Consider the following 57,671-nt stretch of genomic DNA (forward strand, 5'->3'; position numbering starts at 1 on the left):
CGATTTAGGTACTACCAACTCATTGGTTGCGACCGTTCGCAGCGGCCAGGCAGAAACGCTGGCCGATCACGACGGTCGCCATCTGTTGCCGTCAGTCGTTCACTATCAGCAGCAGGGCCACACGGTCGGTTACGCGGCGCGTGCGAACGCGGCGCAGGACACGGCTAACACCATCAGCTCGGTAAAACGCATGATGGGCCGCTCGCTGGCGGATATTCAGACGCGCTATCCCCATCTGCCGTATCAGTTCCAGGCCAGTGAAAATGGTCTGCCGATGATTGAAACGGCGGCAGGTCTGCTCAACCCGGTACGTATTTCTGCCGATATCCTGAAAGCGCTGGCGGCGCGGGCGACGGAAGCGTTGTCGGGCGAGCTGGATGGTGTGGTCATTACCGTGCCCGCTTACTTTGACGATGCACAGCGCCAGGGAACGAAAGACGCGGCGCGTCTGGCGGGGCTGCACGTCTTGCGTCTGCTTAATGAACCTACGGCGGCGGCGATCGCCTACGGTCTGGACTCCGGCAAAGAAGGCGTTATCGCGGTTTACGACCTCGGCGGCGGCACCTTCGATATCTCTATTTTGCGCCTGAGTCGCGGCGTGTTTGAAGTGCTGGCGACCGGCGGTGATTCCGCGCTCGGCGGCGACGACTTCGACCATCTGCTGGCCGATTACATCCGTGAGCAGGCGGGCATTGCCGATCGCAGCGATAACCGCGTCCAGCGTGAACTGCTGGATGCCGCCATCGCGGCAAAAATCGCGCTGAGCGATGCCGATTCCGTTAGCGTCAATGTGGCGGGCTGGCAGGGCGACATCACCCGTGAACAGTTTAATGACCTTATCGCCGCTTTAGTTAAACGTACTCTGATGGCCTGTCGCCGCGCATTGAAAGATGCGGGCGTTGAGGCGCAGGAGGTGCTGGAAGTGGTGATGGTCGGCGGCTCCACCCGTGTGCCGCTGGTGCGCGAACGCGTGGGCGAATTTTTTGGTCGTCCGCCGCTGACGGCAATCGACCCGGATAAGGTCGTCGCCATTGGCGCGGCGATTCAGGCGGATATCCTCGTCGGCAACAAGCCGGACAGCGAAATGCTGCTGCTGGACGTGATTCCGCTGTCGCTGGGGCTGGAAACCATGGGTGGCCTGGTGGAGAAAGTGATCCCGCGTAACACCACCATTCCGGTGGCGCGCGCGCAGGACTTTACCACTTTTAAAGATGGTCAGACCGCGATGTCGATCCATGTCATGCAGGGCGAGCGCGAGCTGGTGCAGGATTGTCGTTCGCTGGCGCGCTTCGCGCTGCGCGGGCTCCCGGCGATGCCGGCGGGCGGGGCGCATATCCGCGTCACCTTCCAGGTGGATGCCGATGGCCTGCTGAACGTCACCGCGATGGAGAAATCCACCGGCGTTGAGGCGTCTATCCAGGTCAAACCGTCTTACGGTCTGACGGACAGCGAAATCGCCACCATGATTCAGGATTCAATGAGCTTTGCCGAGCAGGATGTAAAAGCCCGTATGCTGGCAGAGCAAAAAGTGGAAGCGGCGCGCGTGCTGGAAAGCCTGACCGGCGCGCTCGTTGCTGATGCCGCGCTGCTAAGCGCCGCAGAACGTCAGGTCATTGATGATGCCGCCGCGCACTTGAGCGAGGTTGCGCAGAGCGATGATGTTGACGCGATAGAACAAGCCATTAAAAACGTAGACAAACAAACCCAGGAATTCGCCGCTCGTCGCATGGACAAATCTGTTCGTCGCGCGCTGCAAGGCCATTCCGTGGACGAGGTTTAATATGCCAAAGATTGTTATTCTGCCTCATCAGGATCTCTGTCCCGATGGCGCAGTTCTGGAAGCTGAGACCGGCGAAACCATTCTTGACGTTGCCCTGCGTAACGGTATCGAGATTGAACACGCCTGTGAAAAATCCTGTGCCTGCACGACCTGCCACTGCATCGTGCGTGAAGGTTTCGATTCCCTGCCGGAAAGCACGGAAGACGAAGACGATATGTTGGATAAAGCCTGGGGTCTGGAGCCGGAGAGTCGTTTGGGCTGTCAGGCGCGCGTCACCGATGAAGATTTGGTGGTCGAAATCCCACGTTACACAATCAACCATGCACGCGAGCATTAACAGAGGGTAGTATGGGACTGAAGTGGACTGATAGCCGCGAAATCGGCGAGGCGCTGTACGACGCGTTCCCCGATCTCGATCCTAAGACCGTTCGTTTCACCGACCTGCATCAATGGATTTGCGATCTTGAGGATTTTGATGATGACCCGCAGGCATCAAATGAAAAGATCCTTGAGGCTATCCTGCTGGTCTGGCTGGACGAAGCTGAATAAATAAACGGGCTGCCCACGGGTGGCCCGTTTTCCTGTATGCGCGAAGAAGGAAAAGAACAATGACTGAAGCGATGAAAATTACGCTCTCCACCCAACCGGCTGACGCTCGCTGGGGAGACAAAGCCACATACAGCATCAATAACGACGGCATTACCCTGCACCTGAACGGTAAAGATGACTCCGGTTTAATCCAGCGCGCGGCGCGTAAAATCGACGGCCTGGGCATTAAACACGTACAACTGACCGGCGCTGGCTGGGATGTGGAGCGTAGCTGGGCATTCTGGCAGGGTTACAAAGGGCCGAAAGGCAGCCGCAAGGTCGAGTGGCCAGATTTTGACGATGAGAAGCGGAAGGAACTGGACAACCGTCTGACGATCATTGACTGGGTACGCGACACCATTAACGCGCCGGCGGAAGAGCTGGGGCCGGAACAGCTGGCGCAGCGTGCCGTTGATCTGCTGTGCAGCGTCGCGTGCGATCATGTCTCTTACCGCATTACCAAAGGCGAAGATCTGCGCGAGCAAAACTACATGGGGCTGCATACCGTTGGCCGGGGTTCCGATCGCGCGCCGGTGCTGCTGGCGCTGGATTACAACCCAACCGGCGATAAAGACGCGCCGGTTTACGCCTGTCTGGTGGGCAAAGGCATTACCTTTGACTCCGGCGGTTACAGCATCAAGCAAAGCGCATTTATGGACTCGATGAAGTCCGATATGGGCGGTGCGGCAACGGTAACGGGCGCGCTGGCATTTGCGATTACCCGTGGTCTGAACAAACGCGTGAAGCTGTACCTGTGCTGCGCGGATAACCTGATCAGCGGCAACGCGTTTAAACTGGGCGATATTATTCATTATCGCAACGGTAAGAACGTGGAAGTGATGAACACGGATGCGGAAGGGCGCCTGGTGCTGGCGGATGGCCTGATCGACGCCAGCGCGCAAAAACCAGAGCTGATCATCGATGCGGCGACGCTGACCGGCGCCGCGAAAACCGCGCTGGGTAACGACTACCACGCGTTGTTCAGTTTTGATGACGCGCTGGCGGGGCGTCTGCTGGCGAGTGCGGCAGAAGAAAACGAACCGTTCTGGCGTCTGCCGCTGGCGGAGTTCCACCGCAATCAGTTGCCTTCTAACTTTGCGGAACTGAACAATACCGGTAGCGCGGCGTATCCTGCCGGGGCGAGCACCGCAGCGGGCTTCCTGTCGCACTTTGTCGAAAACTACCAGCAGGGCTGGCTGCACATTGACTGCTCTGCAACCTACCGTAAAGCGCCGGTTGAGCAGTGGTCGGCAGGGGCGACCGGTTTGGGTGTGCGCACCATCGCTAACCTGTTAACAGCATAATTATGTAGGCCGGATAAGCGTTAGCGCTATCCGGCAAGATAACGGCGGGGGCGCTTCGCTTACCCGCCCTACACGCATCTCTATTGTGATCCTTATGTCCGAAACAAAAAACGAATTAGAAACCCTGCTGGAGAAGGCGGCGACTGAACCCGCGCATCGTCCGGCATTTTTCCGTACCTTACTGGAGTCCACCGTCTGGGTGCCTGGCACAGCGGCTGAAGGCGAAGCGATTGTTGACGATAGCGCGCTGGATTTGCAGCACTGGGAAAAAGAAGACGGCACGACGGTCATCCCGTTTTTTACCTCTCTGGAAGCCTTGCAGCAGGCGGTAGAAGACGAGCAGGCATTCGTGGTGATGCCGGTGCGCACGTTATTTGAAATGACGCTCGGCGAAACGCTCTTCCTGAACGCAAAACTGCCTACCGGTAAAGAGTTTATGCCGCGTGAGATCAGCCATCTGATCGGCGAAGAGGGCAATCCGCTGAGTACACAGGAAGTGCTGGAAGGCGGTGAATCGCTGATTCTGTCTGAGGTGGCGGAACCACCTGCGCAGATGATCGACTCCCTGACCACGCTGTTTAAAACCATCAAACTGGTTAAGCGCGCCTTTCTTTGCACTATTAAAGAGAGCAATGACGCCCAGCCGAATCTGTTGATTGGTATCGAAGCGGATGGCGACATCGAAGAGATCATTCATGCGGCGGGCAGCGTGGCGACTGATACCTTGCCCGGCGATGAACCGATTGATATCTGTCAGGTGAAAAAAGGTGAGCAGGGCATCAGCCACTTTATTACCGAGCACATCGCGCCGTTCTACGAGCGCCGCTGGGGCGGGTTCCTGCGCGATTTCAAACAGAATCGGATTATCTGATCCCGGTAGCCGGATGGCGTTAACGTCACCCGGGACAACCCGCACTGTAGGCCGGATAAGCGCAAGCGCCATCCGGCACATTACAAAACGTTAGGCCGGTTCTACCGGTAAATCATTACGCGCGCCCCATTCGCTCCATGCGCCGTCATACAGCGCGACATTGGGCACATCCAGCGTGGCGAGCGCCAGCACCACGACCGCCGCGGTGACACCTGAACCGCAGCTGGCGATAATCGGTCTGTCAAAACTGACGCCGTGACTGAAGAAAATGACGTCCAGTTCATCGGTCGTTTTTAATTCCCCTTCACGCACCAGCTCTGTCCAGGGCACGTTCAACGCGCCGGGAATATGGCCACGCTTCAGACCCGGACGCGGTTCATCGGCTTCGGCATTAAACCGTGGCGCCGGGCGGGCATCAACGATTTGTGCGGTTCTTTCATGGCTCGCCAGGAGTACATCGGTCAGACGCACAACCTTCTCCGCCGTGAATTTAACGTCAAATTCCCCTTCCGGGAGTTCCACTTCGCCTTCCTGAAGCGGCAGCTCATCGCGCTGCCAGCCCGCCAGGCCACCGGCAAGAATTGAGACGTTTTCTACGCCAAACGTTCGCAGCATCCACCACGCGCGCGGGGCGGAAAACAGGTTGCCTTCATCGTAGACCACCAGATGTCTGTCCTGGTGTACGCCCAGTTCACGCATCGCCACGGCGAAGGCTTCCGGGCGCGGCATCATGTGCGGCAGCGGCGAGGTGTGATCGGAGAGCGCTTCAATATCGAAAAAGAGTGCTCCGGGGATGTGGCCTGAACGATATTCACCCGCAACATCCCTGTCTTCCTGTCCGGGAGGCGCCATGCGGGCGTCGATAATTTGAATTTGCGGATCGTCGATATGCTCTGCCAGCCAGTCGGCGGCGACAAACCAGGAGGTGGACATAGGCGTCTCCATCTTTTGCCATAATAATGCCAAATTGTCGGACGTTTACCGCAAAGGGACAAGTAAAAGAGGCTGATTTGGCTGGTGAAACCACATTTCTGATGAAAAAATCAGAACTTATATAACGAATACTGGCTTTCACAACGGGAAATCTCACGCATAATAGTTACTCTACGTTGCTAACGGGCCACTGTGGCCAGGGATGAAAGAATGAAACACATACGCGTAGCCGCTTGCATGCTTATGCTGGCGTTGGCGGGGTGCGATAACAACGATAACGCGCCAACGGCGGTGAAAAATGATGAGACGCCCGCCGCGCAATCCGCTCCGACGAAAGATCCGGCACAACTGCAAAAGCTGGCGCAACAGAGCGAAGGTAAAGAACTGACGCTGCTGGACGCCTCCGAAGTCCAGTTGGACGGCGCGGCGACGCTGGTGCTGACGTTCTCCATTCCGTTAGATCCTGAACAAGATTTTGCCCGCACCGTGCATGTGGTCGATAAAAAAAGCGGCAAGGTTGATGGCGCCTGGGAGCTGTCGCCGAATCTGAAAGAGCTGCGCTTGCGCCACCTGGAACCCAACCGCGATCTGGTGGTGTCCGTTGAACGTGATTTAACGGCGCTGAATAAAACCGCCTTTGGCCGCGCGTATGAAAAAACCATTACCACGCGGGACGTTCAGCCGAGCGTCGGCTTTGCCAGCCGTGGCTCGCTGCTGCCGGGAAAAGTGGTGGAAGGCTTGCCGGTCATGGCGCTGAACGTGAACGACGTGGATGTAAACTTCTTTCGCGTGAAGCCTGAGTCGCTGGCGGCATTCGTCAGCCAGTGGGAATACCGTAATGCTCTTTCGAACTGGGAATCTGACAACCTGCTCAAAATGGCGGATCTGGTCTATACCGGGCGTTTTGATCTCAATCCTGCGCGTAATACGCGTGAAAAACGCCTGCTGCCGCTGAGTGACATTAAGCCCCTGCAACAGGCGGGCGTGTACATTGCGGTAATGAATCAGGCCGGACATTACAACTACAGTAATCCTGCCACGCTCTTTACCCTCAGCGACATTGGCGTTTCCGCCCACCGTTATCACAATCGTCTTGATATCTTTACGCAGAGTCTGGAAAACGGCGCAGCGCAGCAGGGGGTTGAGGTTGCTCTGCTTGATGAGAAAGGTCAGACGCTGGCGCAAGCCGCCAGCGATGCGCAGGGGCATGTACAGCTGGAAAATAGTCAGCAGGCGGCGCTGTTGCTGGCGCGAAAAGACGGACAAACCACGCTGTTGGATCTGAAACTGCCCGCGCTGGATCTGGCGGAGTTCGCGATTGCGGGCGCGCCGGGCTACAGCAAGCAGTTCTTTATGTTCGGCCCGCGCGATCTGTATCGTCCTGGGGAAACGGTGATCCTCAACGGACTGCTGCGCGACAGCGACGGTAAAACCTTGCCCGATCAGCCCGTCAAACTGGAAGTGGTAAAGCCGGACGGTCAGGTACTGCGCACCGTTGTCAGCCAGCCTGAAAACGGGTTATACCGCTTTACGTATCCGCTGGATAGCGGTGCGCCAACCGGTATGTGGCACATCCGCGCGAACACGGGCGATAACCAGCCCCGGATGTGGGATTTCCATGTTGAAGATTTTATGCCGGAGCGAATGGCGCTTAATCTCAGCGCGCAGAAAACGCCGTTAGCCCCGTCGGAAGAGGTGACGTTCTCCGTTGTTGGTTACTACCTGTACGGAGCGCCTGCCAATGGCAACACGTTACAGGGGCAACTCTTCCTGCGCCCGCAGCGTGAAGCGGTACAGGCGCTGCCGGGCTTCCAGTTTGGCGATATTGCGGAAGAAAACCTTTCCCGCAGCCTGGACGAAGTCCAGCTTACGCTGGATGAAAATGGCCGTGGCGACGTCTCCGCCAACAGCCAGTGGCAGGAAGCGCATTCGCCGTTACAGGTGATCCTACAAGCAAGCCTGCTGGAATCAGGCGGTCGTCCGGTCACTCGCCGTGCGGAACAGGCTATCTGGCCTGCCGATACCTTGCCGGGTATTCGTCCGCAATTCGCTTCTAAAGCGGTGTATGACTATCGTACTGACGCCACGGTTAACCAACCCATCGTGGATGAGGGCGGTAACGCCGCCTTTGATATTGTCTACGCCGATGCGCAAGGCAATAAAAAAGCCGCTTCGGGTTTGCAGGTTCGTTTGATCCGTGAACGGCGCGATTACTACTGGAACTGGTCGGAAAGCGAAGGCTGGCAGTCGCAGTTTGATCAAAAAGATCTGGTTGAAGGGGAGCAGACGCTGGATCTCAGCGCCGATGAAACGGGCAAAGTGAGCTTCCCGGTTGACTGGGGATCGTATCGTCTCGAAGTGAAAGCCCCGAATGATGCGATCAGCAGCGTGCGCTTCTGGGCAGGTTACAGCTGGCAGGATAACAGCGACGGCAGCGGCGCGGCGCGCCCGGATCGCGTCACCCTGAAGCTGGATAAACCCACCTATCGTCCTGGGGACACCATCAAACTGCATGTCGCCGCGCCGGTGGCGGGTAAAGGCTACGCGATGGTGGAATCAAGCGACGGCCCGCTCTGGTGGCAGGAAATAGATGTACCTGCCGAGGGCCTCGACCTGTCGATTCCCGTTGATAAAGCCTGGAATCGACACGATCTCTACCTGAGCGCGCTGGTCGTGCGTCCGGGCGATAAGTCGCGTTCAGCGACGCCGAAACGCGCGGTTGGGCTGCTGCACCTGCCGTTGGGGGATGAAAATCGTCGTCTGGATCTGACGCTGGAAAGCCCGGCTAAAATGCGTCCAAACCAGCCGCTGACGGTGAACGTCAAAGCCAGCGCTAAACATGGCGAAACGCCAAAACAGATCAACGTACTGCTCTCTGCGGTGGACAGTGGAGTGTTGAATATCACCGATTACGTTACGCCAGATCCGTGGCAGGCATTCTTCGGGCAAAAACGCTATGGCGCGGATATTTATGATATCTACGGTCAGGTGATTGAAGGGCAGGGACGTCTGGCGACGCTGCGTTTTGGCGGCGACGGCGATGAACTCAAACGCGGCGGCAAACCGCCGGTCAACCATGTCAACATCGTGGCGCAGCAGGCGCTGCCGGTCACGCTCAATGAGCAGGGCGAAGGTTCCGTTACGTTGCCGATTGGTGATTTTAACGGCGAGTTACGCGTTATGGCCCAGGCATGGACGGCAGAGGACTTCGGCAGCAGTGAAAGCAAGGTGATTGTTGCCGCTCCGGTGATTGCGGAGCTGAATCAGCCGCGCTTTATGGCGGGCGGCGATACTTCGCGCCTGACGCTGGATGTCACTAACCTGACAGACAAACCGCAGACGTTGACGATTGAACTCGCCGCCAGTGGGTTACTGGAACTGGTGAGTCAGCAACCTGCTCCGGTAAACCTGGCGCCGGGCGTGCGTACGACCTTGTTTATCCCGGTACGCGCAAAAGAAGGGTTTGGCGAGGGAGAATTGCAGGCCACGCTGACCGGCCTGAACCTGCCTGGCGAGACGCTTCCCGCTCAGCATAAGCAGTGGAAAATTGGCGTCCGTCCGGCCTGGCCTGCGCAGACGGTAAATAGCGGAACGGTGCTTCAGGCGGGGGAAACCTGGCATGCGCCCGCCCAAAATCTGGAGAACTTCTCGCCGGTAACGTTGCAGGGGCAGTTGTTGCTTAGCGGCAAACCGCCGCTGAACCTGGCGCGCTATATTCGGGAGCTGAAGGCTTATCCGTATGGTTGTCTGGAGCAAACCGCCAGCGGCCTGTTCCCGTCGCTCTATACCAACGCGGCGCAACTGAAGGCGTTGGGGATCGCGGGCGATACTGATGAAAAACGCCGTGCGGCAGTCGATACGGGGATCTCCCGAATGCTGCAAATGCAGCGTGATAACGGCGGTTTTGCCCTGTGGGATAACAACGGGCCGGAAGAATACTGGCTTACCGCATACGCGATGGATTTCCTCGTGCGCGCTGGCGAGCAAGGGTACAGCGTTCCGGCCGATGCGATTAACCGGGGAAATGAACGCCTGCTGCGCTATTTGCAGGACCCGGGCATGATGTCGGTTCGCTATAGCGACGATACCCAGGCCAGCAAATTTGCCGTTCAGGCGTATGCGGGACTGGTGCTGGCGCGTCAACAAAAAGCGCCGCTTGGCGCGCTGCGTGAAATCTGGGAACGCCGGGCTCAGGCCGCGTCGGGCTTGCCGCTTCTGCAACTGGGCATTGCGCTGAAAAATATGGGCGATGCCAGCCGCAGTGAACAGGCGTTGACGCTGGCGCTGAACACGCCGCGCCGTGACGCGCAGCAATGGATGGCGGATTACGGTAGCCCGTTGCGTGATAACGCGCTCATGCTGTCGCTGCTGGAAGAAAATAAACTGCAACCCGAGGCGCAAAATACGCTGCTGACGACGCTTTCTGAACAGGCATTTGGTCAGCGCTGGCTTTCGACGCAGGAGAGTAATGCGCTGTTCCTTGCTGCGCGCACGCTACAGGATCTGCCGGGGACATGGCAGGCGCAGACTTCGCTCGCTGACCAGCCGTTGACGGGCGATAAAGCGCAAACGCGTAATCTGGATGCCGATCGGCTTTCCGCGTTGCAGGTGACCAACAGCGGCGACCAACCGCTGTGGCTGCGTCTGGACAGCAGCGGATACCCGCAAACGGCGCCCGTACCTGCCAGCAATGTGTTGCACATCGAGCGCCAGATTCTGGGAACCGATGGTCAGAGTAAATCGCTCAGTTCCCTGCGCAGCGGTGAACTGGTGCTGGTCTGGCTCGAAGTGAAAGCGAGTCAAAACGTGCCAGACGCGCTGGTGGTTGACCTGCTGCCTGCCGGTCTGGAGCTGGAAAACCAGAACCTGGCAAACAGCAGCGCCAGCCTGCAGGACAGCGGCAGTGAAGTGCAAAATCTGTTAAATCAGATGCAGCAGGCGGATATTCAGCATATGGAATTCCGTGACGATCGCTTTGTCGCGGCGGTGGCGGTTAACCAGGGGCAGCCGGTGACGCTGGTGTATCTGGCGCGCGCGGTGACGCCGGGAACCTATCAGGTTCCTGTCCCGCAGGTGGAGTCAATGTATGTTCCACAGTGGCGGGCGACGGGATCAACCGAGGGGCTTTTGATTGTCACGCCATAAATGATCGTCCTGCGCAGTCTACGCGGTGGCTGGCGCTGGCTGGCCATCGCTCCATTTCTGATGATTCTGACAGTCTGGGCGGCGGACAAAATCTGGCCGCTGCCGCTGCACGAGGTCAATCCGGCACGGGTGGTAGTGGCGCATGACGGCACACCGCTGTGGCGCTTTGCCGATGCGGAGGGGATCTGGCGCTATCCCGTGACGATTGAAGACGTTTCTCCCCGCTATCTTGACGCGTTAATCAATTACGAGGACCGCTGGTTCTGGCAGCATCCGGGCGTGAATCCGTTTTCGGTACTGCGTGCCGCCTGGCAGGATCTGTCGTCAGGACGCGTGATTTCCGGCGGCAGTACGTTGACCATGCAGGTGGCGCGACTGCTGGACCCGCATCCGCGAACCTTTGGCGGTAAATTTCGCCAGCTCTGGCGCGCGCTCCAGCTGGAGTGGCACCTGTCCAAGCGCGATATTCTGACGCTGTATCTGAACCGTGCGCCGTTTGGCGGAACGTTGCAGGGCATCGGCGCCGCCAGTTGGGCTTATCTGGGTAAACCACCGACGCAACTGAGCTATTCGGAAGCGGCGTTGCTGGCGGTTTTACCGCAGGCGCCGAGCCGCTTGCGTCCCGATCGCTGGCCGGAACGCGCGCAAGCGGCGCGCAATAAAGTGCTGGAGCGGATGGCGGCGCAGGGCGTATGGTCGGCCCGGAATGTTCAGGAGGCCCGCGAAGAACCCGTCTGGCTGGCGCCCCGACAAATGCCGCAACTGGCGCCGCTGTTCTCACGCATGATGCTGGGCAAAAGCAACAGTGACAAAATCGTCACTACGCTGGATGCCGGGTTGCAGCGTCAGCTTGAAGAGCTGGCGCAAAACTGGAAGGGGCGGCTTCCGGCGCGCAGTTCGCTGGCGATGATCGTTGTCGATCATACCGATATGAGCGTGCGTGGTTGGGTTGGATCGGTGGATATGAATGATGACAGTCGTTTTGGTCATGTGGATATGGTCACTGCGATCCGATCGCCGGGATCGGTGCTTAAACCCTTTGTCTATGGGCTGGCGCTGGATGACGGGTTGATCCATCCCGCCTCGCTGTTACAGGATGTGCCGCGCCGTACCGGCGATTATCGTCCGGGAAACTTTGACAGCGGGTTTCATGGCCCCGTCAGCATGAGCGAAGCGCTGGTGCGTTCGTTAAATTTGCCTGCGGTACAGGTGCTGGAAGCATATGGCCCAAAACGTTTTGCGGCAAAACTGCGTAACGTTGGCCTGCCGCTGTATCTGCCTGCGGGCGCGGCCCCTAATCTTTCCCTGATTCTGGGCGGCGCGGGCGCAAGGCTGGACGAGATGGTGGCGGCATACAGTGCGTTCGCCCGTCATGGCAAGGCGGCAACATTGCGCTTGCAGCCAGGGGATTCGTTGCAGGAGCGTCCGCTGATGTCGCCGGGTGCGGCGTGGATCATCCGGCGGGTGATGGCCGATGAAGCGCAGCCGTTGCCGGATAGCGCCCTGCCGCGCGTAGTGCCGCTCGCCTGGAAAACTGGCACCAGCTATGGCTATCGCGACGCGTGGGCGATAGGTGTTAGCTCCCGCTACGTGACTGGCATCTGGACGGGCAGGCCCGACGGCACACCCGTTGCCGGACAGTTTGGTTTTGCCAGCGCGGTGCCGCTGCTTAATCAGGTGAATAATATGCTGATGGCGCGCGCCGCGACGCAGCCTGAAGATCCGCGTCCGGCGTCGGTGAGCCGGGGCGTTATCTGCTGGCCGGGCGGACAGGCGCTTTCGGCGGGAGACAGTAACTGCCGCCGTCGACTGGCGACCTGGCTGCTGGAAAACAGCCAACCGCCGACGCTGCTGTTACCTGAACAGGAAGGGATTAGCGGCATTCGTTTTCCTGTCTGGCTGGATAATGACGGAAAACGCGTCGCCGCCGATTGCGCCCAGGCGCGGGAGCAGACGTTGATTGTCTGGCCGTTGCCGCTGGAGCCCTGGTTGCCCGCTGCTGAACGCCGCGCTGCGCGACTACCGACGGCTTCGACGGTCTGCCCGCCGCTGGGGCAGGATGCGCCTTTACCTCTACAGTTAACGGGCGTGCGTGATGGCGCGATAGTGAAACGGTTACCCGGCGCTTCCGGGGTGGATTTATCGATTCAGAGCAGTGGTGGCGCGGGGGCGCGCTGGTGGTTCCTCAATGGTGAGCCGTTGGGAGAACGCGAACGGAATATTACGTTACATCTTGCCGAAAAAGGCGAGTATCAATTACTGGTTATGGATGCTGCTGGACAGATTTCTGCGCTGCGATTTACTCTGCAATAGACCTGATAGCAACAGTTTGTTGCTAATACTCATCTTATTTTAAAAAAATGTTACCTTCATCCATAGGCAATAACCCGGATGCTCTTTATAATCCGCGCCAGGTCGTACAAGCATATATACAACAGCAGAACACATTACAGAGGTAATCATGGCGATTGAACGTACTTTTTCCATCATCAAACCAAATGCGGTGGCAAAAAACGTTATTGGCAACATCTTTGCGCGCTTTGAAGCAGCAGGGTTCAAAATTGTCGGTACGAAAATGCTGCACCTGACCGTTGAGCAGGCGCGCGGTTTCTATGCCGAGCACGATGGTAAGCCGTTCTTCGACGGTCTGGTCGAGTTCATGACCTCTGGCCCGATCGTGGTTTCCGTACTGGAAAGCGAAAATGCCGTGCAGCGTCACCGCGACCTGCTGGGCGCAACCAACCCGGCTAACGCGCTGGCGGGCACCCTGCGTGCCGACTACGCGGACAGCTTCACCGAAAACGGCACCCACGGTTCAGATTCTCTGGAATCCGCTCAGCGTGAAATCGCCTATTTCTTTGGTGAAGGCGAAGTGTGCCCGCGCACTCGTTAATAAATCAGTGATGTAGTATGTAGGCCGGATAAGACGCATCTGCGTTGCCATCAGGCAGTCGCGCAATGCCGGATGGCGCTGACGCTTATCCGGCCTACGACTTATCAGGTCTACGACGCTGCTCTGCCTTTACACATTATTTTCGCTAATGTCCCGCGCAGGCGTGGCATCCTTGCGATAGAATTTGTACAATGCAGCGCCCCAGGACGAGCACCGCTCACTGGGGCGCTTCTTTTTTCAACCCTCCAGGGGCCATAACGTGTAATAACGAGGCCGGAATAGAATATGTCTGAACAAATTGTCACGTCTGAAATCATCACCCCGGTTGTTCCTGATAAAAATGGAAAAATCAACCTGCTGGATCTGAACCGTCAGCAGATGCGGGAGTTTTTTAAAGAATTAGGTGAAAAACCCTTCCGCGCCGATCAGGTGATGAAGTGGATGTACCACTATTGCAGCGATAACTTTGATGAGATGACCGACATCAACAAAGTGTTACGTGGCAAACTGAAAGAGGTGGCGGAAATCCGCGCGCCAGAGGTGGTGGAAGAACAGCGTTCTTCAGATGGCACCATCAAATGGGCGATTGCCGTTGGCGATCAGCGCGTGGAAACGGTCTACATCCCGGAAGACGATCGCGCCACGCTGTGCGTCTCTTCACAGGTTGGTTGCGCGCTGGAGTGTAAATTCTGCTCAACTGCGCAGCAGGGCTTTAACCGTAACCTGCGCGTCTCTGAAATTATCGGCCAGGTGTGGCGTGCGGCGAAAATCGTCGGCGCGGCGAAAGTCACCGGGCAACGTCCGATCACCAACGTGGTGATGATGGGCATGGGTGAACCGCTGCTGAACCTGACCAACGTTGTACCGGCGATGGAAATCATGCTGGATGATTTCGGTTTCGGTCTGTCTAAACGCCGCGTCACGCTGTCGACGTCAGGCGTTGTTCCGGCTCTGGATAAACTGGGCGACATGATTGACGTTGCGCTGGCGATCTCTTTGCATGCGCCGAACGATGAAATTCGCGATGAAATTGTACCGATCAACAGAAAGTACAACATCGAAACGTTCCTCGACGCGGTTCGCCGTTATTTGCAGAAATCCAATGCGAATCAGGGACGCGTCACAATTGAATACGTCATGCTGGACCACATTAACGATGGAACGGAACATGCGCATCAGCTGGCGGAACTGCTGAAAGATACGCCGTGTAAGATTAACCTGATTCCGTGGAACCCGTTCCCGGGCGCGCCGTATGGCCGGAGTTCCAACAGCCGCATCGATCGTTTTTCTAAGGTGTTGATGAGCTATGGTTTCACGACCATTGTGCGTAAAACACGCGGCGACGATATCGATGCCGCTTGTGGTCAGCTTGCCGGGGATGTGATTGACCGTACCAAACGTACTCTGCGTAAGCGTATGCAAGGTGAGGCTATCGACATTAAGGCGGTCTGATACGGCTTGCGCCATTGTGTGTTTTGTGTACAGTGGCGCAATGTTGGTTGAATGATGCCTCAAGTTGTACTTATCTGGTCAATATTAACGGTGCGTTTTTGTCAACTTTAGGGCAGTATGTAGCGGTGCAACAATAGTTTAGCCTTAAGGATTAAGCTGTTTTGTCATAAGTAGCCTGACAGTCTTATACTGTCCAACTAAGGTTAACTGACCAGATGTTTCGCGGTGCGGGTGGGCATTGTGTCTCACCGGCGCCTGAACCCCAATTTATGTACCAGCAGCTGTAGCGAATGAATACTGAAGCCACGCACGACCAAAATGAAGCACAATCCACCGGCGTTCGTCTGCGCAATGCCCGTGAACAACTCGGACTCAGCCAGCAGGCGGTTGCAGAGCGACTTTGCCTGAAGGTTTCCACGGTACGCGATATTGAAGAAGATAAGGCCCCGGCCGATCTCGCTTCAACGTTTCTGCGCGGGTATATCCGCTCTTATGCGCGTCTGGTGCACATCCCTGAAGAAGAACTGCTGCCCGGTCTGGAAAAACAGGCGCCGGTTCGTCCTTCCAAAGTCGCGCCGATGCAGAGCTTCTCTTTAGGTAAGCGTCGTAAAAAGCGCGATGGCTGGTTGATGACGTTCACCTGGCTGGTGCTGTTTGTGGTGGTTGGCCTGACGGGGGCTTGGTGGTGGCAAAACCATAAGGCGCAGCAGGAAGAACTCACCACGATGGTCGATCAATCCTCTGCTGAACTGAATGCCGGCGGCGATAGCGCCCAGAGCGTACCGCTGGACACCAGCGAAGCCGCAAGCCAGGATTCGACGCCAGCGCCAACTGCGCCTGTTGACTCTACGGCGACAAACACCGTGCCGCAGACGCCGGATGCGTCCGCGACGACCACGGCGCCAGCCGCAGACGCTCAGCAGAATGCGGTCGTTGCGCCTTCTCAGGCGAATGTGGATACCGCAACCACGGCGCCTGCCGCGCCGGGTGATACGGCGTCATTGCCGACCGATCAGGCGGGCGTGGCGGCGTCAGCGGTCGATCAGAACGCGCTGGTGATGAACTTTACCGCCGATTGCTGGCTGGAAGTCACCGATGCGACAGGGAAAAAACTGTTTAGCGGAATGCAGCGTAAAGATGGCAATTTAAACCTAACCGGTCAGGCGCCTTATAAGCTTAAAATTGGCGCCCCGGCTGCGGTACAGATCCAGTATCAAGGAAAACCTGTCGATCTGAGCCGTTTTATCAGAACTAACCAGGTTGCGCGTCTGACCCTTAATGCCGAACAATCACCGGCGCAGTAACAGACGGGCAACGCGGGAGATTTTTCATGCATAACCAGGCTCCAATTCAACGTAGAAAATCGAAACGTATTTACGTTGGGAATGTGCCGATTGGCGATGGCGCCCCCATCGCCGTACAGTCAATGACCAATACGCGCACGACGGATGTGGAAGCGACGGTCAATCAAATTAAAGCGCTGGAACGTGTTGGCGCGGATATCGTCCGCGTCTCCGTGCCGACAATGGATGCCGCAGAGGCGTTTAAGCTGATCAAGCAGCAGGTTAATGTCCCGCTGGTTGCTGATATCCACTTCGACTATCGCATTGCGCTGAAAGTGGCGGAATATGGCGTGGATTGCCTGCGAATCAACCCAGGCAACATCGGTAACGAAGAGCGTATTCGTACCGTTGTCGACTGCGCCCGCGATAAAAATATCCCTATCCGTATCGGCGTAAACGCCGGATCGCTGGAAAAAGATCTACAGGAAAAATACGGTGAGCCGACGCCGCAGGCGCTGCTGGAATCGGCGATGCGCCATGTGGATCATCTCGATCGCCTGAACTTCGATCAGTTTAAAGTCAGTGTGAAAGCCTCGGATGTTTTCCTCGCGGTAGAATCCTATCGTCTGTTGGCGAAACAGATCGAACAACCGTTGCATCTTGGGATCACCGAAGCGGGCGGCGCGCGCAGCGGCGCGGTGAAATCGGCGATTGGCCTCGGTTTACTGCTGTCGGAAGGCATTGGCGATACGCTGCGCGTCTCTCTGGCGGCCGATCCGGTAGAAGAAATTAAAGTGGGCTTCGATATTCTGAAATCGCTGCGCATTCGTGCGCGTGGGATCAACTTTATCGCTTGCCCAACCTGTTCCCGTCAGGAGTTCGACGTCATCGGCACGGTCAACGCGCTGGAACAACGCCTTGAAGACATCATCACGCCAATGGACGTTTCCATCATCGGCTGTGTGGTGAACGGGCCGGGCGAAGCGCTGGTTTCGACGCTGGGCGTAACGGGCGGTAACAAGAAAAGCGGCCTGTATGAAGACGGCGTGCGTAAAGACAGACTCGACAACGATGATATGATTACGCAGCTTGAAGCCCGTATCCGCGCGAAGGCCAGCATTATGGACGAAGCGCGTCGAATCGACGTGCAGCAGGTTGAAAAATAATAACGCGATGGGAAGCGGCGCGCTTCCCGTGTATGATTGAACCCGCATGGCTCCCGTATCGTTTGGGAAGCGCTGAGGGTTCATTTTTATATTCAGAAAGAGAATAAACGTGGCAAAAAACATTCAAGCCATTCGCGGCATGAACGATTATCTGCCTGGCGAAACCGCCATCTGGCAGCGCATTGAAGGCACACTCAAAAACGTGCTCGGCAGCTACGGTTACAGTGAAATCCGTTTGCCGATTGTAGAGCAGACCCCGTTATTCAAACGCGCTATCGGTGAAGTCACTGACGTGGTTGAAAAAGAGATGTACACCTTTGAGGATCGTAATGGCGACAGCCTGACGTTGCGTCCTGAAGGGACGGCGGGTTGCGTACGCGCCGGTATCGAACATGGTCTCCTGTACAATCAGGAACAGCGCTTGTGGTATATCGGGCCGATGTTCCGCCACGAGCGTCCGCAGAAAGGGCGTTATCGTCAGTTCCATCAGTTGGGTGTCGAAGCCTTCGGTCTGCAAGGGCCGGATATTGATGCGGAGCTGATTCTGCTGACCGCGCGCTGGTGGCGTGCGTTGGGTATTGCTGAACATGTGAATCTGGAGCTGAACTCCATCGGTTCGCTTGACGCGCGCGCCAACTATCGTGATGCGCTGGTGGCATACCTTGAACAGCATAAAGAGAAGCTGGACGAAGACTGCAAACGCCGCATGTATACCAACCCGCTGCGCGTGCTGGATTCCAAGAACCCGGACGTTCAGGCGCTGCTCAACGATGCGCCTGCTCTGGGCGACTATCTGGATGACGACTCCCGCGAGCACTTTGCCGGTCTGTGCAAACTGCTGGAAGCGGCGGGTATCGCTTACACCGTCAACCAGCGTCTGGTTCGCGGCCTTGATTACTACAACCGCACCGTATTTGAATGGGTAACCAACAGTCTGGGTTCTCAGGGCACAGTGTGCGCCGGTGGTCGTTATGACGGTCTGGTGGAGCAACTTGGCGGTCGCGCAACCCCGGCGGTGGGCTTTGCGATGGGTCTGGAACGACTTGTTTTGTTAGTTCAGGCAGTTAATCTGGAATTTAATGCCGATCCTGTTGTCGATATATACCTGGTAGCCTCAGGCGCGGATACGCAGTCTGCGGCGATGACACTGGCGGAGCGCCTGCGTGATGAAAATCCGGGCGTAAAACTGATGACTAACCACGGCGGCGGCAACTTTAAGAAACAGTTTGCCCGTGCCGATAAATGGGGCGCCCGCGTTGCACTGGTGCTGGGTGAGTCCGAAGTGGCTGACGGCACCGTTGTAGTGAAGGATTTGCGCTCTGGTGAGCAAACGGCAGTCGCACAGGATAGTGTGACCGCACATTTGCGCACGTTATTGGGTTAAGGAGAAGGACAGCGTGGAAATTTACGAGAACGAAAACGACCAGGTTGATGCGATTAAACGCTTCTTTGCTGAAAATGGCAAAGCGCTGGCTGTTGGGGTGATTTTAGGGGTTGGCGCGCTGCTCGGTTGGCGCTACTGGACCAGTCATCAGACGGAGTCCGCACGCTCTGCTTCTCTGGCATATCAAAATGCGGTGACCGCGGTGAGCGCGGGCAAACCGGATAGCATCTCCGCTGCGGAGAAATTCGCCACGGAGAATAAAAATGCCTACGGCGCGTTAGCTTCTATGGAACTGGCGCAGCAGTTTGTTGATCAAAATGAACTTGAGAAAGCCGCAGCCCAGCTACAGCAAGGACTGGCGGCCACCAGCGATGAGAACCTCAAAGCGGTGATTAATCTGCGTCTTGCCCGCGTTCAGGTGCAGCTCAAGCAGGCCGATACCGCGCTGAAAACGCTCGATACCGTAAAAGGTGAAGGATGGGCTGCGATTGTCGCCGATCTGCGTGGCGAAGCGTTGTTGAGAAAAGGCGATAAACAAGGCGCGCGTAGCGCATGGGAAGCAGGCGTGAAAAGCGATGCCAGCCCGGCGCTGAGTGAAATGATGCAGATGAAAATCAATAATTTGTCCATCTGAGAGGGACCCGATGCAATTGCGTAAATTACTTCTGCCAGGACTGCTTTCTGTTACGTTATTGAGCGGTTGTTCACTGTTTAGTGGCGAAGAAGATGTTGTCAAAATGTCCCCGTTGCCGACGGTGGAAAACCAGTTTACGCCGTCTACCGCATGGAGTACGTCTGTAGGTAGCGGTATCGGCGAGTTTTATTCCAACCTGCACCCGGCGTATGCCGATAACGTGGTCTACGCGGCTGACCGTAAAGGCACCGTAAAAGCGGTAAACGCGGATGACGGGAAAGAAGTCTGGTCCGTGAACCTGGCGGAGAAAGACGGCTGGTTCTCCAGAGCGCCTGCGTTGCTGTCTGGCGGCGTAACGGTCTCCGGCGGCCATGTCTATATTGGCAGCGAAAAAGCGCAGGTTTATGCGTTGAACGCGGCTGACGGTACGACGGCATGGCAGACGAAAGTCGCCGGTGAAGCGTTGTCTCGTCCGGTTGTCAGCGATGGCCTGGTGCTTATTCATACCAGCAACGGTCAGTTGCAGGCGCTGAATGAGGCGGACGGCGCGATCAAATGGACCGTGAACCTCGACATGCCGTCGCTTTCGCTGCGCGGAGAGTCCGCCCCGGCTACCGCGTATGGCGCCGCTATTGTGGGTGGTGATAACGGTCGCGTCAGCGCCGTGCTGATGCAGCAGGGCCAGATGATTTGGCAACAGCGTATTTCCCAGGCGACCGGTTCGACTGAAATCGACCGTCTGAGCGATGTCGATACCACGCCGGTTATCGTCAATGGCGTCGTTTACGCGCTGGCTTATAATGGTAACCTGACGGCGCTGGATCTGCGCAGTGGTCAGATTATGTGGAAACGTGAACTGGGCTCGGTGAATGATTTCATCGTTGACGGCGATCGTATCTACCTGGTGGATCAGAACGACCGTATTCTGGCATTGACCACCGACGGCGGTGTGACGCTGTGGACGCAAAGCGATCTGCTGCACCGCCTGCTGACATCGCCTGCGCTGTATAATGGCAATCTGGTGGTAGGCGATAGCGAAGGCTATATGCACTGGATTAACGTTGAGGATGGTCGTTTTGTGGCTCAGCAAAAAGTGGATAGCTCCGGCTTCCTGACCGAACCGGTCTCTGCCGATGGCAAACTGCTGATCCAGGCGAAAGACGGTACGCTGTACTCTATTACGCGTTAATCGTCACGGCCGCACGCTTTGAAAAACGGCTCCTGGTGCAGGGGCCGTTTTACTGTTTTTAACAACGGCGCAAAAATCGCGCGCGTTGTTTGATGATTTTTTAAATGAGGCTTTAAACATGGTACCTGTGGTCGCGCTTGTCGGGCGCCCTAACGTCGGAAAATCCACGTTATTTAACCGTCTAACTCGCACCCGAGATGCGCTGGTTGCGGATTTCCCGGGTCTGACTCGTGACCGTAAGTACGGTCGTGCGGAGATTGAAGGCCGCGAGTTTATCTGTATTGATACCGGCGGTATTGATGGCACCGAAGACGGTGTGGAAACCCGCATGGCGGAACAGTCGCTGCTGGCGATTGAAGAGGCTGATGTTGTGCTGTTCATGGTGGATGCGCGTGCTGGCCTGATGCCAGCGGATGAAGCGATCGCCAAACATCTGCGCTCCCGCGAAAAACCCACATTCCTTGTGGCAAACAAAACTGACGGGCTCGATCCCGATCAGGCGGTTGTCGACTTCTATGCGCTGGGTTTAGGTGAAATTCACCCGATTGCGGCTTCTCACGGTCGTGGCGTGCTCAGCCTGCTGGAGCATGTTCTGCTGCCGTGGATGGACGACGTCGCCCCGCAGGAAGAAGTGGATGAAGACGCCGAATACTGGGCGAAACTGGCAGCGGAAGAGAACGGGGAAGAGGAGCCGGAAGATGACTTCAACCCTCAGGATCTGCCAATCAAACTGGCGATTGTCGGTCGTCCGAACGTAGGTAAGTCCACACTGACTAACCGTATTCTGGGTGAAGACCGCGTAGTGGTCTATGACATGCCGGGAACGACGCGCGACAGTATCTATATTCCGATGGAACGCGACGAGCGTGAATACGTGCTGATTGATACCGCAGGCGTACGTAAGCGTGGGAAAGTCACCGATGCGGTAGAAAAATTCTCCGTCATTAAAACGTTGCAGGCGATTGAAGATGCCAACGTGGTGATGCTGGTTATTGATGCGCGCGAAGGGATTTCCGATCAGGATCTGTCGCTGCTGGGCTTTATCCTTAATAGTGGGCGCTCACTTGTCATCGTCGTGAACAAATGGGACGGCCTGACCCAGGAAGTGAAAGAGCAGGTGAAAGAGACGCTGGACTTCCGTCTGGGCTTTATCGACTTTGCGCGCGTACACTTTATCTCTGCGCTGCATGGCAGCGGCGTGGGCAACCTGTTTGAGTCCGTACGTGAAGCGTATGACAGTTCAACCCGTCGCGTCAGCACCGCCATGCTGACCCGCATCATGACTATGGCGGTTGAAGATCACCAGCCACCGCTGGTTCGCGGTCGCCGCGTGAAGCTTAAATATGCCCACGCCGGGGGATATAACCCGCCAATCGTGGTGATTCACGGCAACCAGGTGAAAGACCTGCCGGACTCTTACAAGCGCTATCTGATGAACTACTTCCGCAAATCGCTGGACGTGATGGGAACGCCTATCCGTATTCAGTTTAAAGAAGGGGAAAACCCGTATGCGAATAAGCGCAATACGCTGACCCCGACCCAGATGCGTAAGCGTAAACGTCTGATTAAGCACATTAAGAAAAGCAAATGACGATTTACTGAAAATCATCTGCTGTCAAAAAATCCTGAAGCCCGCATTGCGTCGGGCTTTTTTCATATCAAGAGCTATCATAAAGAATCAACAAAGTGCATGATTAGCGTGTACACAAGGGTGTAACCGGCATGAGTATTTCAACGAGCGCAAGGCGGCGCTGACTCAGTGGGCTGATTTGCTGGTAGCGTTGGAACGAGGTGAAACATATAACGTAATGCCTTTGCGTTTGGCTGAATAAAGGGATGAAAGTATGTGTGCATTCGTGAGCAAAAAAACAGGGGAAAAAACGAATCATCCAGTTGTCAATTACGTAAATAATGTGAATAAAAGAATAGCTGATGAAGCCGTGAAGTTCTCCCAAAGCGCAGATTTTTACATAATGGAAACAGCATCAGGTTCGCGGGGATTTGTTACAACAAATGAAAAGAGAACTGTTCTTGAAGAGTTAAATAAAGGCTTTAGGTTTTATCTTCGAGATGAAATATCAAAACCAGAAGTAATTGATTTGATAAATGAATTTTCTGGTGTTGAGCATGGATCATTTGGCGATATTTTTAAATTAGAAGAAAGCAATGATTTAGTTCTTTCGGCTTGCATTATGCATTTCATGGGGCTTGATTCCGTTGCTGATAATCTGTTAAAAGTTGCTTTCTACAATGAAAACATGAAATTAGGACAGTTACACTTTGTTTATCATTCTGGCAAGGTTGTTGAGCGACTGAAGCAGCGAAAAAATTCATCACAACCACGGAATCCCAATTATGCAAAAGCCATCAGAATACTTAAAGACACTTGGGAGAAGTATCCGGCGGCAAGTAAAAACGAAATGCTCTCGAAACTACATCAATACTTCAACGGCTCGGTGAGTAAAGACTCAATCAAACGTTGGATAAAAAAATAAAAATTACAACCGCCTAAACCAGATAAGTACACGGCATTTTCATTAGTGATCAATTCCGACTAATACAAATAATGGTGCATAGCTGGATATGCACCCTATCGCCTTGAGGCAAATCAGTCTTCAATTTATTCCGTTACAAGTCATCAACCACCAGCAAGAGGTAACGGGGCATATGAAAAACCAACCCTCCACACAGTCTGCAATTCCTACAACCGGCTACATCCGCCGCTATCGTTTGGCTGAAATGCTGGGTATGAGCCTTTCTACTCTGGATCGCAAGGTACGTGACGGCACTTTGCCGAAGCCAACAAAGCTAGGTGAGAAAATCACAGCATTCGATGCTGTGGCGATCAATCAGTGGCTGTCGCCGCAGCTGATGAACTGGGCTATGAGGTAGCGCTTCTGGAGGATGAAGGTATTTATCTTGATACGCAGGATGCTGAATTTTATTTTCAGCGTTATGACCTGAAAGAGAATGCGGCGCTGCTGTTGTTGACCCTGAGGCGCGAACTGTTTTACACCTCCACGGATTACCCTGATGAAATGGCGGACTGGAATCCGGAGGGGATTAAGGCTCTTTCACTCTGGCGCGAAAAGGTGCACAGGTGATATGTGTCAACGTCGCCCGGTGGCAAAGTGTAAACCGTTCCTGAGATACGAAACGCGCAGGTTGACACTTTTCACTTTCCTACGAAAAAGCGTCAACCCGGCCACAGCCCCTGTGATTGCAGGCCCCGAATTAATTTATCCCCGTTAACGCTGCTATAAAACCCCGGATTTTCCGCAAAAGTGTCAACCGGCCTCCTAAGATTTCCTAAGGTTAAATGCGAGTTTTCCCGGAAAGTGTCAACCTATCCCAATCCGGAAAAATCCGCGCTGGTGGTATGTATGTCCTGCTGGCAAAAGGTGGTGTGTGCTCCTGAATGCGCTTGGTGCTTGATGTAAATCAATCTGTTGCTCTGGAATGGCTTAATATTGGCCGTTATGATTGCCCTTTGCACAAAAAAGGAATTGGCTGTGGATACGGTTGAGGAATTAAACGGAACATACTTCTACGCTGGAAAGTCGAATCTTACCGCCTCTGAACTATTTTTTATGGTGTTTATTTTCAACACTGCTGACCAGTTCGGCATTAAAGACATTGCCGCAATTTATGCACTGTACGCAGGTATGAATGACCAAGATACTCGGACTAAGCCAGAAACGGCACTGAAAGGAACTTCCAGACTTTCAAAAGGCGTGAGGAAAGTATTCGGAAATAGAATGTTCCCGTTCGGGTTGAAAATGCCGACATGGATCGGTGGTTATACTCCGTGGACTGTAAAACGCAGAATGGTGCGGAAGGTTGGTACATGGGTAGGCCGTACTATTCCATTGGTTGGCGAGGTTGTTCTTTTGGCTGATGTTTCACAGATTACCTACAATTCGATCCGCGAATACAACACCATAGCGAGAGGCAATGATAAGTTATGGTAATCGGCGAAGACGACATTGAACAGCGTGTACTACACATGTTTTCTGTTCGTTCAGGTGCTTACATGTTCAGGAAAAAGAAATACGACACGTACACGGCAGAGTCAAACATTCATTTTGATGTGCAGCTTGATCAGGATGATGTTGAAGAGTTAGTTGAAGATTTTGCAAAAGAATTTGGCGTAGACATGTCTGATTTCCATCTTGAAACCTACTACCCTGAAGTGAAATTTTCATGGAACCCATTCAAGAAGCCTAATCCTATAGATGTTCCTGATTTCACGATAGACATGTTTATTAAATCGGCTAAAGCCGGGAAATGGTTGTACGAATAATTGCAAGGAGCTTTATAAATGGCAGTACCAGTACACTTGTTTTTGACCGACGATGGCGGTGCAATGATCCGTGGATCTTCCGATGTACAAGACCGTGAAGGAGGTGTTGAGCTTCGAGGGTTACACCATATTTAACTATCCCTACCGACCCAATGACAGGGAAGGTGACGGGAACACGCCAGCATTCACCTTTCCAGTTTACCAAAGAGCTTGATAGCACATCGCCGTATCTGTTTAAGGCGGCAGCGACCGGTCAGACGCTCAAATCAGCCGAATTCAAGTTTTATCACATTAACCACGCCGGACAAGAGGCGGAGTATTACCGGATTACTCTGGAAAATGTGAAAGTTATTTCGGTCAGTCCAGCTATGCATGATACGCGAGGCTGTCCGGGAACCGGCCATATGGAAGAAGTGGCCCTGAACTATGAAAAAATTACCCATCTGTATAAAGATGGTAATTTACTGGCTCATGATGCCTGGAATGAACGCCCTACCGCGTAGCGTTTGGAATTGATTAAAAATAGAGCGAATTAAGTAAGCACTTTGTTTTTTTAATGTACACACGGGTGTACACAATTAGATATGTTTATTAAAAAACTCTTTTATAACAATCGATAACTGGCTTATTTGCCATTCACATTAAAAAGCAAATAATCGTCGCTGACGTTGATAAAACCCGCGCCTGTCGCGGGTTTTTTTGTTTTGTTCCATCTGATGGTTTCCCTGTGTGATGTCAATGACTATTCGTTTTCTTCCAACTTTAAATCTAAGAAAGTAGACAATTGTCGAATTTTCATCTTAAAGTCCAGGGGTTGGTACTAGACAAAACTGGCTCCAGGTTATCAAATGGTTAAATAACCCTTCGCCGCATGTAAAAAAATCGGCCAGATACGTAACTGGTCGGCGTGCATTGCGGTGTTTATAAGCACAACGACATACCTTTTCGGGAGAATTATGCAATCCTCTGTTAATCAAAAAGAAAGCCGAACGTTCTTCGGCCATCCTTATCCGCTCGGTTCGCTGTTCTTCACCGAGATGTGGGAACGTTTCTCGTTTTACGGCATCCGTCCGTTACTGATCCTGTTTATGGCTGCGACCGTCTATGACGGGGGCATGGGACTGGCGCGTGAAAACGCCTCCGCGATTGTTGGTATCTTTGCCGGTACGATGTATCTCGCGGCGTTGCCTGGCGGCTGGCTGGCGGATAACTGGCTCGGCCAGCAGAAAGCGGTCTGGTACGGCTCGATTCTGATTGCGCTCGGCCACCTGTCGATTGCGCTCTCTGCCGTGATGGGCGACAACCTGTTCTTTATCGGCCTGATGTTTATCGTGCTCGGTTCTGGCCTGTTCAAGACCTGTATCTCGGTCATGGTAGGGACGCTGTATAAAAAAGGCGATGCGCGTCGTGACGGCGGTTTCTCGCTGTTCTATATGGGCATCAATATGGGGTCGTTCATTGCGCCGCTGATCTCCGGCTGGCTGATTAAAAGCCACGGCTGGCACTGGGGCTTTGGTATCGGCGGCATCGGGATGCTGGTGGCGTTGATCATTTTCCGCGTGTTTGCCGTTCCGGCAATGAAACGCTACGACAGCGAAGTGGGGCTGGACTCCACCTGGAACAGCCCGGTAGTGAAGAGAAACGGCGTGGGCGCATGGCTGCTGGCGCTGGCAGTAGGCGTGGTGGTTATCGTTGCGCTGATCGCTCAGGGCGTGATTGTGATTAACCCGGTCGCGGTAGCCAGCATGCTGGTGTACGTGATTGCGGCGTCTGTTGCGCTCTACTTTATCTACCTGTTTGTTTTTGCGGGCCTGAACCGTAAAGAGCGTGCACGACTGCTGGTATGCTTTATCCTGCTGGTTTCAGCCGCATTCTTCTGGTCTGCGTTTGAGCAAAAGCCGACCTCATTCAACCTGTTCGCCAACGACTACACTAACCGCATGATCGGCGATTTTGAGATTCCGGCCGTATGGTTCCAGTCGATCAACGCTCTGTTTATCATCCTGCTGGCGCCGGTGTTCAGCTGGGCATGGCCAAAGCTGGCGAGCATGAACATTCGCCCGAGCAGCATCACCAAGTTTGTTATCGGTATTCTGTGTGCGGCGGCGGGCTTTGGCCTGATGATGCTGGCGGCGCAGAACGTGCTGAATAACGGCGGGGCGGGCGTATCGCCGTTCTGGCTGGTAGGCAGCATTCTGATGCTGACGCTGGGCGAGCTGTGCCTGAGCCCGATTGGTCTGGCGACCATGACGCTGCTGGCGCCGGAAAGAATGCGCGGTCAGATGATGGGACTGTGGTTCTGTGCGAGCGCGCTGGGTAACCTGGCTGCGGGCCTGATTGGCGGCCATGTGAAGGCCGATCAGCTCGATATGCTGCCGGACCTCTTCGCGCGTTGCTCCGTCGCCCTGCTGATTTGCGCTGCGGTGCTGATCGTGCTTATTGTTCCGGTTCGTCGTATGCTGGAAAATACACAGACTAAAAATGAGCAGAAGCCGGTCACTAACGCCTGATGCAACATCCGACCTGGCCGGGGCGTGAGTGACGCCCCGGCAGTTCAACGAACGAGACGGGAACAGGCGTTCAGGGATTTATTGGTCATGGGCTTTGATGCTCAGCTCGCAACATATCAAAGGAGTTACCGTGTCGATTACCTGCCCGGATTGCCATACAGAACTGGAACCGCAAAACGGTGCGGCGCACTGCGACAGTTGCAATAAAGATATTGAACTTGAAGCGCGCTGCCCGGATTGCCATAAGCCGCTCCAGGTGTTAAAAGCCTGCGGCGCGGTGGATTATTTCTGCCAGAATGGTCATGGGCTGATCTCTAAAAAGCGCGTGGAGTTTGTGCCGCTTTAATCCGTCTTTTTCCTGCGCGTTTTCTTCGCGGTCGTCACGCCTTTCACTTCGCTTTCCACCCAGCCGTCTGACAGCCGGGTGGTGAGCACATCACCGGCTTTCACCTGTCTGGTTTGCTTCAGCACCTTGCCGTCCGTCGCCGTGGTTACGCTATAACCGCGCGCCAGCGTGGAGAGCGGGCTGACGGCTTCAAGATGCGTTACCGCATTGCCAAAGCGTTCGCGTGTGGCGCTCAGACGTGCGCGCACGTTCTCGGCCAGACGATACTCCAACTGCTGAATACGCGTTTGCGCGCGATAAATTCGCGGCTGCGGGTTTTGCTGGTTTAAACGCTGGAGGACACGTTGCTGGCGCGAGGCCGCGCGCTTGAGTTGATTATCCAGCGCGAAGTTCATCCGCTGGCGCAATCTTTCCAGCATCGTCTGCTGGCGCGCCAGGCGCAGTTGCGGGTGTTGCTGCTGTAACCGATGGAAAAGCTGCGTAAAACGGCGGTTGCGGTTTGCCAGATAGTAATCCATCGCCATCCCGAGGCGTTGTTGCGCGGACTGAATCTGGCGCAGCAACTCCTGCTGATTACGGCTGACTATCTCGGCGGCTGCGGAAGGCGTCGGCGCGCGCAGGTCGGCAACAAAATCGGCGATGGTAACGTCGGTTTCATGGCCGACGGCGCTAACGACCGGAATGCGGCTGGCGAAAATCGCCCGCGCGACGCGTTCATCGTTAAAACTCCACAGATCTTCCAGTGAACCGCCGCCGCGCCCGACGATCAGCACGTCGCATTCATTTCGGGCGTTAGCCCGTTCAATGGCGTGAACAATCTGGCCCGGTGCGTCATCACCCTGAACAGCGGTCGGGTAGATGATAACCGGCAGGGAGGGATCGCGGCGTTTCAGGACATGAAGAATGTCATGTAAAGCGGCACCGGTTTTTGAGGTGATCACCCCGACGCAGTGAGCGGGCGAGGGGAGTGGTTGTTTATACTGCTGATCGAACAGCCCTTCAGCCTGCAATTTTGCTTTCAGTAATTCATACTTCTGCTGGAGCAGGCCTTCACCCGCAGGCTGCATGCTTTCAACGATGATCTGATAGTCGCCGCGCGGCTCATACAGGGTGATATTGGCGCGAACCAGCACCTGTTGTCCGTGTTGCGGGCGAAAAGTGACGCGGCGGTTGCTGTTACGGAACATCGCGCAGCGTACCTGGGCGGTGTCATCCTTTAGCGTAAAGTACCAGTGACCGGAGGCGGGCTGCGTGAAATTAGAGATTTCACCGCTGATCCATACTTGCCCCATTTCCTGCTCAAGCAGCAGACGAACCGTCTGATTAAGGCGGCTTACGGTAAAGATTGAGGAGGTCTGAGAGGATAACATGTGAGCGGGATCAAATTCTAAATCAGCAAGTTATTCAGTCGATAGTAACCCGCCCACAGGGGATCGCAAGCATTATTTGCAAAAAAGTGTGGATGCAATCGGTTTCGCTCTGTATAATGCCACGGCAATATTTATCCACCCCCAGGTTAGAGATATTGCCCATGCTACGTATTGCTAAAGAAGCTCTGACGTTTGACGACGTCCTCCTCGTTCCCGCTCACTCCACCGTTCTGCCGAATACTGCCGACCTCAGCACGCAGTTGACGAAAACCATTCGTCTGAACATCCCTATGCTCTCCGCAGCAATGGATACCGTGACGGAAGCGCGCCTTGCAATCGCCCTGGCACAGGAAGGCGGCATTGGTTTTATCCACAAAAACATGTCTATCGAGCGTCAGGCGGAAGAAGTTCGCCGCGTGAAGAAACATGAATCCGGCGTGGTCACCGACCCGCAAACCGTTCTGCCAACCACCACGCTGCGTGAAGTGAAAGAACTGACCGAACGTAACGGTTTTGCTGGCTATCCGGTTGTCACCGAAGATAACGAGCTGGTCGGTATCATTACCGGTCGTGACGTGCGTTTTGTCACCGACCTGAGCCAGCCTGTCAGCGTGTATATGACGCCGAAAGAGCGCCTGGTCACGGTGCGCGAAGGTGAAGCGCGTGAAGTGGTTTTTGCCAAAATGCACGAAAAACGCGTTGAGAAAGCGCTGGTTGTGGATGACAGCTTCCATCTGATCGGCATGATCACCGTAAAAGATTTCCAGAAAGCGGAACGTAAACCGAACGCCTGTAAAGATGAGCAGGGTCGTCTGCGCGTTGGCGCGGCAGTCGGCGCGGGTGCGGGCAACGAAGAGCGCGTTGACGCGCTGGTTGCCGCTGGCGTTGACGTACTGCTGATCGACTCCTCTCACGGCCACTCCGAAGGCGTTCTACAACGCATTCGTGAAACCCGCGCCAAATACCCGGATCTGCAAATCATCGGCGGCAACGTAGCAACCGGCGCAGGCGCGCGCGCGCTGGCAGACGCTGGCGTCAGCGCGGTGAAAGTGGGTATCGGTCCTGGCTCTATCTGTACGACCCGTATCGTCACAGGCGTAGGCGTTCCACAAATTACTGCTGTCTCTGATGCAGTAGAAGCACTCGAAGGCCTGGGCATTCCGGTTATCGCCGATGGCGGTATTCGTTTCTCCGGCGATATCGCCAAAGCGATCGCCGCAGGCGCAAGCGCGGTAATGGTCGGTTCCATGCTGGCGGGTACTGAAGAATCCCCGGGCGAAATCGAACTGTACCAGGGCCGTTCTTACAAATCCTACCGTGGTATGGGTTCTCTGGGCGCGATGTCCAAAGGCTCCTCTGACCGTTACTTCCAGAGCGATAACGCGGCAGACAAACTGGTGCCGGAAGGTATCGAAGGCCGCGTAGCGTATAAAGGCCGCCTGAAAGAGATCATTCACCAGCAGATGGGCGGCCTGCGCTCCTGTATGGGTCTGACCGGCTGTGGTACTATCGACGCGCTGCGTACCAAAGCGGAGTTTGTACGCATCAGCGGTGCGGGTATTCAGGAAAGCCACGTTCATGACGTGACCATCACCAAAGAGTCCCCGAACTACCGTCTGGGCTCCTGATTTTCTTCGCCCGACCTCGTGTCGGGCGATTTATTTAATCTGTTTCACTTGCCTCGGAATTAGCGTCAATGACGGAAAATATTCATAAACATCGCATTCTCATCCTGGATTTTGGTTCTCAGTACACTCAGCTGGTTGCGCGTCGCGTGCGTGAACTCGGCGTTTACTGCGAACTGTGGGCGTGGGATGTTACGGAAGCACAAATTCGCGAATTCAACCCAAGCGGTATTATTCTTTCCGGCGGCCCGGAAAGCACCACTGAAGAAAACAGCCCGCGCGCGCCGGAGTATGTGTTTGAAGCTGGCGTGCCGGTATTCGGCGTGTGCTACGGCATGCAGACGATGGCGATGCAACTGGGCGGCCATGTTGAAGCATCCAATGAACGTGAATTCGGTTACGCGCAGGTGGAAGTGAGAACCGACAGCGCGCTGATTCGCGGCATTGAAGACTCCCTGACCGCAGACGGTAAGCCGCTGCTGGACGTGTGGATGAGCCACGGCGATAAAGTTACCGCTATCCCGTCTGACTTTGTCACCGTTGCCAGCACCGAAACCTGCCCGTTCGCCATTATGGCTAACGAGGAAAAACGTTTTTACGGCGTGCAGTTCCACCCGGAAGTCACGCACACCCGTCAGGGTATGCGCATGCTGGAACGCTTTGTGCGTGATATCTGCCAGTGTGAAGCGCTGTGGACTCCGGCGAAGATCATCGACGATGCGGTAAATCGCATCCGTGAACAGGTTGGCGACGACAAAGTGATCCTCGGCCTGTCTGGCGGCGTTGACTCTTCCGTTACCGCGATGCTGCTGCATCGCGCCATCGGTAAAAACCTGACCTGCGTATTTGTTGATAACGGCCTGCTGCGTCTGAACGAAGCCGAGCAGGTAATGGACATGTTCGGCGATCATTTTGGCCTCAACATTGTTCACGTTCCGGCGGAAGAACGTTTCCTGACCGCGCTGAAAGGCGAAAACGATCCTGAAGCGAAACGTAAGATCATCGGTCGCGTATTCGTTGAAGTCTTCGATGAAGAAGCGTTCAGACTGGAAGACGTGAAATGGCTGGCGCAGGGCACTATCTATCCTGACGTTATCGAGTCCGCCGCTTCCGCCACCGGTAAAGCACACGTCATCAAATCTCACCACAATGTGGGCGGCCTGCCGAAAGAGATGAAGATGGGTCTGGTTGAGCCGCTGAAAGAGCTGTTCAAAGACGAAGTGCGCAAGATTGGTCTGGAACTGGGCCTGCCGTACGACATGCTGTACCGTCATCCGTTCCCGGGGCCGGGTCTGGGCGTTCGCGTACTGGGCGAAGTGAAGAAAGAGTACTGCGACCTGCTGCGTCGTGCGGATGCTATCTTCATCGAAGAGTTGCACAAAGCGGATCTGTACAACAAAGTGAGCCAGGCGTTCACCGTGTTCCTGCCGGTTCGCTCCGTTGGCGTAATGGGCGATGGCCGTAAATACGACTGGGTTGTCTCCCTGCGTGCGGTAGAAACCATCGACTTTATGACCGCGCACTGGGCGCACCTGCCGTATGATTTCCTCGGCCGCGTCTCTAACCGCATCATCAACGAAGTCAACGGCATCTCCCGCGTGGTGTATGACATCAGCGGTAAGCCGCCAGCAACGATTGAGTGGGAATAACCTCCCGCTTCATGACCACTGCGTTGTAATGAATAAAGACCCTCTGCCTGTGCAGGGGGTTTTTCTTTACCAGACTGAGGCACAGCGCTACCTGTCCGGCGAATGCATATGCAATCCAGAAAACAGTATGTTTATGTGAGCAGGAAAAGTTTAGCGTTGAGCAGGCGTCTCGACTGAGAGAGTGGACTGTTGAGCTTCTTTTTTATCCTGATGATGATGCCAGGCACCGATAGAAGAGTAGACGAAGCGTCCGAAGAAGAAGAGAAAACTGATAAACAGTACGATACGGGTCATTCGACTGTTAAATCGATGTCGTTTTCGCATACTGGTTGCCTGACTCACAAAAGGTTCCTTAGGGTATGCCCAGCATAGTGGGCGATGTGTACATTAAGGCACATTGTAAAGGAATGGTCAATTGTCGATTATGTAAAAATACGTCAGTTGATTTATCTCTTATTGTTATGGAAGATAATTTTAGTATTTACATTAATAATAAATTAATGATAACGAAGCAGAAAAAACGTAATTATTAGTTAATGAGAAGGAAATTGATTGATATATATCAAATGTTGCTTCCCGTTGATAACTAGAATCAAGACACATATTGTGACGTTGTTTTTATTATTATTTTAAAGTCAGGTGGGATGCCTGTCTGAAGCACCTTGCAGGAAGCGAGGGTTTTTGCTGAGCATCTATGAAACTAAATCAGACCTATATCAAAATCAGAGATAAATGGTGGGTGCTGCCTCTCATTTTACCCTCTTTGCTGTTGCCCATATTAAGCATTGCCAATACCTACGCACATACCAATACGGGTTCCGGTAATGTCACGCTTTTTTACCTTCCTCTGGCATTCACTATCAGCCTGATGTCATTTTTTGACTGGGCGGCATTACCGGGCATTGCGGTCGCAATCTTCTGGAATCGTTATCCGATAGTGGGATTGTATGAGACGCTCTCCATTATCGGACATTTCATTATCCCGGTCGTGCTCTGCTGGGGCGGGTATCGCGTGTTTACTCCCCGGCGTAATCAGGTGTCTCATGGCGATGCTCACCTGATGTTTCAGCGGATGTTCTGGCAGGTGTTTTGCCCGGCGACGTTATTTCTGGTGCTTTTTCAATTTGCCGCCTTCCTGGGAATGTATGCGAGCAAATCAAGCATGATGGGCGTAATGCCTTTTAATATCAATACATTGATTAACTATCAGGCTTTGCTGGTGGGAAATCTTATCGGCGTTCCGCTGTGTTATTTTATTATTCGCACTGTCCGCAATCCTCTGTACCTGCGTGGATATTATGCGCAACTGAAACAACAGTTTGATAAGAAAGTCACAAAGAAAGAGGTTGTTATCTGGTTACTCGTGCTGACATTGCTCATGACAATGCTTTGCATGCCATTGAATGAAAATAGTTCAATATTTAGCACTAACTATACCTTGTCATTATTATTGCCGGTAATGCTATGGGGAGCGATGCGCTACGGTTATCGATTTATTTCGCTGATATGGTCGGCTGTTCTCATTACCGCAATTCATTATTACCAGAGCTACATGCCTTATTATTCCGGGTATGACACACAACTCACTATTACGTCTTCAAGCTACCTGGTTTTCTCTTTTATTGTGAGCTATATGGCGGTGCTGGCGACGCGCCAGAGAATCGTCAGCGGTCGGGCGCGTCGGCTCGCGTATCTTGATCCCGTCGTGCATCTGCCTAACCTGCGGGCGCTAAATCGCGCGCTGAAAAATTCGCCCTGGTCAGCACTCTGTTTTTTACGCGTGCCCGGCCTGGAATTACTGGGGAAGAACTATGGCGTTATGCTGAGAATTCAGTACAAGCAAAAGCTCTCCCACTGGATAAACACCTTGCTGGCGCCCGGTGAATGCGTGTATCAGCTGTCGGGGCATGATTTGATTCTGCGTCTGAATATGGAGTCGCATCAACAGCGCATTGAAGCGCTGGACAACCATATCAAGCAATTCCGTTTCATGTGGGATGATATGCCGCTCCAGCCGCAGGTTGGGGTCAGCTACTGCTATGTGCGCTCTCCGGTCAGCCATATCTATCTGTTATTAGGCGAATTAAGTACCATCGCCGATCTTTCTCTGATGACCAACAAACCGGAGAATATGCAGCGGCGTGGCGCAATGCATTTGCAGCGGGACCTGAAAGATAAAGTGGCGATGATGAACCGCTTGCAGTATGCGCTGGAGCACGATCATTTTTGCCTGATGGCGCAGCCGATTTCGGGCATTCGCGGCGATGTTTACCATGAAATTTTGCTGCGACTGAAAGACGATAATGGCGGCATGATCAATCCCGATGGTTTTCTACCCGTTGCTCACGAATTTGGCCTGTCGTCCAGCATCGATCTGTGGGTGATTGAAAATACCCTACGCTTTATGGCGCAGAACCGGGATAAGCTGCCAGCCCACCGTTTTGCCATCAATCTGTCACCAACGTCGGTATGCCGCGCCCAGTTTCCGATTGATGTCAGTAACCTGCTGAGCCAGTACGAAGTTGAAGCGTGGCAACTGATCTTTGAAGTGACCGAAAGCAATGCGTTCACCAATGCCGAACAGGGTCAGGCAACGTTGTCACAGTTGCAACAGTTAGGTTGCCAGATAGCGATTGATGATTTTGGAACCGGTTATGCCAGTTATGCGCGGCTGAAAAATGTGAGCGCGAATATTCTCAAGATCGATGGCAGCTTTATTCGCAATATCGTCTCTAACAGTCTCGATTACCAGATTGTGGCGTCCATTTGTCATCTGGCGCGAATGAAGAATATGCAAGTGGTGGCGGAATATGTGGAAAGCGAAGAAATTCGTAGTGCGGTGAGCGCGTTGGGGATCGATTACCTTCAGGGCTATTTGCTTGGCGAACCCAGGCCGCTGGCGGCGACGCTGGAAGAGGTACAGGCACCATTGTCTGGTGCCTGAGGCGAAATTACGCCGCGATAGTGGGCGAACTCTCTTCTTCGATTTTGAGACGCCAGCCTGTGACCGCTTCCCAGTATTGCTGCTCTTTTTCCAGATCGAGCAGGACAAGCGCGTTTTGGCTAAACCAGTCATGCGGGAAGCGCAACGTCCAGTGATTGTCGTCAGTTTTAAGCCGTAGCGTTGGCGGCGTTGTGGTGGCCTGGCGCTGATTATTCAGCAGAACGCCCAGGCGCAATAGCTGAATCAACGGCAGGAATTGTTTTTTCTTGAACAACGTAAAGCGGGGCAAGTCATCCAGCTTAACGGCTTTACGATGATAACGGACTAATGTCGCCATCATCAGTTGCTGTTCCTGGTTAAAACCCGGCAAATCGCTGTTTTGCAGAATATAGGCAGAGTGGCGGTGCAGGCCGCTGTGGTTGATGTTCAGCCCCACCTCATGCAGCATTGCAGCCCACTTCAGTAACGCTTCCAGCTGCGGATGCGCCAGCTTTGGCTGTTGCGTCTGCCACTGTTCATACATCTGCATGGTTGTTTCCAGCACGCGCCGGGCCTGATCGCTGTCGATGTTATACTGATTCGCCAGGCTTTTGGCCGTACGGCTGCGCACATCCTGATGACGGAAGCGGCCTTCCATTTCGTACAGCACGCCTTCGCGCAGCGCCCCGTCGGAAAGGCGGAGTTCGCGGATCGCCAGCGCATCAAAAACGCCGCACAGAATGGCCAGACCCGGTACAAAGACCGCTTTTCGCTCTTCAGACAGACCCGGCAGGCTCAGTGCTTCAAAGGAGCGGTGCCTGAGCACTTCAGCCATCAGTTTATCCAGTCGTTCTGGCGTAATGAAGCCGTCCTTCTCACCCATTTCCAGCAGCACTTCATGGGCGGCTTTGATGGTGCCAGACGCGCCCAGCGCGACGTTCCAGCCCTGAATGCGGAACTGCCAGGTTAACGTCTCCAGTTTTTGCGCAGCGGCCATTCGGGCGCGCTGGAAATTTTCCGGGCTAATGGCGCCGCCAGGAAAATAGATTTGTGCGAAACTGACGCACCCCATGCGACGGCTTTCGACCAGTTTTGGCTCGAAGTTTTCGCCGATGACTAACTCCGTCGAACCCCCGCCGATATCGATCACCAGCTTGCGGCCTTTTTCCGGCTGCGTATGCTCCACGCCCATAAAAATCAGGCGGGCTTCTTCGTTACCGGAAATGATTTCGATCGGGTAGGGGATGACCTTCTCCGCGCGCTTCAGAAAATCGGTGGCGTTCAGCGCCTGGCGCAGGGTATGGGTGCCTACGATACACACGCTTGACGGGGAGAATCCCTGTAGGCGTTCGGCGAATAACGATAAGCAGCTTAACCCGCGTTCTATCGCTTCTTCACTTAACATATTGTCTTCGCCGAGACCATCCGCCAGATGTACGCGCTGTTTCAGCCGACCGATGATCTGCATGGCGCCATCCACCACGCGGGCAATGACCATATGAAAACTGTTCGAACCGAGGTCGACCGCCGCGAACTCCTGCGGCCGGGGTGTCTTGTCATGTATTGGCATAGCGTTAGTCAGGTTGCTCGAGTGATTTGATGTAGTCGTAAATCGCCAGTTGCGACTGCACCTTGCGACGATTTCCGCGCGGCACGTAGCGATTACTCAGTTCTTTATCTATGTAGCGGGCTTTTACCGTGTCGCTAAACAGGATGTCAATAATATCCAGCACGCGTTGCTTAAGACACGGGTCGAGCAGCGGCGCAGCAACTTCGATACGGTAATCGATATTTCTCGTCATCCAGTCAGCGGAGGAAAGATACACCTGCTTGTCGCCGCCGTTGGTAAAAATATAAACCCGGTCATGTTCGAGATAACGATCCACGATACTGATCACGCGGATATTGTCGCTAATGCCTTCCAGATTTGGAATCAGCGAACACATCCCACGAACCAGCAGATTGACCGGCACACCCGAGCTGGATGCAGCGTACAGACGGTCGACCAGCCCCTTGTCCACCAGGTTATTCAGCTTCAGCGTAATGCCGGAGGGGAGACCTTGCTGGGCGTTGGCGATTTCTTTATCGATCATCTCGTACAGCAAGCGTCGTGAGTTCTGCGGAGAGACCAGCAAATAGTCGAACGTCACCGGGCGGTAAGGGTTCTCGATAAAGTTGAACACGCGACGGACTTCGTTCGTGATACGCGCATCGGCGGTCAGTAAGGAATAGTCGGTGTACAGGCGTGCCGTTTTTTCGTTGAAGTTCCCTGTGCCGATGTGCGCATAACGCACTACCTCATCGCCTTCTTTACGCGAGATGAGGAACAGTTTGGCGTGAATTTTCAGGCCTGGCGCCGAGAAGATCACATGTACGCCTGCTTCGGTCAGCCGCTTCGCCCAGTGGATATTCGCCTCTTCATCGAATCGCGCCTGCAATTCTACCACTACGGTGACTTTCTTGCCGTTATGGGCGGCGTGAATCATCGAGTCGATGATGCGTGAATCCTTCGCCACACGATAGATGTTGATTTTGATCGCCAGCACGCTGGGGTCAAAGGAGGCCTGGCGCAGCAATTCCAGCACATGTTCGAAAGTGTGGTACGGATAATAGAGCAGAACGTCGCGTTCGCGAATGGCGTCGAACCCGTTGCGGAACTTCTCTTTATCGAACCAGAGATGGCGCAATCGCGGCAGCGGCTTGTTCACCAGATTGGCTTTGCCCACGTTGGGGAAGCTAATGAAGTCTTTGAAGTTGTGATACCGGCCGCCGGGTACGATGGAGTCGTAGCGGGAGATGGTCAGCTTTTCACGCAGCACTTCCACCAGCGCGTTTGGCATATCGCGCTGATAAACAAAACGCACCGGCTCGGCGGTCAGGCGTTGTTTCAGGCTGGAGGACATCAGCTCCATCAGGCTCGATTCCATCTCGTGCACCAAATCGTATTCGGCATCACGGGTCATCTTCATTGAGTAGGCATTCAGCGCGTCGTAGTCAAAGAAGCCTTTGAAGATGTCGTCCAGGCAGTAGCGCAAAATGTTATCCAGCAGGATCATCGGCTTACGGCGACGCGGCGCTTCCGGCGGCAGATTCACAAAACGCGGCACTTTGTCGGATGGAATTTCCAGCAGCGCGTAGCGGATAGCATCGCCACGAATAATCTCTACGGCCAGATAGGTGTAATCATCTTTCAGAAACTGAACTAAATCCGTCTCGCGATTGATCAGAATTGGCGTGATGTGTTGGCGTAAGTAGTGTTTAAAATAATGCCGCAGCCAGCTTTGCTGGTTGGCCGACAGTTGGCGTTCGTTGATTAAGAAGATCTGATTACGCGCCATTTCCAGCAGCAATTCGTTGTACAGGCTGTCGAATTCCTGGTCGGCTTTTAGTACCCGGGACTGGATCTTACCTAGCAGATGGCGAGAATGAGAATTAGAACCCTGTTCTTCGCTGATTATGATGCGACGTTTCAGTTCGGCGAAACGAACTTTATAGAACTCGTCAAGGTTATTGGAATAGATGCCCAGGAAGCGCATGCGTTCAATAAGCGGATTTGATTTATCCGCAGCTTCCTGGAGCACGCGTTCGTTGAACGCTAACCAACTTAGCTCTTTCTCGATGTATAGTTTTTCCTGACCCATTACAACTCACACTCCGTTTTATTCACGGGACACTGCCTGATTATTATGGCGAGCATTGCGCTCAGATGTCCAACTGTGCCAGAAAAATATGACAATAAACCGTCAGATAAGCAAAGAGATGAGGGGAATTCCTGAGGCGTAGGCCGGATAAAGCGTTGACGCGCCACCCGGCATTGAAACGTTGGATTGCCTGATGGCGCTTCGCTTACCCGTCCTGCGAGGGAATGTTATTACTCGGCGGCATAGCCTTGCGGCGGCAGGCGATTGCCATCCAGCCAGGCGGCGTTATCACGCATTTCCAGACGGCCATCCACAAACCAACTGACGACCAGCGGATAGATAGCGTGTTCCTGCGTCTGAACGCGGGCCGTAATTTCATCTTCGCTGTCGCCTTCAAAGACCGGAATCTTCGCTTGCAGAATAACCGGGCCGCCGTCGAGTTCATCGGTAACAAAATGGACAGAGGTTCCGTGTTCTTCATCGCCGTTTTCCAGCGCCTGACGGTGCGTATGCAACCCCGGGTATTTTGGCAGCAGGGAAGGGTGAATATTGAGTAGACGCCCCTCATAGTGGGCGACGAACGCGGGGCTCAGGATGCGCATATAGCCCGCCAGCACCACGAGATCGGGGGCGTAAGCGTCTATTTCACGCATCAGTTCGCGGTCAAACGCTTCACGGCTGGCGAATTGATCGGCCGTTAACGCATGTGCCGGAATTCCGGCCTCACGCGCGCGTTCAAGGCCGAACGCGTCGGCCTTGTTACTGAATACTGCCCGAAGGGTGCCTTTGATTTTTTTCTCTTTGCAGGCATCGATAATCGCCTGCAAATTGCTTCCGTTGCCGGAAATAAGCACCACAAGATTCATCATTGAATAACCACGCGCTGTTCGGAATCAGAGGCTTTAATGATACCGATTTTCCAGGCGTTTTCACCTTTTGCTTTCAGCAGGGCGAGGGCGTTATCCACTTCCGCTTCCGGCAGGGCGATCACCATCCCGACGCCGCAGTTGAAGGTGCGATACATTTCATGCTGGCTGACGTTGCCCGCGGTTTGCAGCCAGTTGAAGACGGCTGGCCATTGCCAGGAAGATTCGTCAATCACCGCCTGGGTGTTGTCCGGCAATACGCGAGGAATATTTTCCCAGAAACCGCCGCCGGTCAGGTGGGCGATGGCGTGCACATCGACTTTTTCAATCAGTTCCAGAATGGACTTCACATAAATGCGGGTTGGCGCCAGCAGGTGATCGGCTAACGGTTTGCCTTCCAGCTCGGTGTTTTCCGGGTCGCAGCCGCTGACTTCAACGATCTTGCGCACCAGAGAATAGCCGTTGGAGTGCGGGCCGCTGGAACCAAGGGCAATCAACACATCGCCATCGGCCACTTTGGAACCGTCGATAATTTCTGATTTTTCCACCACGCCGACGCAGAAACCGGCGACATCGTAATCTTCGCCATGATACATCCCTGGCATTTCAGCGGTTTCGCCGCCGACCAGCGCGCAGCCTGATTGCAGACAACCTTCGGCAATACCGTTGATCACGCTGGCGGCGGTATCGACGTCCAGCTTGCCGGTCGCGTAGTAATCCAGGAAGAACAGCGGCTCCGCGCCCTGAACGACCAGATCGTTGACGCACATCGCCACCAGGTCGATCCCGATGGTGTCGTGGCGTTTCAGATCCATCGCCAGACGCAGTTTTGTCCCTACGCCGTCAGTGCCGGAAACCAGTACAGGCTCACGATATTTTTGCGGCAATGCGCACAGCGCGCCGAAGCCACCCAAACCACCCATGACTTCCGGGCGGCGAGTTTTCTTCACTACGCCTTTGATTCGATCAACCAGAGCATTACCAGCGTCAATATCAACACCGGCATCTTTATAGCTAAGAGAGGTTTTGTCGGTCACTGCTTAGGTCCCCACGCGTTACTTGCGGTGAAAATTAAATTCGGCGCAATTCTAACAGGGAAAGCAAACGTTTGCGAGCCTGCTCTGCATCCGTTTTTATCTGCCGAATTTTTCAGCGTTTTACCGTTGTGTACCCATTTGTTTGAACTGCTCCACGAAAATGAAACCGGGTTCATTACCGTGCTTGAAACCTGCGCCAGTTATGCACAGTATCGTACTGAAACCGGTTTCTGTTTTGCTTCGGGTTGTCAGCGTAGCGGCGTTAACATTGCAATTACAATGAGGGAAACGTATGTCTGGATTTAAAGCGAATTTCATGTGGGGCGGCGCCGTTGCTGCTCACCAGTTAGAAGGCGGCTGGCAGGAAGGCGGAAAGGGGATTAGCGTGGCGGATGTGATGACCGCCGGTGCGCATGGCGTTCCGCGGGAAATTACCGACGGCGTGATCGCCGGGAAAAATTACCCCAACCATGAGGCTATCGATTTCTATCATCGCTACAAAGACGATATTAAGCTCTTTGCCGAGATGGGCTTTAAATGTTTTCGCACCTCTATCGCCTGGACGCGCATTTTCCCGCAGGGGGATGAATTACAGCCGAATGAAGCGGGTTTGCAGTTTTATGACGCCCTGTTTGATGAATGCCTGAAGTACGGTATTGAGCCGGTGATTACGCTGTCGCATTTTGAAATGCCTTACCATCTGGTCACGGAATATGGCGGCTGGCGTAACCGTAAGCTGATCGATTTCTTCGTGCGCTTCGCGAAAGTGGTATTTACCCGCTATCAGCACAAAGTGAAATACTGGATGACCTTCAATGAGATCAACAACCAGGCCAATTATCACGAAGATTTCGCGCCGTTCACCAACTCGGGGCTGAAATACCTGCCGGGCGAAGATCGTGAACCGGTGATGTATCAGGCGGCGCACTATGAGCTGGTCGCCAGCGCGCTGGCGGTGAAAGCGGCGCGGGAGATCAACCCGGCATTGCAGGTTGGCTGCATGATCGCCATGTGTCCGATCTATCCGCTGACCTGCGCGCCGGACGATATGATGATGGCGATGAACGCGATGCACCGTCGCTACTGGTTTACGGATGTGCATGTGCGCGGGAAATATCCGCAGCATATCCTCAACTACTTTGCGCGTCGGGGCTTTGCGCTGGATATCACCGATGAAGATCGCGCGGCGCTGTTACAGGGCTGTGTGGACTATATCGGTTTCAGCTATTACATGTCTTTTGCCACGAAAGCGACCGCAGATAACCCACAGCTCGATTACGACGAAACGAAAAGTCTGGTCTCCAATCCGTATGTGCAGAAGTCGGACTGGGGCTGGCAGATCGATCCTGTGGGGTTACGCTACTCGCTCAACTGGTTCTGGGATCACTACCAGCTACCGCTGTTTATTGTCGAGAACGGCTTTGGGGCGATAGATATTCAGCAGGCAGATGGTTCCGTTGACGATCGGTATCGTATCGACTATCTCGCAGCGCACATTCGTGAAATGAAAAAAGCCGTTGTGGAAGATGGCGTTGATTTGATGGGTTACACCCCGTGGGGCTGCATTGATTTGGTGTCGGCGGGGACGGGCGAGATGAAAAAACGTTATGGCTTTATCTATGTCGATAAAAATAATGACGGCAGCGGGACGTTAGCGCGCCATCCGAAGAAATCTTTTGCCTGGTATCAAAATGTGATTAAAAACAACGGAGAAAATATTTAAGATTCAATGCGTTGTTATTCAGCCCCGCCATCTGTGCGGGGCGTGTTTTATACTCATTCTCCAGACGTATGTCACTTTGGTTGATCCATGTCAAGCATACGTTGTGTTGCGCCAGAGAGGAAAAGCGGTATAATCCGGCGATTTTTTTGTGGTTGCCACTCGTCTGAGGAAAGGAGAAGAGTATGAAGATCGTGGAAGTCAAACACCCACTCGTCAAACACAAGCTGGGTCTGATGCGTGAAAACGACATTAGCACCAAACGCTTTCGTGAACTCGCCTCGGAAGTAGGCAGCCTGCTGACCTATGAAGCGACCGCAGACCTGGAAACCGAAACGGTAACCATCGACGGCTGGAATGGCCCGGTTGAAATCGAACAAATCAAAGGTAAAAAAATCACCGTGGTTCCTATCCTGCGTGCCGGTCTGGGCATGATGGAAGGCGTCCTGGAGCATGTGCCGAGCGCGCGTATCAGCGTGGTGGGCATCTACCGTAACGAAGAAACGCTGGAGCCCGTTCCGTACTTCCAGAAACTGGTATCCAACATCGATGAGCGTATGGCGCTGGTGGTTGACCCGATGCTGGCAACCGGCGGTTCAATGATTGCGACGATCGATCTGCTGAAAAACGCAGGCTGCCACAGCATTAAAGTGCTGGTGCTGGTTGCTGCGCCGGAAGGTATTGCGGCGCTGGAGAAAGCGCACCCGGATGTTGAGCTGTACACCGCATCGATTGATAAGGGACTTAACGAGCACGGATACATTATTCCGGGCCTCGGCGATGCCGGCGATAAGATCTTTGGTACGAAGTAAGTGAATGAATAATAAAGAGCCGACTTTAAGAGTCGGCTTTTTTTTGAATAAAACACCCATAACATACAACACTCAGAGGAAAACACTATGACGCGCCGTGCTATCGGGGTAAGTGAAAGACCGCCGCTTTTACAGACAATCCCGCTTAGTTTGCAGCATTTGTTCGCCATGTTTGGCGCAACCGTGCTGGTGCCAGTCCTGTTTCATATCAACCCGGCTACCGTTCTGCTGTTTAACGGCATCGGTACGTTGCTGTATCTCTTTATTTGTAAAGGTAAAATTCCTGCATATTTAGGGTCGAGCTTTGCCTTTATTTCGCCGGTTCTGCTGCTGTTGCCGCTGGGGTATGAAGTGGCGCTGGGTGGTTTTATCATGTGCGGCGTGCTGTTCTGTCTGGTCTCTTTTATCGTGAAGAAAGCCGGAACCGGCTGGCTGGACGTGATGTTCCCGCCTGCGGCGATGGGCGCAATCGTTGCCGTTATCGGTCTGGAACTGGCGGGCGTGGCTGCGGGAATGGCCGGGTTACTGCCTGCTGAAGGGCAATCCCCGGATACCAAAACCATTACCATCTCCCTTGTGACCCTGGCGGTGACGGTCTTTGGCTCCGTGCTGTTCCGGGGTTTCCTGGCCATTATCCCGATCCTGATCGGCGTGCTGGCAGGCTATGCGCTGTCATTTGCAATGGGAGTGGTGGATACCGCGCCGATTGCCGAAGCACACTGGTTCGCGCTGCCGACGTTCTATACGCCGCGCTTTGAATGGTTTGCCATTCTGACAATCCTGCCAGCGGCGCTGGTGGTGATTGCCGAACACGTAGGCCACCTGGTCGTGACGGCGAACATCGTTAAAAAGGATCTGGTTCGTGACCCTGGCCTGCATCGTTCGATGTTTGCCAACGGGTTATCAACGATGATTTCCGGGTTCTTCGGTTCTACGCCGAACACCACCTACGGTGAAAACATCGGTGTTATGGCGATCACCCGCGTGTACAGCACCTGGGTTATCGGTGGCGCGGCGATTTTTGCCATTCTGCTCTCCTGCGTGGGTAAACTGGCCGCTGCGATTCAGATAATCCCGCTGCCGGTAATGGGCGGCGTATCGCTGCTGCTGTACGGCGTGATCGGGGCATCCGGTATTCGCGTATTGATTGAATCAAAAGTCGATTACAACAAAGCGCAGAACCTGATCCTGACCTCGGTGATTTTGATCATCGGCGTCAGCGGCGCGAAAGTGCATATTGGCGCGGCTGAACTGAAAGGAATGGCGCTGGCGACCATTGTTGGGATCGGCCTGAGCCTGATCTTCAAACTGATCAGCGTCCTGCGCCCGGAAGAAGTGGTGCTGGATGCGAAAGACGCGGATACGCCGCAGCAATAATCCTGAAACCGGGCAGTGCTTGCTGCCCGGTTCTATCGTGATGGAATTCTGTGGTAAACTCATCGCGATTTTATGGAATCCTGGATTGAGGTATCTCTGAACACTCCGGCACAGCTCTCTCTGCCACTTTATCTTCCTGACGACGAAACTTTCGCAAGTTTCTGGCCGGGGGATAACGCCTCTTTACTGGCTGCACTGCAAAACGTGCTGCGTCAGGAACATAGCGGATATATTTATCTCTGGTCGCGTGAAGGCGCGGGCCGTAGCCATCTGCTGCACGCGGCGTGTGCTGAACTGTCGCAACGCGGCGACGCGGTAGGCTATGTGCCGCTGGATAAGCGCACCTGGTTTGTACCGGAAGTGCTTGACGGCATGGAACATTTGTCGCTGGTGTGTATTGACAATATTGAATGTGTCGCCGGAGATGAACTGTGGGAAATGGCGATCTTTGATCTCTATAACCGCATCCTTGAGTCGGGAAAAACGCGCCTGCTGATCACCGGCGATCGCCCTCCACGTCAGCTAAAGCTGGGATTACCCGATCTGGCTTCTCGTCTGGACTGGGGGCAAATCTACAAGCTGCAACCTCTCTCTGATGAAGACAAACTCCAGGCGTTACAACTGCGCGCCAGACTGCGTGGGTTTGAACTGCCGGAAGATGTCGGGCGTTTTCTGTTGAAGCGGCTGGATCGCGAGATGCGTACGCTATTTATTACGCTGGATCAGCTCGATCACGCCTCAATCACCGCACAGCGTAAACTCACCATTCCGTTCGTTAAAGAGATTCTGACGCTGTAACGCTGCCGTTTTTGCCCGGTGGCCGGGCAAAAAACTCAGGCAATATCTTCCAGTAAGTGCTCAACCAGCAGTGGAATCGGCCTGCCGGATGCGACGCTTCTGCCGTTTTCTCGCCATAGCGCCGTACCGCTAATGTCCAGATGTGCCCACGGGATATCCGACGGGCAAAAATGATGCAGTAACCAGGCTGCGGAAGCGCTGATTGCCGCATTGTTCGTCGGCGTATTACAGAGATCGGCTATGGCGCTTTCGGTCTGCTTTTTCAGTCGTGCATCCAGAGGTAAAGACCAGACTTCATCTCCGCTCTGCCGTCCTGCCTCTGTTAGCGCCTGTCTTAACGCATCGTCCTGAGTCATCAGCCCGCTGAGTTCGTAGCCAAGCGCTTTCACCACCGCACCGGTCAAGGTTGCCATGTCGATGATATAACGGGCCTGCGGTTGTCGTTGGCTCGTCCATGCAATGGCGTCGGCCAGCACCAGCCGTCCTTCGGCGTCGGTGTTATTGATTTCCACTGTCATACCGTTGCAGGCGCGAGCAACGCTGCCTGGCTGCATTGCGTTCGGGCCGATCGCGTTTTCAGCCAGCGCCAGTACGCCCATTATGCGTACGGGCAGTTTTAACTCCGCAACCGTCAGGAGCAGTCCCAACACGTTGGCTGCGCCACACATGTCATATTTCATGGTGTACATACCCGCGCCCTCTTTCAGCCACAGGCCACCGGTATCAAACGTTATCCCTTTACCTATGTAGCAGCGTACCGGGCCGTCACTTATGCCGTTGTAATGAATGGCAAGCAAACGCGGTGGACAGGTTGCTCCTTTGCCAACCGCATGGAGCAGTCCGAGACCTTGTTCAACAATTTGTTGTTCATCAAGGACTTCACAGTGCAGCGCAGGAAAAGAGGCGCACAGGGTTTGTGCCTCGTTGACCACGAACTGCGGCGTACAGCAATCGGAGGGGGTATCCGCCAGCCGCCTTGCAGTGACCATGCCGTTGGCAATAGCCTGCTGCTGCCTGAACACTTTTTCACGTTTCTCGTATTGTTCTGGCTGGCAGAACGCGGTGATATGGCGGATGCGAGTGGCGGTGGCATCCGTTTTTTTCAATTGTAAATCATTGAGCGTATACGCCTGATTAAACAGAAAACGCAGCAGCAGCGCCAGTACAGTGTCATTTATTTCGGTGACATCAATCAGCACATTTTCACTGATCGGCGAAGCCAGCAGCGGTCGTATCGCATTGAGTAAACCTTCGGTCAGGCTGTCCTGCCAGAGCGCATCAGGCAACAGGGTAATTCGCGTAAAAGGCGCGCAGCCGAAGCGGGTATCCGCTACTTTATCTTGCGCCAGTACGCGCATTTCCGCGAGCAGAGCGGAATCCCGCAATAAAGAACAGCCAGGAGACGCGATAAGATGGCCTTGTGGTTGAACCTCTGCGGGTGAGCAAATCAGTTGGTATGAAATCATTTTTCTTCCTCGACTGGAGCACGTATCCGTGCGGCATAGTCTTGCATCCATTCTTCATCGACGGGGTGATAATGGGTCTTCTCGTGCTGGCGTTCGGCGCGAAATACGGTGAGCGGTTGGCGTGCGGTAGCGACAACGAACGAGAATGTTTTGATGTTAGTGGCTGCGCCAAACTCGCCTTTACGGTTCATGCAGACCACCGAGAGGTCGCCTGTGCGACCAAATCGCGACATCAATTTATCTTCCAGCTCAAACACGACAGAATCAGCCGCTTGTTGCGGTGTCATTCCCTGCGCCATGCGACGAACAATTTCATAGCTGGCGCAGCCTTTCATCAGATCTTCACCAACGCCCGTTGCCGTTGCCGCGCCGACTTCACTGTCGCAATAGAAGCCGGAACCAATAACCGGCGAGTCGCCAATGCGGCCGCGTTTTTTCATAAACAGGCCGCTGGTGGAGGTGGCAACGCTCATCGACCCCAGTTTATCCAGACCAATAATGCCAACCGTATCGTGGCCGTTATATGGACTTAAGCCTTTATCCAGCGTCTCCCGGCAGCGTTTTTGATAGTGCTGGATGGCTCTGTCGGTGAGCATGGTTTTATCCGCAAATCCCTGGCTCAGTGCCCATTCACGCGCACCCTGGCCAACCAGCAGACAGTTATAGCGCTGACGGCTTAACGCATGTGCGACGCGCACCGGGTTGGCAATATCCACCAGATTTCCGACCGCCCCAAACGCGAGGGTATCGCCGTCCATATAGGCGGCATCCAGTTCGACCTCGCCATTTTCAGTAGGCAGTCCGCCATAGCCCACGGATTTATAAAACGGAAAGTCCTCAACGGTTGCGACGGCGTCTACCACCGCCATTGCGACCGGGTTTCCCGCAGCCAGTGCAGACGCGGATTCCGCCACACCTTCAAGCGCCATTCGCCAGGTTGCGATAATTCCCCACATGGTTTACTCCTGTTTTGCAAGTGGTGCATCGGGCTGTGTTACGGCAGCCAGTTCCGCCGCGCGGTACTGTTTATCGACGATCCGCATAAAGGGCAGATACAGCATTGCGCCAATCAGCAGGTTAATGAGCTGCATGACGCTGCCGCTAATATGTCCGGTAACGATAAAACCGCTAATGACTGGCGGCAGCGTCCACGGAATAAAGACGCCCGTGGTGACGGCGACCGCGCCGAGCTTCATCGCGGTATACTGTACGGTGACCAGCACCAGCGGCACCAGGTTGAAGGGGATCAGCATTATCGGATTCATTATCACCGGCAGACCGAACAGAATCGGTTCGTTGATGTTGAACACGGACGCTCCGGCACCGAGCCGCGCCACTTCCCGCATGTTTTTACTGCGCGCAAAGAAAAGCATGGCTAACACCAGCGACAACGTTGCGCCCGCGCCGCCCATCCAAATCATGTCAAAAAACTGTTCCGTAATGATGTGTGGGGGTGTGGTGCCAGCCTGAATAGCCGCAATGTTGTCGGTCTGGTTTTCCATCCACAGCGGACGGATGATGCCGTTAACCATTGAGCCGGAGTTAATACCGACCGACCACAAAATAGTGATGCTGAACACTGTCATCAGCGCGCCAAAGTAAGAGGTGCCGTAATGACGAACCGGTGTGGCGACCACTTCGTAAATAAACTGATGGATGGTCTGGTAATGGGTGTTTTCAAACAAGATGCGAATGCTCAGTACCAGTATCATGACCAGTAAGGCGGGGATCAGTGCGGCAAAAGATTCTTGCACCGCCGGTGGCACACCTTCTGGCATTTTGATCACCAGATTTTTACGCTTTAGCCAGCAGAAAAGTTCAGTCCACAGCAGTGAACCGATCATCGCGACGAACAATCCTTTTGTGCCAATCCATTCTACGGGGATCACGGTAATACCGCCGTTTTCCGCCACTTTGATAAACGGTGTAAGGATCAGAAAACAGACCAGCGCCAGAATGCCGCAGGAGATGCGATCTTCGCCGTAGTGTTCCGCCAGACGAAATGCGACCAGGAAACTGATAAACAGCGACATCGTTGAGAACACCGCGTTAAACGGGATCTCAATAATCGCACTCCAGCTCTCACCAAAAGCCTGAGACATAAACTGCTGATAGTTTTGATTCGGAAACGAAGAGATCACCAGCAGAATAGAGCCGACGATAATAAACGGCATAAACGAAACGTATGCGCCACGAATCGCGCCGAGATGCCGCTGCTGAGCGGTTTTCGCCGCCAGAGGCATCAGTTTTGCTTCAAGAAATCCCAGAACATTGTTCATTGTGAACTCCGTACAAGATTAACTCACGTTGTGTGTGCTATGCATGAGGATTATCTGCGAAGGCGTGTGAACGAAAGGTGAAATAGCTCACAATGTGATCGCGATTAGCATATAAATCTCATAAGATTAATTATCTAAAAATCGACAGGGATTCTTGCGATGGAAATAAAATTGCACGCCAATGCCACTACCACACCGCGTATTCGTCGCTATCTTCAGCAGTCTGAAAAAAGCGATAGAGAGCTTGCCGCCGAGCTTGGGATTTCTGTTACGACAGTAAGGCGATGGCGACATCGTGATCGGGTTAGTGATGGGCAAACTACGCCGAAGACGATATACAAAGCGATGAGACAAGAGCAGGTTGTTTTGGTGAACGCCTTGCGCGACGCAACAGGTGCGCCGCTGGATGACCTCTTATTGTTGGTGAACGAGGTGCTGGGCATTGTTGTGTCGCGCGCGACGTTGAATCGTTATCTTAAACCGGCGACACCTCAGCGACAGCGGGCGTCGTTACAAGGGAAAAAAGCGTTAAAATCCGGGATGCTGCCGAATCATCTGGCGCTGTATCACCTTCCACTCTCGTTGCATATGGACGACGGTGGCGAACATCATTTGTTCTGGGCGCGCGAGCCGATGAGCGGCTGGTGCTTTGCCCGACTGTATGCGGGTATTTCACCGCAGCGGGTCGTGGTCTGGCTGGATGAATTGCTGGAAACCTGCCCGGCTGATATACAATCTATTGAGACAAATATTTCTGATCGCATATGCCCGCAGCTAAAAACGCACCTGGCGACGCGCGGCATGTCATGCCAAATAACCGGTACGATGCCCGGTTGGGTGCCGGTGACGGTACCGCTAAATGAGATTGTTCCCCGGCTAAATAGTGAATCTGCCAGCGAGTTGCTTATCCGCTTATGTGAATGCTACAACCGTGGTAAGACACAGAAAAAACTGGGGGATTGTACGCCGCAGGACTTTCTGGAAGCGCTGCGGCGCATGGATTAGCTCACGATTTCCAACACCTGCTCCGGCGGGCGGCCAATACGCGCCTGACCGTTGGCGACGACAATCGGTCGCTCCATCAGTTTCGGGTTTTCCACCATCGCCTGAATCAGCGCCTCTTCGCTCAGATGGCTGTCGGCCAGATTGAGTGACTTGTAGAGATCTTCTTTCTGGCGCATCAGTTCGCGTGCGCTGGACATCCCTAACATACGCAGCAGTTCACGCAGCGTCGCCGCGTCGGCAGGTGTTTCCAGGTAAAGCACCACTTCCGGTTCAACGCCGTTGGATTTCAGCAGGCTCAGCGTGTCGCGACTCTTTGAACAACGCGGGTTGTGGTAGATTTTTACTGCATCAGACATGATTTCTCCTTTCGCGCGAACTGTAGGCCGGATAAAACGCGATAGCGTCGCCACCCGGCAACAGAACGAATACTACATTTTGGTGTATGGCTTAAAGCGTTCCTGCAACTGGCGCAGCTGGTCGATACGGGCATCGTAACGCGCCTGTTGCTGGCTGCCCAGCTTGACCTGAGAACTTGCGCTGCTGAGCATAGAGATCGCCTGATCCAGTCGCCCGGCCAGCGCATAGCCTTCGGCGCGCGCCGCCAGCTCCTGATCGCGGTTATTGAGCGCCGCTTCAGCCTGCGCCAGGAGATCCCAGCCGTTGCCGTCGTCTTTATTGTTGAAAGTGTAGCGATTGAGGATGGTCGTGGCTTCTCGGGCTTGCCCGCCCTGTAAATAAGCATTCGCCAGGTTTAGCTGCAATACCGGGTTTGCGCGCAGATCGCGGGCATTTTTCAGACGGTTAATCGCTTCGCTGGTTTTCTTCTGCCCCAGATCGATATCGGTCGCCAGGTCGAGATACCACGCGTTATTCGGTTCAGCCGTCAGCAACGGTTGCAGCGCTTTGCGAGCTTCGTCGTACTTGCTGGCTTCCATCGCCTGTAGCGCCCGGCCATATTGCGCCGCACGCTGTTGGCGCACGTTTCCTTTTTCCCATGCGTCGAGCAGGTCGCTGGTAAGCTGATTACGGCCAGAATTGTACATCCCCAGCGTACGCGCCTTCGCCAGATAAAAATCTTCAGACGATTCCACTACCACCGGGCGCATCTGGTTTGCACGGTTGCGGGCATCCGCCAGACGGCTTTCCGGCAAGGGGTGCGTCAGCAAAATTTCGGGAGGACGCGTGGAGTAGCGCGCCTGGTCGAGCAGTTTTTCCAGGAACGTCGGCATCGCTTGCGGATCGAACCCTGAACGTTGCAGCACCTGAATACCGATTCGGTCTGCTTCCTGTTCGTTTTGTTGAGTGAAGCTGATCATCCCCTGACGCGTTCCCGCCAGCGTACCGGTCAGCGCCGCCATACCGGCCTGTGGGCTGGCCATCGCCAGAAGAATAGAGCCTAAGGCGCCGACCCAGGTCAGCGGAGCGCTGCGCTTTTGATCTTCCATCGCGCGCGCCAGATGGCGTTGGGTTACGTGGGAGATTTCGTGCGCCATCACCGAGGCTAACTGACTTTCGTTGTCGGAATAGCGAAAGAGCGCGGAATGCAGCACAACGTTGCCGCCGAAAAAGGCGAAGGCGTTAATTTCGTCGTTGTTAATCAAAAAGAAATGGAACGGGGTTTTCACGGAGTCCGCATGAGAGACTAAACGCATCCCCAGCGCGTTGATGTACTGACTCAACAGCGGATCGTTGATCAACGGCGCGCTGCCGCGCAACTGGCGAACGTAATAGTCGCCCATTTGCATTTCCTGACCGATAGAAAGCGTGCTTCCTGCTGAGGTCCCCATATCCGGTAGCGTGTCTGCGGAATCTGCAAACGCGGGGGCTACCTGACCGATAGTCAGCGCAGCGATGAGGGTAGCAACCAGGTTTTTCTTCAACAGCCTGAACATAGACCTCTGTCCTGTTTTCTTTAATATAGCCATTTGACCGATGCCGCGACGTATCGTTCCGCCACGCCAGCACAGGGAGTGTAACTGCGAAACCCGGTGGTGAATACCCCGCTCAAATGACTTTTCAGTTTCCTGAATCAGCAACAAAAAGCGAAGTCTTTTTTGTGACATTTAGATACAATTCGGGATCGCAATCCCGCTATTGAGGTTCAGGGAACGGTTTCTATGCTTGAGATGTTGATGCAGTGGTATCGCCGTCGTTTTAGCGACCCGGAGGCGATCGCCTTGCTGGTTATCCTGGTTGCCGGTTTTGGCATCCTTTTCTTTTTCAGTGGGCTTCTGGCGCCGTTGCTGGTGGCTATTGTCCTCGCTTACCTGCTGGAGTGGCCTACGGTTCGTCTGGAGGCGATTGGCTGCTCCCGGCGTTGGGCCACCTCAATCGTACTGATTGTGTTTGTCGGCATTTTACTGCTGATGGCGTTTGTCGTGATGCCGGTGGCCTGGCAGCAGGGGATCTATTTGATTCGCGATATGCCGGGCATGCTCAATAAGCTCTCTGATTATGCCGCCACGCTACCCCGTCGTTACCCGGCGCTGATGGATGCCGGGATCATTGATGCGATGGCGGAAAACATGCGCACCCGGATGCTGACGTTAGGCGATTCGGTCGTGAAATACTCCCTGGCCTCTCTGGTCGGGTTGCTGACGCTGGCGGTGTATCTGGTGCTGGTGCCGCTGATGGTCTTCTTCCTGATCAAAGATAAAGAGCAGATGCTGAATGCCGTGCGCCGGGTGCTGCCGCGCAATCGCGGGCTGGCCGGGCAGGTCTGGATGGAGATGAACCAGCAGATCACCAACTATATTCGCGGCAAAGTGCTGGAGATGGTGGTGGTTGGCGTAGCGACCTGGCTTGGCTTCCTGCTCTTTGGTCTCAATTACTCGCTGCTGCTGGCGGTTCTGGTTGGATTCTCGGTATTAATCCCCTACATCGGCGCGTTCGTGGTGACCATTCCGGTGATTGGCGTGGCGTTATTCCAGTTTGGCCTCGGAACGGAGTTCTGGAGCTGCTTCGCCGTGTATCTGATCATTCAGGCGCTGGATGGAAACCTGCTGGTGCCGGTACTGTTTTCAGAAGCCGTCAACCTGCACCCGCTGGTGATTATTCTGTCGGTGGTGATTTTCGGCGGCCTGTGGGGCTTCTGGGGCGTGTTCTTCGCCATCCCGCTGGCGACGTTAATTAAAGCCGTGGTACATGCCTGGCCGGACGGACAGGTCAGCGACGGTTAAGCACGATTATCACTCTGCCCGGTGGCGCAACGTCATCGGGCGTTCCACGTTTTATCCGCTTTCTCCTTTCCTGAACGTTTTCCGAATGTGCTGTCCCGCCCTCCTTTTTTGCTTTCAACTTACCGGTATAGATGGTTTTTTAATCTCACAAGGACAAGACCAACCGGAGAAAAAAATGGGTCATCAGATGCACACGCAGCAAAAAGTGGGGTGGGGCGGTTATCTCGCCTTTTTTATTACCATTATCCTTTTTTCAGGCATGTTCGCGAAAAGTACGGAATGGTGGCGAGTGTTTGATTTTACCGTGCTCAATGGCGCGTTTGGCCTGGTTAACGCGGCAGGCGACACGGCGGTTTCATTTCGCGGCACTGGCGGTACCGGGGCGAGAGACGGCTTTTTATTCGCACTGGAGCTGGCGCCATCGGTTATTTTATCGCTCGGCATTATTTCCGTGACGGAAGGGCTGGGCGGACTGCGCGCCGCACAGCAGTTGATGACGCCGATACTCAGGCCGATTCTGGGCATCCCCGGCATTTGCTCTCTGGCGCTTATCGCCAATTTACAAAATACGGATGCCGCCGCCGGGATGACCAAAGAGCTGGCGGAAGAGGGGGTGATTACCGAACAGGAACGGGCAATTTTCGCCTGCTGGCAGACAAGCGGCAGCGCGATTCTGACGAACTACTTCTCATCAGGCGCCGCGCTATTTGCCACGATAACCGTACCGGTTATTACGCCGCTGGCGGTCATTTTAGTCTTCAAATTTATCGGTGCGAACCTGTTGCGGGTGTGGATCGCGCAGCTTGAACATCGTCGTATGAAACAGGAGGCCTGAAATGAGCGCACAGGTACGTAAAAACGTCATGGATCTGTTTATCGACGGCGCGCGGCGCGGTTTTACCATCGCCACCACCAGCCTGTTGCCCAACGTCGTCATGGCCTTTGTCATTATTCAGGCGCTGAAGGTGACGGGGTTGCTGGATATCGTCGGGCGAGTGTGTGAACCGGTAATGGCGCTATGGGGTTTGCCGGGAGAATCGGCGACCGTTCTGCTGGCTGCGGTGATGAGTATGGGCGGCGGCGTGGGCGTCTGCGCCAGTCTGGTGGTTACTGGCGCGCTGTCCGGTCACGATGCCACTGTGCTGTTACCCGCCATTTACCTGATGGGCAACCCGGTTCAGAATGTAGGGCGCTGCCTGGGAACGGCGGGCGTTCATCCGCGTTATTACCCGCATATTATTGCGGTGTGCGTGATTAATGCCCTGGTCTCTATTTGGGTAATGCAGGCTATTGTTTAAAAAGGACTATCATGGACTGTTCCATTCTTAATCTGACGCTTTTTCAGCGCGGACACGTATATGCCCCGGACGATCTGGGCCAGCAGGACATTCTGGTTGCCAACGGCAAAATTGTCGCTATTGCGCCGACTATCGCTGCGGAAGACTTCCCCGGTTGCCAGCAGGTCGATCTCCACGGTGATATCGTCTGCCCGGGATTTATCGATCAGCATGTTCATCTCATCGGCGGTGGCGGCGAAGCCGGGCCGCATACCCGTACGCCAGAGGTGCGGCTGTCACGGTTGCTTGAAGCTGGTATTACCTCCGTTGTCGGGCTGCTGGGAACGGACGGCATCACCCGTCATCCTGAATCTCTGCTGGCGAAAACGCGTGCGCTGGAATATGAAGGAATCAGCGCATGGATGTTAACGGGGGCGTATTCTCTGCCTTCGCCAACCATCACCGGGAGCGTCGATCGCGATGTGGCGTTGATTGATAAAGTGATTGGCGTGAAATGCGCCGTCTCCGATCATCGTTCTTCTGCGCCGAATTCCGCCGCGCTGGCGACAATGGCGGCGCAGTCCCGCGTGGGGGGATTATTGGGCCAGAAGCCGGGAATCAGCGTCTTTCATATGGGCGACAGCCCACACATGCTGGAACCGCTGTACGATATTCTCGCCAACGCCGATGTCCCTATCACGAAACTGCTGCCGACGCATGTTAACCGTGCCGAACCGCTGTTCCAGGCGGCGCTGGAGTACGCGCTTGATGGCGGCTACATCGATATTACCAGCAGCATTGATGAACCGATCGATCCGGCGACGGCCATCGTGACAGCCTTGCGCCATGAGGTTCCGCTGTCGCGCATTACCCTGAGTTCTGATGGCAACGGCAGCCAGCCGGAATTTGATGAGCATGGGAATTTGACGGGCATTGGCGTGGCGGGTTTTGAGTCGCTGATCGGCACGCTGCGTCAGTTAGTTACGCAGCATAAACTGCCGCTGGAGCAGGCGCTGCGTCCGCTTACCCGCACCGTTGCGGAATTTCTCGGCTTTGAGCATAAAGGACGTCTGGCGGCAGGCTGTGACGCCGACATTCTGGTGCTGAATCAGGCGCTGGAAGTCAGCTATCTGTGGGCGAAAGGCAAAGCGGTGGTGAAAGACGGTAAAGCGTGCGTGAAAGGAACGTTTGAATAAACGACACGTATGCCGGATGGCGGCGTAAACGCCTTATCCGGCCTACGGGGTTGTGCGAATCAGGCCTGATAAGACGCGTTAGCGTCTTATCAGGCTTTATCCGGCAAAACGCAAATCAGGCGTTTTCTTTCAGCCAGTTCAGCACTACATCGTGGTGGTTACTGGTTTTAAAGTCGTCAAATACGTGTTCGATCTTGCCGTCAGCGTCGATCAGGAAGCTGATGCGATGGATGCCGTCGTAGGTTTTCCCCATAAAGGATTTTTCCCCCCAGACGCCGAATTGCTCGCAGACCTGATGATCCTCATCGGACAGGAGCGTAAAGTTAAGCAGCTCTTTTTCGGCGAAACGAGACAGTTTTTCAGGTTTATCGGTGCTGATCCCCAACACGTCTACGCCTGCTTTTTTCAGATCGTCCATGTTATCGCGTAAACCACAGGCCTGTACGGTACAGCCGGGCGTCATGGCTTTAGGGTAGAAATACACCAGTACGCGCTGTCCCTGGAAGTCGGTCAAATTTACTTGTTCTCCGTCTTGATCCGGCAAGCTAAATTTCGGTGCGATGTCACCGGCTTTCAGTGGATTCATTACTTAACTCCATCCTGTTCATCATGTTGTGAGTAATTAACAACGTTAATACTGCCTTGCGCATTGAGTTCTGTACATAGTGCTTTAAAGGCATGCTCAATATTTACGGCATCATGGGATGCCGGACTGTGCGCGGTGATTTGAACAAACAGCTGTGCAGCCTTTTCATTTTCAGCAGGTTGCGTGCGGGAGACCAGCTCAGCGATGTTCATCTGATGGCTGTCGAAAAGCGCGGTAAAACGTTCAATTAAATGCGGAGAATCTTCCACCTCGACTTGTACCCATACCGTTGCGGGCATGGCCGGACGGGGGCGAGCGGTGGTGCGCTTCATCACAATCAATAAATCCAGCTCTGCGCCTTTCAACGGCAAGGTTGATTCAATCAGGGTGATGGCGTTCCAGGAGCCAGACAGCAGCATGATAAACGTGAACTCATCACCCAGCATGGCCAGTCGGCTGTCTTCGATATTACAGCCGCAGCTGCTGACATGGCGGGTGATAGTATTCACAATTCCCGGGCGATCGGCACCCAGCGCAGTGATAACCAGGTAATGTTGTGATGACGATGTCAAACCGGTTCTTCCTTTGAGAGGTGAGGTAATCATAAGGAAAGCATAAAAAAAACCTGCATACAATAATCAGAAGGGCTATGGTCTCTTGCTTTTATTGTCGTACCAAACGTACCATTGAGAAACTTGTTTGCACAGAGGATGGCCCATGTTCACGGGAAGTATTGTCGCGCTTGTTACACCGATGGATGAAAAAGGTAATGTCTGCCGGTCAAGCCTGAAAAAACTGATTGATTATCATGTCGCCAGCGGTACCTCGGCGATTGTTTCTGTTGGCACCACCGGCGAATCCGCCACGCTGAGCCATGACGAGCATGGCGATGTGGTCATGATGACGCTGGAGCTGGCGGACGGGCGTATTCCGGTTATCGCCGGAACGGGCGCGAACGCGACGGCGGAGGCCATTAGCCTGACGCAGCGTTTCAACGACAGCGGCGTTGTCGGTTGCCTGACAGTGACGCCTTACTACAACCGCCCGACTCAGGAAGGTCTGTTCCAGCATTTCAAAGCCATCG

Annotated in this window: 49 protein-coding genes and 2 pseudogenes (2 of these 51 running past the window's edge); 37 read left to right on the top strand and 14 right to left on the bottom strand. The window is 54.3% G+C overall.

What is annotated here, in order from left to right; translation table 11 throughout:
• From hscA to sseB, 5 genes are all read left to right on the top strand, one after another.
• Nucleotides 1-1,780, top strand: partial view of a Fe-S protein assembly chaperone HscA gene (hscA, locus tag OGX80_RS16465; RefSeq protein WP_115181285.1) — the 3' portion only. 71 nt of this gene lie to the left of the window's left edge; the window shows 1,780 of its 1,851 coding nt (coding positions 72-1,851); its start codon lies off the left edge, out of view; its stop codon occupies nucleotides 1,778-1,780.
• Nucleotide 1,781: 1 nt separating this feature from the next.
• Nucleotides 1,782-2,117, top strand: coding sequence for an ISC system 2Fe-2S type ferredoxin (fdx, locus tag OGX80_RS16470; RefSeq protein WP_012131251.1), 336 nt, complete (start codon nucleotides 1,782-1,784; stop codon nucleotides 2,115-2,117).
• 11 nt (nucleotides 2,118-2,128) lie between these two features.
• Complete coding sequence (iscX, locus tag OGX80_RS16475; RefSeq protein ID WP_012131252.1) at nucleotides 2,129-2,329, top strand: Fe-S cluster assembly protein IscX; 201 nt, start codon at nucleotides 2,129-2,131, stop codon at nucleotides 2,327-2,329.
• Nucleotides 2,330-2,388: 59 nt separating this feature from the next.
• On the top strand, nucleotides 2,389-3,672 hold the full coding sequence (gene pepB / locus OGX80_RS16480) for an aminopeptidase PepB (RefSeq protein ID WP_115181286.1): 1,284 nt from the start codon (nucleotides 2,389-2,391) through the stop codon (nucleotides 3,670-3,672).
• A 94-nt stretch (nucleotides 3,673-3,766) separates the two neighbouring features.
• Entirely contained in the window at nucleotides 3,767-4,543 is a 777-nt protein-coding gene (gene sseB, locus OGX80_RS16485) for an enhanced serine sensitivity protein SseB (RefSeq protein ID WP_012131255.1), read from the top strand.
• A 90-nt stretch (nucleotides 4,544-4,633) separates the two neighbouring features.
• Here the strand turns inward: sseB and sseA are convergent, their stop codons facing one another.
• Nucleotides 4,634-5,476 (bottom strand): 3-mercaptopyruvate sulfurtransferase, encoded by an 843-nt coding sequence (sseA, locus tag OGX80_RS16490; protein WP_024130118.1) that lies wholly within the window; start codon nucleotides 5,474-5,476, stop codon nucleotides 4,634-4,636.
• A gap of 210 nt (nucleotides 5,477-5,686) precedes the next feature.
• On the opposite strand from sseA, the gene OGX80_RS16495 reads away from it, so the two are divergent.
• From OGX80_RS16495 to OGX80_RS16585, 18 genes and pseudogenes are all read left to right on the top strand, one after another.
• Nucleotides 5,687-10,621 (top strand): alpha-2-macroglobulin family protein, encoded by a 4,935-nt coding sequence (locus tag OGX80_RS16495; RefSeq protein WP_115181287.1) that lies wholly within the window; start codon nucleotides 5,687-5,689, stop codon nucleotides 10,619-10,621.
• Entirely contained in the window at nucleotides 10,622-12,934 is a 2,313-nt protein-coding gene (gene pbpC, locus OGX80_RS16500) for a peptidoglycan glycosyltransferase PbpC (protein WP_115181288.1), read from the top strand.
• A 148-nt stretch (nucleotides 12,935-13,082) separates the two neighbouring features.
• Nucleotides 13,083-13,514: a nucleoside-diphosphate kinase gene (gene ndk / locus OGX80_RS16505; RefSeq protein WP_012131261.1), complete on the top strand. Its 432-nt coding sequence runs from the start codon at nucleotides 13,083-13,085 to the stop codon at nucleotides 13,512-13,514.
• A 285-nt stretch (nucleotides 13,515-13,799) separates the two neighbouring features.
• Nucleotides 13,800-14,966: a dual-specificity RNA methyltransferase RlmN gene (gene rlmN, locus OGX80_RS16510; RefSeq protein WP_012131263.1), complete on the top strand. Its 1,167-nt coding sequence runs from the start codon at nucleotides 13,800-13,802 to the stop codon at nucleotides 14,964-14,966.
• A gap of 290 nt (nucleotides 14,967-15,256) precedes the next feature.
• A complete protein-coding gene (gene rodZ / locus OGX80_RS16515) occupies nucleotides 15,257-16,270 on the top strand; it encodes a cytoskeleton protein RodZ (RefSeq protein WP_115181289.1) in 1,014 nt (337 codons plus the stop codon).
• 26 nt (nucleotides 16,271-16,296) lie between these two features.
• Nucleotides 16,297-17,415, top strand: coding sequence for a flavodoxin-dependent (E)-4-hydroxy-3-methylbut-2-enyl-diphosphate synthase (gene ispG / locus OGX80_RS16520; RefSeq protein WP_012131265.1), 1,119 nt, complete (start codon nucleotides 16,297-16,299; stop codon nucleotides 17,413-17,415).
• A gap of 109 nt (nucleotides 17,416-17,524) precedes the next feature.
• Complete coding sequence (gene hisS / locus OGX80_RS16525) at nucleotides 17,525-18,799, top strand: histidine--tRNA ligase (protein ID WP_024130119.1); 1,275 nt, start codon at nucleotides 17,525-17,527, stop codon at nucleotides 18,797-18,799.
• Between the two features lie 13 nt (nucleotides 18,800-18,812).
• The gene (locus OGX80_RS16530; protein ID WP_115181290.1) at nucleotides 18,813-19,433 is read left to right on the top strand and encodes a YfgM family protein; all 621 of its coding nucleotides are present in this window, start codon (nucleotides 18,813-18,815) and stop codon (nucleotides 19,431-19,433) included.
• 10 nt (nucleotides 19,434-19,443) lie between these two features.
• A complete protein-coding gene (gene bamB / locus OGX80_RS16535; RefSeq protein ID WP_047462014.1) occupies nucleotides 19,444-20,622 on the top strand; it encodes an outer membrane protein assembly factor BamB in 1,179 nt (392 codons plus the stop codon).
• 118 nt (nucleotides 20,623-20,740) lie between these two features.
• A complete protein-coding gene (der, locus tag OGX80_RS16540; protein ID WP_047462015.1) occupies nucleotides 20,741-22,213 on the top strand; it encodes a ribosome biogenesis GTPase Der in 1,473 nt (490 codons plus the stop codon).
• Nucleotides 22,214-22,466: 253 nt separating this feature from the next.
• Nucleotides 22,467-23,117, top strand: coding sequence for a hypothetical protein (locus OGX80_RS16550; RefSeq protein ID WP_110493953.1), 651 nt, complete (start codon nucleotides 22,467-22,469; stop codon nucleotides 23,115-23,117).
• Nucleotides 23,118-23,289: 172 nt separating this feature from the next.
• Nucleotides 23,290-23,514, top strand: a complete 225-nt coding sequence (locus tag OGX80_RS16555; protein WP_110494890.1) for a helix-turn-helix transcriptional regulator — start codon at nucleotides 23,290-23,292, stop codon at nucleotides 23,512-23,514.
• On the top strand, nucleotides 23,475-23,726 hold the full coding sequence (locus OGX80_RS16560; protein ID WP_110493954.1) for a hypothetical protein: 252 nt from the start codon (nucleotides 23,475-23,477) through the stop codon (nucleotides 23,724-23,726). The genes OGX80_RS16555 and OGX80_RS16560 overlap by 40 nt, the downstream gene beginning before the upstream one ends.
• Before the next feature lie 408 nt (nucleotides 23,727-24,134).
• The gene (locus OGX80_RS16565; RefSeq protein WP_110494891.1) at nucleotides 24,135-24,593 is read left to right on the top strand and encodes an STM2901 family protein; all 459 of its coding nucleotides are present in this window, start codon (nucleotides 24,135-24,137) and stop codon (nucleotides 24,591-24,593) included.
• On the top strand, nucleotides 24,587-24,925 hold the full coding sequence (locus tag OGX80_RS16570) for a DUF1493 family protein (RefSeq protein ID WP_110493955.1): 339 nt from the start codon (nucleotides 24,587-24,589) through the stop codon (nucleotides 24,923-24,925). Before OGX80_RS16565 ends, OGX80_RS16570 begins: the two co-directional genes overlap by 7 nt.
• Nucleotides 24,926-24,943: 18 nt before the next feature.
• A pseudogene (locus OGX80_RS16575) lies at nucleotides 24,944-25,428 on the top strand (Hcp family type VI secretion system effector).
• A gap of 453 nt (nucleotides 25,429-25,881) precedes the next feature.
• Nucleotides 25,882-27,435 carry a peptide MFS transporter gene (locus OGX80_RS16580; protein WP_012131270.1) on the top strand — a complete coding sequence of 518 codons (1,554 nt, stop codon included), beginning with the start codon at nucleotides 25,882-25,884 and terminating at the stop codon, nucleotides 27,433-27,435.
• A gap of 130 nt (nucleotides 27,436-27,565) precedes the next feature.
• Nucleotides 27,566-27,781, top strand: coding sequence for a zinc ribbon domain-containing protein (locus OGX80_RS16585; protein WP_115182314.1), 216 nt, complete (start codon nucleotides 27,566-27,568; stop codon nucleotides 27,779-27,781).
• On the opposite strand, the gene xseA is transcribed toward OGX80_RS16585, so the two are convergent.
• A complete protein-coding gene (xseA, locus tag OGX80_RS16590; RefSeq protein ID WP_110493956.1) occupies nucleotides 27,778-29,151 on the bottom strand; it encodes an exodeoxyribonuclease VII large subunit in 1,374 nt (457 codons plus the stop codon). The genes OGX80_RS16585 and xseA overlap by 4 nt on opposite strands.
• Before the next feature lie 161 nt (nucleotides 29,152-29,312).
• On the opposite strand from xseA, the gene guaB reads away from it, so the two are divergent.
• Nucleotides 29,313-30,779 (top strand): IMP dehydrogenase, encoded by a 1,467-nt coding sequence (gene guaB / locus OGX80_RS16595; RefSeq protein WP_012131273.1) that lies wholly within the window; start codon nucleotides 29,313-29,315, stop codon nucleotides 30,777-30,779.
• 68 nt (nucleotides 30,780-30,847) lie between these two features.
• A complete protein-coding gene (gene guaA / locus OGX80_RS16600) occupies nucleotides 30,848-32,425 on the top strand; it encodes a glutamine-hydrolyzing GMP synthase (protein WP_058667885.1) in 1,578 nt (525 codons plus the stop codon).
• A gap of 150 nt (nucleotides 32,426-32,575) precedes the next feature.
• On the opposite strand, the gene OGX80_RS16605 is transcribed toward guaA, so the two are convergent.
• Nucleotides 32,576-32,767: a YfgG family protein gene (locus tag OGX80_RS16605; protein ID WP_012131276.1), complete on the bottom strand. Its 192-nt coding sequence runs from the start codon at nucleotides 32,765-32,767 to the stop codon at nucleotides 32,576-32,578.
• A 119-nt stretch (nucleotides 32,768-32,886) separates the two neighbouring features.
• Between OGX80_RS16605 and OGX80_RS22440 the strand changes: the two are divergent.
• Nucleotides 32,887-32,955 (top strand): annotated as a pseudogene (locus OGX80_RS22440) (hypothetical protein); the annotation flags it as partial.
• A 164-nt stretch (nucleotides 32,956-33,119) separates the two neighbouring features.
• Nucleotides 33,120-35,369 (top strand): sensor domain-containing phosphodiesterase, encoded by a 2,250-nt coding sequence (locus OGX80_RS16610; protein WP_115181293.1) that lies wholly within the window; start codon nucleotides 33,120-33,122, stop codon nucleotides 35,367-35,369.
• A gap of 7 nt (nucleotides 35,370-35,376) precedes the next feature.
• Here OGX80_RS16610 and ppx read toward each other — a convergent pair whose 3' ends face one another.
• The 4 genes from ppx to purM all read right to left on the bottom strand — a co-directional run bounded on the left by ppx (nucleotide 35,377) and on the right by purM (nucleotide 40,892).
• A complete protein-coding gene (gene ppx, locus OGX80_RS16615) occupies nucleotides 35,377-36,918 on the bottom strand; it encodes an exopolyphosphatase (protein ID WP_012131279.1) in 1,542 nt (513 codons plus the stop codon).
• 4 nt (nucleotides 36,919-36,922) lie between these two features.
• Nucleotides 36,923-38,989: a polyphosphate kinase 1 gene (gene ppk1 / locus OGX80_RS16620; RefSeq protein ID WP_012131280.1), complete on the bottom strand. Its 2,067-nt coding sequence runs from the start codon at nucleotides 38,987-38,989 to the stop codon at nucleotides 36,923-36,925.
• A gap of 230 nt (nucleotides 38,990-39,219) precedes the next feature.
• A complete protein-coding gene (gene purN / locus OGX80_RS16625; RefSeq protein ID WP_077956824.1) occupies nucleotides 39,220-39,855 on the bottom strand; it encodes a phosphoribosylglycinamide formyltransferase in 636 nt (211 codons plus the stop codon).
• Nucleotides 39,855-40,892: a phosphoribosylformylglycinamidine cyclo-ligase gene (purM, locus tag OGX80_RS16630; RefSeq protein ID WP_024130122.1), complete on the bottom strand. Its 1,038-nt coding sequence runs from the start codon at nucleotides 40,890-40,892 to the stop codon at nucleotides 39,855-39,857. Before purM ends, purN begins: the two co-directional genes overlap by 1 nt.
• A 292-nt stretch (nucleotides 40,893-41,184) precedes the next feature.
• Here purM and OGX80_RS16635 point away from each other — a divergent pair, with 292 nt between their 5' ends.
• From OGX80_RS16635 to OGX80_RS16650, 4 genes are all read left to right on the top strand, one after another.
• Nucleotides 41,185-42,615, top strand: a complete 1,431-nt coding sequence (locus OGX80_RS16635; RefSeq protein ID WP_012131285.1) for a 6-phospho-beta-glucosidase — start codon at nucleotides 41,185-41,187, stop codon at nucleotides 42,613-42,615.
• A 182-nt stretch (nucleotides 42,616-42,797) separates the two neighbouring features.
• Entirely contained in the window at nucleotides 42,798-43,424 is a 627-nt protein-coding gene (upp, locus tag OGX80_RS16640) for a uracil phosphoribosyltransferase (protein WP_012131286.1), read from the top strand.
• Nucleotides 43,425-43,511: 87 nt separating this feature from the next.
• Nucleotides 43,512-44,801: a uracil permease gene (uraA, locus tag OGX80_RS16645; RefSeq protein ID WP_012131287.1), complete on the top strand. Its 1,290-nt coding sequence runs from the start codon at nucleotides 43,512-43,514 to the stop codon at nucleotides 44,799-44,801.
• A gap of 96 nt (nucleotides 44,802-44,897) precedes the next feature.
• Nucleotides 44,898-45,599 carry a DnaA inactivator Hda gene (locus tag OGX80_RS16650; protein ID WP_213164963.1) on the top strand — a complete coding sequence of 234 codons (702 nt, stop codon included), beginning with the start codon at nucleotides 44,898-44,900 and terminating at the stop codon, nucleotides 45,597-45,599.
• Nucleotides 45,600-45,634: 35 nt separating this feature from the next.
• Here the strand turns inward: OGX80_RS16650 and OGX80_RS16655 are convergent, their stop codons facing one another.
• From OGX80_RS16655 to celB, 3 genes are read right to left on the bottom strand one after another with little or no spacing between them, the layout of a single operon-like run.
• The gene (locus OGX80_RS16655) at nucleotides 45,635-47,065 is read right to left on the bottom strand and encodes a leucyl aminopeptidase family protein (protein WP_115181294.1); all 1,431 of its coding nucleotides are present in this window, start codon (nucleotides 47,063-47,065) and stop codon (nucleotides 45,635-45,637) included.
• Nucleotides 47,062-48,021: a glycosylasparaginase gene (locus OGX80_RS16660; protein ID WP_012131290.1), complete on the bottom strand. Its 960-nt coding sequence runs from the start codon at nucleotides 48,019-48,021 to the stop codon at nucleotides 47,062-47,064. Before OGX80_RS16660 ends, OGX80_RS16655 begins: the two co-directional genes overlap by 4 nt.
• A gap of 3 nt (nucleotides 48,022-48,024) precedes the next feature.
• The gene (gene celB / locus OGX80_RS16665; RefSeq protein WP_047462068.1) at nucleotides 48,025-49,344 is read right to left on the bottom strand and encodes a PTS cellobiose transporter subunit IIC; all 1,320 of its coding nucleotides are present in this window, start codon (nucleotides 49,342-49,344) and stop codon (nucleotides 48,025-48,027) included.
• A gap of 159 nt (nucleotides 49,345-49,503) precedes the next feature.
• On the opposite strand from celB, the gene OGX80_RS16670 reads away from it, so the two are divergent.
• Nucleotides 49,504-50,349, top strand: a complete 846-nt coding sequence (locus OGX80_RS16670; protein WP_071258052.1) for a helix-turn-helix domain-containing protein — start codon at nucleotides 49,504-49,506, stop codon at nucleotides 50,347-50,349.
• Here OGX80_RS16670 and arsC read toward each other — a convergent pair.
• Together arsC and bepA are read right to left on the bottom strand one after the other, a co-directional pair.
• Nucleotides 50,346-50,705: an arsenate reductase (glutaredoxin) gene (arsC, locus tag OGX80_RS16675; protein WP_012131294.1), complete on the bottom strand. Its 360-nt coding sequence runs from the start codon at nucleotides 50,703-50,705 to the stop codon at nucleotides 50,346-50,348. The genes OGX80_RS16670 and arsC overlap by 4 nt on opposite strands.
• A gap of 72 nt (nucleotides 50,706-50,777) precedes the next feature.
• A complete protein-coding gene (gene bepA, locus OGX80_RS16680; protein ID WP_024130125.1) occupies nucleotides 50,778-52,241 on the bottom strand; it encodes a beta-barrel assembly-enhancing protease in 1,464 nt (487 codons plus the stop codon).
• 225 nt (nucleotides 52,242-52,466) lie between these two features.
• Between bepA and OGX80_RS16685 the strand changes: the two genes are divergently transcribed.
• The 4 genes from OGX80_RS16685 (at nucleotide 52,467) to iadA (ending at nucleotide 56,001) form a co-directional block, all read left to right on the top strand.
• Nucleotides 52,467-53,528: an AI-2E family transporter gene (locus OGX80_RS16685; RefSeq protein WP_012131296.1), complete on the top strand. Its 1,062-nt coding sequence runs from the start codon at nucleotides 52,467-52,469 to the stop codon at nucleotides 53,526-53,528.
• 175 nt (nucleotides 53,529-53,703) lie between these two features.
• Nucleotides 53,704-54,363: a nucleoside recognition domain-containing protein gene (locus OGX80_RS16690; RefSeq protein WP_024130126.1), complete on the top strand. Its 660-nt coding sequence runs from the start codon at nucleotides 53,704-53,706 to the stop codon at nucleotides 54,361-54,363.
• Between the two features lies 1 nt (nucleotide 54,364).
• On the top strand, nucleotides 54,365-54,826 hold the full coding sequence (locus tag OGX80_RS16695) for a YjiG family protein (protein WP_047462074.1): 462 nt from the start codon (nucleotides 54,365-54,367) through the stop codon (nucleotides 54,824-54,826).
• An 11-nt stretch (nucleotides 54,827-54,837) separates the two neighbouring features.
• Nucleotides 54,838-56,001 (top strand): beta-aspartyl-peptidase, encoded by a 1,164-nt coding sequence (gene iadA / locus OGX80_RS16700; RefSeq protein ID WP_071258051.1) that lies wholly within the window; start codon nucleotides 54,838-54,840, stop codon nucleotides 55,999-56,001.
• A gap of 115 nt (nucleotides 56,002-56,116) precedes the next feature.
• Here the strand turns inward: iadA and bcp are convergent, their stop codons facing one another.
• Both bcp and OGX80_RS16710 read right to left on the bottom strand, forming a co-directional pair.
• Nucleotides 56,117-56,587 (bottom strand): thioredoxin-dependent thiol peroxidase, encoded by a 471-nt coding sequence (gene bcp, locus OGX80_RS16705; RefSeq protein ID WP_012131300.1) that lies wholly within the window; start codon nucleotides 56,585-56,587, stop codon nucleotides 56,117-56,119.
• On the bottom strand, nucleotides 56,587-57,159 hold the full coding sequence (locus OGX80_RS16710) for a glycine cleavage system transcriptional repressor (protein ID WP_024130128.1): 573 nt from the start codon (nucleotides 57,157-57,159) through the stop codon (nucleotides 56,587-56,589). The genes bcp and OGX80_RS16710 overlap by 1 nt, the downstream gene beginning before the upstream one ends.
• 145 nt (nucleotides 57,160-57,304) lie before the next feature.
• Here OGX80_RS16710 and dapA point away from each other — a divergent pair, with 145 nt between their 5' ends.
• Nucleotides 57,305-57,671, top strand: the 5' end (the start) of a protein-coding gene (gene dapA, locus OGX80_RS16715; RefSeq protein WP_012131302.1) for a 4-hydroxy-tetrahydrodipicolinate synthase. The gene runs 512 nt beyond the window's last position; 367 of the gene's 879 nt are visible here — the first part of the coding sequence; it begins with the start codon at nucleotides 57,305-57,307; the stop codon falls past the right edge of the window.

Origin of the sequence: Citrobacter sp. CK194 (genome assembly GCF_030333395.1) — a bacterium.
GTDB lineage: Bacteria > Pseudomonadota > Gammaproteobacteria > Enterobacterales > Enterobacteriaceae > Citrobacter_B > Citrobacter_B koseri.

Bases quoted from the DNA above. Each gene is read 5' to 3' on its own strand.
- OGX80_RS16610 (WP_115181293.1), top strand. From the start codon at position 33,120: ATGAAACTAAATCAGACCTATATCAAAATCAGAGATAAATGGTGGGTG.
- iscX (WP_012131252.1), top strand. From the start codon at position 2,129: ATGGGACTGAAGTGGACTGATAGCCGCGAAATCGGCGAGGCGCTGTAC.
- guaB (WP_012131273.1), top strand. From the start codon at position 29,313: ATGCTACGTATTGCTAAAGAAGCTCTGACGTTTGACGACGTCCTCCTC.
- OGX80_RS16690 (WP_024130126.1), top strand. From the start codon at position 53,704: ATGGGTCATCAGATGCACACGCAGCAAAAAGTGGGGTGGGGCGGTTAT.
- OGX80_RS16495 (WP_115181287.1), top strand. From the start codon at position 5,687: ATGAAACACATACGCGTAGCCGCTTGCATGCTTATGCTGGCGTTGGCG.
- OGX80_RS16655 (WP_115181294.1), bottom strand. From the start codon at position 47,065: ATGATTTCATACCAACTGATTTGCTCACCCGCAGAGGTTCAACCACAA.
- OGX80_RS16695 (WP_047462074.1), top strand. From the start codon at position 54,365: ATGAGCGCACAGGTACGTAAAAACGTCATGGATCTGTTTATCGACGGC.
- OGX80_RS16570 (WP_110493955.1), top strand. From the start codon at position 24,587: ATGGTAATCGGCGAAGACGACATTGAACAGCGTGTACTACACATGTTT.
- fdx (WP_012131251.1), top strand. From the start codon at position 1,782: ATGCCAAAGATTGTTATTCTGCCTCATCAGGATCTCTGTCCCGATGGC.
- xseA (WP_110493956.1), bottom strand. From the start codon at position 29,151: ATGTTATCCTCTCAGACCTCCTCAATCTTTACCGTAAGCCGCCTTAAT.
- OGX80_RS16555 (WP_110494890.1), top strand. From the start codon at position 23,290: ATGAAAAACCAACCCTCCACACAGTCTGCAATTCCTACAACCGGCTAC.
- ppx (WP_012131279.1), bottom strand. From the start codon at position 36,918: ATGCCAATACATGACAAGACACCCCGGCCGCAGGAGTTCGCGGCGGTC.
- OGX80_RS16550 (WP_110493953.1), top strand. From the start codon at position 22,467: ATGTGTGCATTCGTGAGCAAAAAAACAGGGGAAAAAACGAATCATCCA.
- der (WP_047462015.1), top strand. From the start codon at position 20,741: ATGGTACCTGTGGTCGCGCTTGTCGGGCGCCCTAACGTCGGAAAATCC.
- ispG (WP_012131265.1), top strand. From the start codon at position 16,297: ATGCATAACCAGGCTCCAATTCAACGTAGAAAATCGAAACGTATTTAC.
- OGX80_RS16685 (WP_012131296.1), top strand. From the start codon at position 52,467: ATGCTTGAGATGTTGATGCAGTGGTATCGCCGTCGTTTTAGCGACCCG.
- pepB (WP_115181286.1), top strand. From the start codon at position 2,389: ATGACTGAAGCGATGAAAATTACGCTCTCCACCCAACCGGCTGACGCT.
- ndk (WP_012131261.1), top strand. From the start codon at position 13,083: ATGGCGATTGAACGTACTTTTTCCATCATCAAACCAAATGCGGTGGCA.
- iadA (WP_071258051.1), top strand. From the start codon at position 54,838: ATGGACTGTTCCATTCTTAATCTGACGCTTTTTCAGCGCGGACACGTA.
- bamB (WP_047462014.1), top strand. From the start codon at position 19,444: ATGCAATTGCGTAAATTACTTCTGCCAGGACTGCTTTCTGTTACGTTA.
- ppk1 (WP_012131280.1), bottom strand. From the start codon at position 38,989: ATGGGTCAGGAAAAACTATACATCGAGAAAGAGCTAAGTTGGTTAGCG.
- bepA (WP_024130125.1), bottom strand. From the start codon at position 52,241: ATGTTCAGGCTGTTGAAGAAAAACCTGGTTGCTACCCTCATCGCTGCG.
- pbpC (WP_115181288.1), top strand. From the start codon at position 10,622: ATGATCGTCCTGCGCAGTCTACGCGGTGGCTGGCGCTGGCTGGCCATC.
- OGX80_RS16580 (WP_012131270.1), top strand. From the start codon at position 25,882: ATGCAATCCTCTGTTAATCAAAAAGAAAGCCGAACGTTCTTCGGCCAT.
- sseA (WP_024130118.1), bottom strand. From the start codon at position 5,476: ATGTCCACCTCCTGGTTTGTCGCCGCCGACTGGCTGGCAGAGCATATC.
- OGX80_RS16635 (WP_012131285.1), top strand. From the start codon at position 41,185: ATGTCTGGATTTAAAGCGAATTTCATGTGGGGCGGCGCCGTTGCTGCT.
- celB (WP_047462068.1), bottom strand. From the start codon at position 49,344: ATGAACAATGTTCTGGGATTTCTTGAAGCAAAACTGATGCCTCTGGCG.
- rlmN (WP_012131263.1), top strand. From the start codon at position 13,800: ATGTCTGAACAAATTGTCACGTCTGAAATCATCACCCCGGTTGTTCCT.
- sseB (WP_012131255.1), top strand. From the start codon at position 3,767: ATGTCCGAAACAAAAAACGAATTAGAAACCCTGCTGGAGAAGGCGGCG.
- guaA (WP_058667885.1), top strand. From the start codon at position 30,848: ATGACGGAAAATATTCATAAACATCGCATTCTCATCCTGGATTTTGGT.
- arsC (WP_012131294.1), bottom strand. From the start codon at position 50,705: ATGTCTGATGCAGTAAAAATCTACCACAACCCGCGTTGTTCAAAGAGT.
- OGX80_RS16670 (WP_071258052.1), top strand. From the start codon at position 49,504: ATGGAAATAAAATTGCACGCCAATGCCACTACCACACCGCGTATTCGT.
- uraA (WP_012131287.1), top strand. From the start codon at position 43,512: ATGACGCGCCGTGCTATCGGGGTAAGTGAAAGACCGCCGCTTTTACAG.
- rodZ (WP_115181289.1), top strand. From the start codon at position 15,257: ATGAATACTGAAGCCACGCACGACCAAAATGAAGCACAATCCACCGGC.
- bcp (WP_012131300.1), bottom strand. From the start codon at position 56,587: ATGAATCCACTGAAAGCCGGTGACATCGCACCGAAATTTAGCTTGCCG.
- purN (WP_077956824.1), bottom strand. From the start codon at position 39,855: ATGAATCTTGTGGTGCTTATTTCCGGCAACGGAAGCAATTTGCAGGCG.
- OGX80_RS16660 (WP_012131290.1), bottom strand. From the start codon at position 48,021: ATGTGGGGAATTATCGCAACCTGGCGAATGGCGCTTGAAGGTGTGGCG.
- upp (WP_012131286.1), top strand. From the start codon at position 42,798: ATGAAGATCGTGGAAGTCAAACACCCACTCGTCAAACACAAGCTGGGT.